Source organism: Agrobacterium sp. 16-2014-1-2a (assembly GCF_053522705.1).
In genome coordinates this window covers 1343548-1400968 of record NZ_JBNWBX010000001.1, presented here as the reverse complement: position 1 = coordinate 1400968, position 57421 = coordinate 1343548, and the positions used below count along the sequence as shown (strand labels likewise).

General features: G+C 59.0%; 51 protein-coding genes and 2 tRNA genes (1 of these 53 cut by a window edge). 27 read left to right on the top strand and 26 right to left on the bottom strand.

From position 1 onward, the window contains the following. The first annotated feature begins 97 nt into the window (after window positions 1-97). Window positions 98-709: a YitT family protein gene (locus tag ACQZ45_RS07000; RefSeq protein ID WP_025592410.1), complete on the top strand. Its 612-nt coding sequence runs from the start codon at window positions 98-100 to the stop codon at window positions 707-709. 73 nt (window positions 710-782) lie between these two features. Continuing rightward, on the top strand, window positions 783-1424 hold the full coding sequence (locus tag ACQZ45_RS06995) for a YitT family protein (protein WP_113291998.1): 642 nt from the start codon (window positions 783-785) through the stop codon (window positions 1422-1424). 26 nt (window positions 1425-1450) lie between these two features. Here ACQZ45_RS06995 and ACQZ45_RS06990 read toward each other — a convergent pair whose 3' ends face one another. Together ACQZ45_RS06990 and ACQZ45_RS06985 are read right to left on the bottom strand one after the other, a co-directional pair. Then, entirely contained in the window at window positions 1451-1912 is a 462-nt protein-coding gene (locus tag ACQZ45_RS06990) for a carboxymuconolactone decarboxylase family protein (RefSeq protein ID WP_003514954.1), read from the bottom strand. Between the two features lie 101 nt (window positions 1913-2013). Further along, window positions 2014-2517 (bottom strand): RrF2 family transcriptional regulator, encoded by a 504-nt coding sequence (locus ACQZ45_RS06985; protein ID WP_013635435.1) that lies wholly within the window; start codon window positions 2515-2517, stop codon window positions 2014-2016. A 50-nt stretch (window positions 2518-2567) separates the two neighbouring features. Here ACQZ45_RS06985 and ACQZ45_RS06980 point away from each other — a divergent pair, with 50 nt between their 5' ends. Beyond that, entirely contained in the window at window positions 2568-5159 is a 2592-nt protein-coding gene (locus tag ACQZ45_RS06980; protein WP_448742223.1) for a ligase-associated DNA damage response DEXH box helicase, read from the top strand. Window positions 5160-5193: 34 nt separating this feature from the next. Continuing rightward, window positions 5194-5922, top strand: a complete 729-nt coding sequence (gene pdeM, locus ACQZ45_RS06975) for a ligase-associated DNA damage response endonuclease PdeM (RefSeq protein ID WP_013635437.1) — start codon at window positions 5194-5196, stop codon at window positions 5920-5922. A gap of 18 nt (window positions 5923-5940) precedes the next feature. Here pdeM and ACQZ45_RS06970 read toward each other — a convergent pair whose 3' ends face one another. The 4 genes from ACQZ45_RS06970 to podJ form a co-directional block, all read right to left on the bottom strand. Then, the gene (locus ACQZ45_RS06970; protein WP_003514961.1) at window positions 5941-6378 is read right to left on the bottom strand and encodes a universal stress protein; all 438 of its coding nucleotides are present in this window, start codon (window positions 6376-6378) and stop codon (window positions 5941-5943) included. Between the two features lie 160 nt (window positions 6379-6538). After that, window positions 6539-7363, bottom strand: coding sequence for a TIGR02186 family protein (locus tag ACQZ45_RS06965; protein ID WP_013635439.1), 825 nt, complete (start codon window positions 7361-7363; stop codon window positions 6539-6541). Beyond that, window positions 7360-8286 (bottom strand): sulfite exporter TauE/SafE family protein, encoded by a 927-nt coding sequence (locus tag ACQZ45_RS06960; protein WP_003514964.1) that lies wholly within the window; start codon window positions 8284-8286, stop codon window positions 7360-7362. Before ACQZ45_RS06960 ends, ACQZ45_RS06965 begins: the two co-directional genes overlap by 4 nt. Before the next feature lie 263 nt (window positions 8287-8549). Then, window positions 8550-12323 (bottom strand): cell division protein PodJ, encoded by a 3774-nt coding sequence (gene podJ, locus ACQZ45_RS06955; protein ID WP_448742232.1) that lies wholly within the window; start codon window positions 12321-12323, stop codon window positions 8550-8552. A gap of 377 nt (window positions 12324-12700) precedes the next feature. Between podJ and ACQZ45_RS06950 the strand changes: the two genes are divergently transcribed. The 6 genes from ACQZ45_RS06950 (at window position 12701) to ACQZ45_RS06925 (ending at window position 19357) form a co-directional block, all read left to right on the top strand. After that, the gene (locus ACQZ45_RS06950) at window positions 12701-14497 is read left to right on the top strand and encodes an acyl-CoA dehydrogenase C-terminal domain-containing protein (RefSeq protein ID WP_112496709.1); all 1797 of its coding nucleotides are present in this window, start codon (window positions 12701-12703) and stop codon (window positions 14495-14497) included. Window positions 14498-14512: 15 nt separating this feature from the next. Next, window positions 14513-14752, top strand: a complete 240-nt coding sequence (locus ACQZ45_RS06945) for a hypothetical protein (protein ID WP_112290896.1) — start codon at window positions 14513-14515, stop codon at window positions 14750-14752. A 39-nt stretch (window positions 14753-14791) separates the two neighbouring features. Beyond that, complete coding sequence (locus tag ACQZ45_RS06940) at window positions 14792-16000, top strand: acetyl-CoA C-acetyltransferase (RefSeq protein ID WP_065688356.1); 1209 nt, start codon at window positions 14792-14794, stop codon at window positions 15998-16000. A gap of 187 nt (window positions 16001-16187) precedes the next feature. Then, the gene (locus ACQZ45_RS06935; RefSeq protein WP_113291996.1) at window positions 16188-18404 is read left to right on the top strand and encodes a 3-hydroxyacyl-CoA dehydrogenase NAD-binding domain-containing protein; all 2217 of its coding nucleotides are present in this window, start codon (window positions 16188-16190) and stop codon (window positions 18402-18404) included. A 169-nt stretch (window positions 18405-18573) separates the two neighbouring features. Beyond that, complete coding sequence (locus ACQZ45_RS06930) at window positions 18574-18996, top strand: hypothetical protein (protein ID WP_448742222.1); 423 nt, start codon at window positions 18574-18576, stop codon at window positions 18994-18996. A 285-nt stretch (window positions 18997-19281) separates the two neighbouring features. After that, window positions 19282-19357 (top strand) — tRNA-Phe (locus tag ACQZ45_RS06925). A 54-nt stretch (window positions 19358-19411) separates the two neighbouring features. On the opposite strand, the gene ACQZ45_RS06920 is transcribed toward ACQZ45_RS06925, so the two are convergent. The 8 genes from ACQZ45_RS06920 to ACQZ45_RS06885 all read right to left on the bottom strand — a co-directional run bounded on the left by ACQZ45_RS06920 (window position 19412) and on the right by ACQZ45_RS06885 (window position 27867). Then, entirely contained in the window at window positions 19412-21244 is a 1833-nt protein-coding gene (locus ACQZ45_RS06920; protein ID WP_162736226.1) for a DNA methyltransferase, read from the bottom strand. Between the two features lie 138 nt (window positions 21245-21382). After that, entirely contained in the window at window positions 21383-21727 is a 345-nt protein-coding gene (mnhG, locus tag ACQZ45_RS06915; protein ID WP_025592428.1) for a monovalent cation/H(+) antiporter subunit G, read from the bottom strand. Beyond that, entirely contained in the window at window positions 21724-22005 is a 282-nt protein-coding gene (locus ACQZ45_RS06910) for a K+/H+ antiporter subunit F (protein ID WP_003514989.1), read from the bottom strand. The genes mnhG and ACQZ45_RS06910 overlap by 4 nt, the downstream gene beginning before the upstream one ends. Next, on the bottom strand, window positions 22002-22490 hold the full coding sequence (locus tag ACQZ45_RS06905) for a Na+/H+ antiporter subunit E (RefSeq protein WP_003514990.1): 489 nt from the start codon (window positions 22488-22490) through the stop codon (window positions 22002-22004). Before ACQZ45_RS06905 ends, ACQZ45_RS06910 begins: the two co-directional genes overlap by 4 nt. Continuing rightward, window positions 22487-24133, bottom strand: a complete 1647-nt coding sequence (locus ACQZ45_RS06900; protein WP_162736225.1) for a monovalent cation/H+ antiporter subunit D — start codon at window positions 24131-24133, stop codon at window positions 22487-22489. The genes ACQZ45_RS06905 and ACQZ45_RS06900 overlap by 4 nt, the downstream gene beginning before the upstream one ends. Continuing rightward, a complete protein-coding gene (locus tag ACQZ45_RS06895) occupies window positions 24130-24465 on the bottom strand; it encodes a Na+/H+ antiporter subunit C (RefSeq protein WP_003514993.1) in 336 nt (111 codons plus the stop codon). The genes ACQZ45_RS06900 and ACQZ45_RS06895 overlap by 4 nt, the downstream gene beginning before the upstream one ends. Then, a complete protein-coding gene (locus tag ACQZ45_RS06890) occupies window positions 24465-27383 on the bottom strand; it encodes a monovalent cation/H+ antiporter subunit A (protein ID WP_113291994.1) in 2919 nt (972 codons plus the stop codon). The genes ACQZ45_RS06895 and ACQZ45_RS06890 overlap by 1 nt, the downstream gene beginning before the upstream one ends. A 106-nt stretch (window positions 27384-27489) precedes the next feature. Then, the gene (locus tag ACQZ45_RS06885) at window positions 27490-27867 is read right to left on the bottom strand and encodes a hypothetical protein (protein WP_112682624.1); all 378 of its coding nucleotides are present in this window, start codon (window positions 27865-27867) and stop codon (window positions 27490-27492) included. A gap of 504 nt (window positions 27868-28371) precedes the next feature. Here ACQZ45_RS06885 and ACQZ45_RS06880 point away from each other — a divergent pair. The 13 genes from ACQZ45_RS06880 to ACQZ45_RS06820 all read left to right on the top strand — a co-directional run bounded on the left by ACQZ45_RS06880 (window position 28372) and on the right by ACQZ45_RS06820 (window position 41904). Next, window positions 28372-29979 carry a globin-coupled sensor protein gene (locus ACQZ45_RS06880; protein WP_080580941.1) on the top strand — a complete coding sequence of 536 codons (1608 nt, stop codon included), beginning with the start codon at window positions 28372-28374 and terminating at the stop codon, window positions 29977-29979. After that, window positions 29979-30278 carry an STAS domain-containing protein gene (locus ACQZ45_RS06875; RefSeq protein WP_003514997.1) on the top strand — a complete coding sequence of 100 codons (300 nt, stop codon included), beginning with the start codon at window positions 29979-29981 and terminating at the stop codon, window positions 30276-30278. Before ACQZ45_RS06880 ends, ACQZ45_RS06875 begins: the two co-directional genes overlap by 1 nt. Continuing rightward, on the top strand, window positions 30275-30640 hold the full coding sequence (gene cheY1 / locus ACQZ45_RS06870; protein ID WP_003493773.1) for a chemotaxis response regulator CheY1: 366 nt from the start codon (window positions 30275-30277) through the stop codon (window positions 30638-30640). Before ACQZ45_RS06875 ends, cheY1 begins: the two co-directional genes overlap by 4 nt. A gap of 16 nt (window positions 30641-30656) precedes the next feature. After that, on the top strand, window positions 30657-32924 hold the full coding sequence (locus ACQZ45_RS06865; protein WP_003514998.1) for a chemotaxis protein CheA: 2268 nt from the start codon (window positions 30657-30659) through the stop codon (window positions 32922-32924). A 13-nt stretch (window positions 32925-32937) separates the two neighbouring features. After that, window positions 32938-33846: a protein-glutamate O-methyltransferase CheR gene (gene cheR, locus ACQZ45_RS06860; protein WP_003515000.1), complete on the top strand. Its 909-nt coding sequence runs from the start codon at window positions 32938-32940 to the stop codon at window positions 33844-33846. Beyond that, window positions 33843-34898 (top strand): protein-glutamate O-methylesterase CheB, encoded by a 1056-nt coding sequence (cheB, locus tag ACQZ45_RS06855; protein ID WP_003515006.1) that lies wholly within the window; start codon window positions 33843-33845, stop codon window positions 34896-34898. Before cheR ends, cheB begins: the two co-directional genes overlap by 4 nt. Next, window positions 34898-35287 (top strand): chemotaxis response regulator CheY2, encoded by a 390-nt coding sequence (gene cheY2, locus ACQZ45_RS06850; protein ID WP_003515008.1) that lies wholly within the window; start codon window positions 34898-34900, stop codon window positions 35285-35287. Before cheB ends, cheY2 begins: the two co-directional genes overlap by 1 nt. After that, the gene (cheD, locus tag ACQZ45_RS06845) at window positions 35284-35829 is read left to right on the top strand and encodes a chemoreceptor glutamine deamidase CheD (RefSeq protein ID WP_003515010.1); all 546 of its coding nucleotides are present in this window, start codon (window positions 35284-35286) and stop codon (window positions 35827-35829) included. The genes cheY2 and cheD overlap by 4 nt, the downstream gene beginning before the upstream one ends. A 14-nt stretch (window positions 35830-35843) precedes the next feature. Next, entirely contained in the window at window positions 35844-36227 is a 384-nt protein-coding gene (gene cheT, locus ACQZ45_RS06840; RefSeq protein ID WP_003515012.1) for a chemotaxis protein CheT, read from the top strand. Between the two features lie 131 nt (window positions 36228-36358). Then, entirely contained in the window at window positions 36359-38041 is a 1683-nt protein-coding gene (gene fliF / locus ACQZ45_RS06835; protein ID WP_003515013.1) for a flagellar basal-body MS-ring/collar protein FliF, read from the top strand. Between the two features lie 372 nt (window positions 38042-38413). Beyond that, entirely contained in the window at window positions 38414-39145 is a 732-nt protein-coding gene (gene visN, locus ACQZ45_RS06830) for a transcriptional regulator VisN (protein ID WP_003515014.1), read from the top strand. Between the two features lie 58 nt (window positions 39146-39203). After that, on the top strand, window positions 39204-39905 hold the full coding sequence (gene visR / locus ACQZ45_RS06825; protein ID WP_003515015.1) for a transcriptional regulator VisR: 702 nt from the start codon (window positions 39204-39206) through the stop codon (window positions 39903-39905). Window positions 39906-40056: 151 nt separating this feature from the next. Further along, window positions 40057-41904: a methyl-accepting chemotaxis protein gene (locus ACQZ45_RS06820; protein WP_113291993.1), complete on the top strand. Its 1848-nt coding sequence runs from the start codon at window positions 40057-40059 to the stop codon at window positions 41902-41904. A gap of 55 nt (window positions 41905-41959) precedes the next feature. Here ACQZ45_RS06820 and ACQZ45_RS06815 read toward each other — a convergent pair whose 3' ends face one another. After that, window positions 41960-45469: a hybrid sensor histidine kinase/response regulator gene (locus tag ACQZ45_RS06815; protein ID WP_113291992.1), complete on the bottom strand. Its 3510-nt coding sequence runs from the start codon at window positions 45467-45469 to the stop codon at window positions 41960-41962. Between the two features lie 216 nt (window positions 45470-45685). On the opposite strand from ACQZ45_RS06815, the gene mscL reads away from it, so the two are divergent. The 3 genes from mscL to galE all read left to right on the top strand — a co-directional run bounded on the left by mscL (window position 45686) and on the right by galE (window position 48792). Continuing rightward, complete coding sequence (gene mscL, locus ACQZ45_RS06810) at window positions 45686-46114, top strand: large conductance mechanosensitive channel protein MscL (RefSeq protein ID WP_003515034.1); 429 nt, start codon at window positions 45686-45688, stop codon at window positions 46112-46114. A 152-nt stretch (window positions 46115-46266) separates the two neighbouring features. Then, on the top strand, window positions 46267-47433 hold the full coding sequence (locus ACQZ45_RS06805) for a pyridoxal phosphate-dependent aminotransferase (protein WP_019564317.1): 1167 nt from the start codon (window positions 46267-46269) through the stop codon (window positions 47431-47433). A 327-nt stretch (window positions 47434-47760) separates the two neighbouring features. Further along, complete coding sequence (gene galE / locus ACQZ45_RS06800; RefSeq protein WP_113291991.1) at window positions 47761-48792, top strand: UDP-glucose 4-epimerase GalE; 1032 nt, start codon at window positions 47761-47763, stop codon at window positions 48790-48792. 27 nt (window positions 48793-48819) lie between these two features. Here galE and ACQZ45_RS06795 read toward each other — a convergent pair whose 3' ends face one another. The 10 genes from ACQZ45_RS06795 to ACQZ45_RS06750 form a co-directional block, all read right to left on the bottom strand. Then, window positions 48820-49641: a DUF6030 family protein gene (locus tag ACQZ45_RS06795; RefSeq protein WP_003515037.1), complete on the bottom strand. Its 822-nt coding sequence runs from the start codon at window positions 49639-49641 to the stop codon at window positions 48820-48822. Between the two features lie 148 nt (window positions 49642-49789). Next, window positions 49790-50017, bottom strand: coding sequence for a DNA gyrase inhibitor YacG (yacG, locus tag ACQZ45_RS06790; RefSeq protein WP_003515047.1), 228 nt, complete (start codon window positions 50015-50017; stop codon window positions 49790-49792). A 3-nt stretch (window positions 50018-50020) separates the two neighbouring features. Next, window positions 50021-50644: a Maf-like protein gene (locus ACQZ45_RS06785; protein WP_003515050.1), complete on the bottom strand. Its 624-nt coding sequence runs from the start codon at window positions 50642-50644 to the stop codon at window positions 50021-50023. A 34-nt stretch (window positions 50645-50678) separates the two neighbouring features. Next, the gene (infA, locus tag ACQZ45_RS06780; protein ID WP_003493814.1) at window positions 50679-50897 is read right to left on the bottom strand and encodes a translation initiation factor IF-1; all 219 of its coding nucleotides are present in this window, start codon (window positions 50895-50897) and stop codon (window positions 50679-50681) included. Between the two features lie 210 nt (window positions 50898-51107). Further along, a complete protein-coding gene (locus ACQZ45_RS06775) occupies window positions 51108-51596 on the bottom strand; it encodes an arsenate-mycothiol transferase ArsC (protein WP_013635463.1) in 489 nt (162 codons plus the stop codon). Window positions 51597-51598: 2 nt separating this feature from the next. Further along, complete coding sequence (locus ACQZ45_RS06770; RefSeq protein WP_003515052.1) at window positions 51599-52072, bottom strand: UPF0262 family protein; 474 nt, start codon at window positions 52070-52072, stop codon at window positions 51599-51601. A 3-nt stretch (window positions 52073-52075) separates the two neighbouring features. Further along, window positions 52076-53374, bottom strand: coding sequence for a histidinol dehydrogenase (hisD, locus tag ACQZ45_RS06765; RefSeq protein ID WP_003515053.1), 1299 nt, complete (start codon window positions 53372-53374; stop codon window positions 52076-52078). A gap of 131 nt (window positions 53375-53505) precedes the next feature. Then, window positions 53506-53946, bottom strand: coding sequence for a DUF2948 family protein (locus tag ACQZ45_RS06760; protein WP_003515054.1), 441 nt, complete (start codon window positions 53944-53946; stop codon window positions 53506-53508). Between the two features lie 115 nt (window positions 53947-54061). Further along, a complete protein-coding gene (murA, locus tag ACQZ45_RS06755; RefSeq protein WP_013635466.1) occupies window positions 54062-55354 on the bottom strand; it encodes a UDP-N-acetylglucosamine 1-carboxyvinyltransferase in 1293 nt (430 codons plus the stop codon). A 102-nt stretch (window positions 55355-55456) separates the two neighbouring features. Beyond that, window positions 55457-55723 (bottom strand): hypothetical protein, encoded by a 267-nt coding sequence (locus ACQZ45_RS06750; RefSeq protein ID WP_003515056.1) that lies wholly within the window; start codon window positions 55721-55723, stop codon window positions 55457-55459. 155 nt (window positions 55724-55878) lie between these two features. On the opposite strand from ACQZ45_RS06750, the gene ACQZ45_RS06745 reads away from it, so the two are divergent. Further along, window positions 55879-55953, top strand: a tRNA-Thr gene (locus ACQZ45_RS06745). Window positions 55954-56148: 195 nt separating this feature from the next. Here ACQZ45_RS06745 and ACQZ45_RS06740 read toward each other — a convergent pair. Next, window positions 56149-57421: the 3' portion of a flagellin N-terminal helical domain-containing protein gene (locus tag ACQZ45_RS06740; RefSeq protein WP_003515057.1), read on the bottom strand. The gene runs 65 nt beyond the window's last position; 1273 of the gene's 1338 nt are visible here — the last part of the coding sequence; its start codon lies beyond the right edge, outside the window — the gene reads right to left on this strand; the stop codon is at window positions 56149-56151.

The following is a 57421-nucleotide window of genomic DNA, read 5'->3' as shown; positions in this document are numbered from 1 at the left end:
GTCCTTACGTATCCATCTTGATCGCGTGTTTGTTGCAGTGCAAAATGCGCGGAAACCTGAGGGAAAAAGCGTGAGCAGAACGAGAAGCGTTTACAGCATGTGGAGTTCGGATCCGGCCAAACATGCGCCGGTGGAAGACGTGCAGGGCATCGTTACCGGAGCTATCGTATCGGCGCTCGGTTTTTATCTGCTGAACAAGGTCGGCCTTTTGACCGGTGGCACCGCCGGCGTCGCCTTCCTCATTCACTATGCCTTCGGCATCAGCTTCGGCCTCCTGTTCTTCCTCGTCAATCTGCCCTTCTATTACCTCTCGTTCCGCCGCCTCGGTCTTGCCTTTTCCATCAAGACCTTCATTGCCATCGGTCTTGTTTCGGTGCTGACGGAAGTGGAAGCGCGCTGGATGGTCATTGACAGCATCAACCCGCTCTGGGCGGCGCTGCTCGGTGGCCTGCTCCTCGGTTACGGGTTGCTGGCCCTTTATCGCCATCGCGCCAGCCTCGGCGGCATCGGCATTCTGGCCATCTATATTCAGGACCGCTTCGGCATCCGCGCCGGCCTGATCCAGCTTGCCTTCGATGCATTCGTGATGCTCTGCGCCTTCCTCGTCATCGATCCGGCCACCGTTATCTATTCGATTGTCGGCGCTTTCGTCCTCAACATGTTTCTCGCCATCAACCACCGCTCGGACAGATACATCGTTGTGCGCTGAAGAAAGTACGCTTGAAATCTCTCGCGCTTGGGCGCAATAGCTCGATCAAGTCGGGAAAATCAGGGGAACAGGCATGGGCGATACGACTACGCGAAAGCGCGTGAATATCTGGGCTTCCGCGCCCGATCGCCATTCGCTGCTGGAAGATGCCCAGGGCGTTCTGGCGGGCAGCATGCTGGTCTCGCTCGGCGTGACACTGCTTTCCGCTGCGGGCCTCCTCACCGGGGGTGTGGTGGGTATTGCCTTTCTGGTGCACTATTCGATCGGCTTCAGCTTCGGCGCGGTGTTCTTCCTCGTCAATCTGCCGTTTTATTATCTCGCCTTCCGCCGTCTCGGCCTTGCTTTCACGGTCAAGACCTTTTGCGCCATTGCCATGACGGCGCTGCTTTCGGAATATATGCCGGGCTTCTTCGCTTTCGAAAGCATCAATCCCGTCGCGGCCGCCCTTTTCGGCGGGTTGACGGTTGCGGCAGGCATGCTGGCACTGTTCCGCCATCGCACCAGCCTCGGCGGCTTCGGCATGTTGGCGCTTTATCTCCAGGACCGTTTTGGCTGGCGCGCCGGTCTCGTCCAGCTCGCCTTCGATGGCATGGTGCTGGCCTGCTCATTCTTCGTGGCGACACCCTTCGTCATCCTCTGCTCCATCCTCGGCGCGCTGGTCATGAATCTCGCGCTCGCCATCAATCATAGAAACGACCGCTACATCGCCATGTAACGGTCGTCCGGTGCAGGTAAAGCGGATCAGGCTGCTTTTGCTGCCGTTTCGACCGGGTGCTGCGAACGGAAGCCGACGGCGATGCGGTTCCAGGTGTTGATGGCACCGATGGCAACGGTGATCTTCACGATGTCCTCATCGGAGAAATGCGCCTTCAGGGCCTCGAAGGCGTCATCCGGAGCGCCGGTTTCGGCAATCTTCGTTACCGCATCCACCCAGCCGAGCAACGCCCGTTCCTGTTCGGTATATACCGGGGATTCCCGCCAAACGCTCATCAGGTTGATCCACTGTTCGGAAAGACCGTCGTGACGGCTTTCCTTCACATGCATGTCCACACAGAACGCGCAGCCATTGATGATTGATGCGCGCAGCTTGATGAGATGAACGAAGCGGCGCTCGAGGCCGCTGCTTTGGACGTAGGTTTCGAGCGCCATCACGGCTTTGAAGGCTTCGGGGGATGCTTTGGCATAGTTCAAACGGGTTTTCATGTGTCTCTCTCCATTCGTGGTTCAGTTTGAGGGGCACGTGTCATCGTTCCGGGAAGCTGCGAAGCTCTCCGGTATTTCAGATGGTTGGGTCTTTTTAGGTTCTAGCGCGTCGCCGTCCTGCGCTCGTTCAGCTCCAGAAAGGCGCAGCCGCGTGCCGCAATGCCGCCGTCGTCAGTGGCGGCAAGGTCGCCCAGAATGTCGGCAATGCTGGTTTTAGCGAGTTCCGCCCGATAGGCTTTCTCCGCCTTCAGCATCGCGGCGTTGATGCCGCAGGGCTTGGTGAAATAACGTCCCGGCAAGGGGTTCGGCCCGCGCTGGCGAATTTCCGCGCAGCGAAAGGCAGGCTGTGGTCCCTCCACGGCCAGAACAATATCAAGCAGGGTAATCTTGTCGGTTGTCCGGGCCAGACGATAACCGCCCTTCGGCCCCGGTACAGTGGAAACTATTCCGGCACCGGAAAGCAATTGCAGGTGCTTCAAGAGATAACTCGTGGAAACGCCATGGAATTCTGCCAGCGCCGCCGCCGAAAGCACGCCGCCTTCGGAAAGTCCCGCTAACATGCCTACGCTGTGAATGGCCTGTTCAACGCCGTCGCCGAGTTTCATCCGATTTGCTCACGTTTGGTTTGCTTTAGTATCGTGGATATTATTTATCCATGATTATGCATTCCTGTCAAGCAGCTCTGTTCCGCTCTTCTTTTTTCAAGGTTTCTCACTACCTTGAAGGCGTGAAACACGCTGAGTCTCCCATTTCCGGCACGCATGTCGGCACCTTGCCCCTTTCATTCCAGAAATGGTTTGCCGAAAAAGGGTGGTCCCCGCGCGCGCATCAATTGGAGCTGATGGCTCGGGCGCGTGGCGGCGAAAACATGCTGCTGATTGCACCGACGGGTGCCGGCAAGACGCTGGGCGGCTTCATGGCGTCGCTCACCGATCTTGCTGAACGCGGCAAGGTGCCGCCGGGCTCCGCCTTTGTCGGCGTGCACACGCTTTACATCTCGCCGCTCAAGGCACTTGCGGTGGATATCGAACGCAATCTCACCAAGCCTGTCACGGAAATGGGCCTGCCGATCTCAATCGAAACCCGCACCGGCGATACGCCGCAGGCAAAACGCCAACGCCAGAAGGTCAAACCGCCCGATATTCTCCTGACGACGCCGGAACAGGTGTCGCTGCTGCTTGCCAACAAGGAAGCCGAGCGCTTTTTCCGCGACCTGAAATATGTGGTGCTGGATGAGCTGCACTCGCTCGTCACCTCCAAGCGTGGCCATCTGCTGTCGCTCGCGCTCGCGCGGGTGCGCAGGCACGCGCCGCATGTCCGCTTCATTGGCCTTTCCGCCACGGTGGCGGAGCCGATGGATTTGCGCCGTTACCTGGCACCGCAGGGGCAGGGAGAACCGCCCGCAGGTCTTATAACAGTGGAAGGCGGAGCCAAGCCAAACATCGCCATTCTGCAGACGGAGGAGCGTATTCCATGGTCCGGCCATTCCGCGCGCTACGCCATGAAGGATTTGTATCCCGCTCTGAAGGCGCACCAGACGACGCTCATCTTCGTGAACACCCGTTCGCAGGCGGAACGGATTTTTCAGGAACTCTGGAATGTAAACGACGATAATCTTCCGATCGCCTTGCATCACGGTTCGCTGGATGCCGGACAGCGCCGCCGGGTGGAGGCCGCAATGGCTGAAAATAAATTGCGCGCGGTCGTCGCCACCTCCACGCTCGATCTCGGCATAGACTGGGGCGATGTCGATCTCGTCGTGCATGTCGGCGCGCCAAAGGGGGCGAGCCGCCTTGCCCAGCGCATCGGCCGCGCCAATCACCGCATGGATGAGCCGTCAAAGGCAATCCTCGTTCCCGCCAACCGTTTCGAGGTGATGGAGTGCCGGGCCGCACTCGATGCGAACTATATCGGCGCGCAGGATACGCCCCCCATCGCGCAAGGCGCACTGGATGTTCTTGCCCAGCATGTGCTCGGTATGGCCTGCGCCGAACCTTTCGATGCGGATGATCTCTATCGTGAAGTGACAAGCGCTTCACCCTATGCAGATCTACCGCGTTCTACCTTCGACCGCGTCGTGGATTTTACCGCTACCGGTGGATACGCACTGCGCACCTATGAACGTTACGCCCGCATCCGCCAGATGAAGGACGGCCGCTGGCGTGTCTCCAATCCTGCGGTCGCGCAGCAATATCGCCTCAACCTCGGCACCATCGTCGAGGCTGCGGAACTCAATGTCCGCATGGTCAAGCGCAATGCCAAGGGCTCGGTCGGACGCGGCGGCATGTCGCTCGGCAAGGTCGAGGAATATTTCCTCGAGCAGCTGGTGCAGGGCGATACCTTCCTGTTTGCCGGCAAGGTTCTGCGCTTCGAAGGCATCCGGGAGAATGAATGCCTGGTGTCGCAGGCCTTTTCGATAGACCCGAAGATACCCTCCTATGCCGGCGGCAAGTTTCCGCTTTCCACCTACCTTGCGGACCAGGTGCGCTCCATGCTGTCCGATCCCGCCCGCTGGCAGTCGCTGCCGGATCAGGTGCGCGACTGGCTGGCAATCCAGAAGGAAAAATCGATCATTCCCAAGCGCGACGAGCTGCTGGTCGAGACATTTCCCTTCCGCAAACGCTTCTTCATGGTCATGTATCCTTTTGAGGGGCGTCTGGCTCACCAGACCCTCGGCATGCTTCTGACACGGCGGCTGGAACGGGCGGGCGCAAAGCCCATGGGCTTCGTTGCTACCGATTATTCGCTCGCCATCTGGGCCATGGAGGATATTGGCAGGCGGCTGAAATCCCGCCGCCTGTCGTTGGCGGAACTTCTCGACGAGGACATGCTGGGCGACGATCTCGAGGCGTGGCTGGACGAATCCTTCATGCTGAAGCGGACCTTCCGCAACTGTGCTGTCATTTCCGGCCTCATCGAACGCCGCCATCCCGGCAAGGAAAAGACGGGCCGTCAGGTCACGGTCTCCGCCGATCTTATTTATGACGTTCTTCGCAGCCATGAGCCGGATCATATTCTGCTGGAGGCAACCAGACGTGATGCGGCGGCGGGACTTTTGGACATTGGCCGTCTTGGCGATATGCTGAAGCGAATCAAGGGTCACACCACCCATCGTGCGCTGGAGCACGTCTCGCCGCTTGCCGTTCCCGTCATGCTGGAAATCGGCCGCGAGACGGTGGCGGGCGAGGCGATGGATCAGGTGCTGGCCGAGGCCGCAGACGAGCTTATCGCCGAAGCCATGTCCTGAAGCATCAAACTGGAATGAAGGAACGACCACAAAAGTGCTGAGCCGACTGACATTGAGCGACAGGTTTTCCAATGGCTTCGAATGCCTTGGCAGCGAAACTGCCATCAACGGCGTCGCCGCCTGGTGTGACCCGTTGGGTGGTCTTTACCTGCCCGATCTGTCGCTGCTGGTTGTCTCGGACCTGCATCTGGAAAAAGGTGCGGCCTTTGCCCGGCGCGGGCGCATGCTGCCGCCTTACGACACGATCGCTACCCTCAAAATCCTGTCTTCCCTTGTCAGCCGTTACGATCCGAAGATCGTCGTCAGCCTCGGCGACAATTTCCACGATCGGGTCGGGTCCGAGCATCTGCCGCTTATGCTGCGCGAACTGATCCGCGAGATGGCCCGTGGCCGTGACTGGATATGGATCAACGGCAATCACGATCCGGATGGCACGGTCGATCTGCCTGGGTCTTCGGTAGATGAGATGTTTTACGGCAATCTCGTTTTCCGCCACGAGCCTAAGGTAGGAGATGCCGCGGGTGAAATCGCAGGCCATCTGCATCCCTCCGCCACTGTTCGCCGCCGCGAAAAAACGGTGCGGCGCCCCTGTTTCGCCACCGATGGTTCCCGCCTGTTGATGCCGGCCTTCGGGGTGATGAGCGGCGGACTGGATTTGCGGCACAAGGCCATGCGCGGTCTCTTTGACCACACTGCACTCGTCGCGCATCTGATGGGGCGGGACCGTATCTATTCGGTACGGTTTTCAAATCTGCTCGGCTGAGCGCATCGCTTCGCCCGTCTATTGGCGGTATACCAGCACCGGTATCTTCGAGTTTTTCAGCACCTTGGCCGTAACGCTGCCGACAAGCATCTCGACGAAGCTTCTGCGCCGGTGTGAAGCCATGGCGATGAGGTCGCAGCCGGTCCTGTTGGCGATTTCGACAATCGCCTCATCCGGCCGTCCCGCCCGCGCCAGCAGGGCTTCGCAATCCAGCCCCATCGATGCGGCGTGCGCCTGCGTATCTCTCAGAAAATGCTCCGCCTCCTCGCAACGGTGGAATTCCTCTTCGGCAATGGCGGCAATGTCCTCGACATCGCTGGCAATCACGTGAAAGGGTTCGGACACCGTCACGACGGTCACCTTTGCGCCTGCCTCTCTGGCGAGAGCGAACCCTTGGTCGATTGCGATCTGCGCCAGCGGCGAGCCATCGGTGGGAATGAGAATGTGCTTGAACATGACATTTCTCCTTTTCATCCCGGTCACAACCGCACTTGCCGCCATAAGCTGCGTACGTGGTTGTAACGTCTTGAATTTTACCGCAAACCATTGAAGGAAGCGAACGCTATCTTTTACGCCGAGGGCGAAAGACGCGCTCTTTTACGGGAATGAAAAACACTCAGTCCTTGCGGAAAATAATACTGGCACTCCAGCCCGTGACGACGGCGAGGAGAACGCACAGCGCGCCATAGGCAAGCGGTGTCTGATGCGCGGCATCGGTGATTGCCTGTTCCATGCCGGTCTTGACGACGCGCAGTTTCAGCTCGCGCTGGGCAATGAAATTGCCGCTCTTGAAGAGATAGGCACGGGCGGTATGTACGCCGTTCGGGACGTTGGCGGGCAGGCGCAGGGTTGCCCAGAACAGGCCGGTGCGTTCAAGCCGCACGCCGGTCGTGTCGTTGCGATAGATGCCGCTTGAAAGCCGCAGGCGCCGATAGGCCTCCTGAAAATCGAAGACATTGTCGGGCACGCCGGAAAACACCGCACTTTTGAGCGACAGATGTTCGACACCCAGCCCCATTGCCCGCAAGGTGCCAGGCGAAGCGACGGCGCTGATATCGCGCGTGCTGGCCATGGAATAGGATTCCGGCAGCGGCGTGAAGGTGATGGCGCTGGTATTGATCCAGATACCGGCCACGCGCTCCTTCTTGCGCACGGTCATGTAGTCGCTGGGGCCTTCGAGGGTAACAACGATATCATATTGGCCGATAGCGAGCAGCAACTGGTCGGTGTTGTTAAGGGCGCCGAAAAGCGTGAAATCCGCCCCGCGAAAATCGGAGGTGATCGGAATCTCCGTCGTTGATGCGCCGATTTCGATATTTTCCTGCAAGGACCGCTGCTGTGTGCCGGGAGGCAGGGCAAGCGGCGGTGTCTGCGCCGAAGCGGTAAAGGCAAGGCAGGAACCGATAAGCAGAAAGGCGCAAAGCAGCAGGCGGTGGGTCAATAACCTAACCCTCCGACGGCGACCGAAAACAGGTCTTCGGGGCGAACAACCAGTGCCACGGCAAGGCGAAGGGCGACTGCAAGCACCAGAAGCGCCAAAAGCGCGCGCAGTTGTTCGCCGCGCAGTTTCTGCCCGACGCGCACGCCATATTGCGCGCCGATGACGCCCGCGACCATCAGGATGAAGGCCAGCACAACATCGACGGAATAGTTCGTCGCGGCCTGAACGATGGTCGTATAGGCGGTAACGAAAATGATCTGGAACAGCGAGGTCCCGACAACGACGTTGGTCGGAATACGCAGAAGATAAATCATTGCCGGCACCATGATGAAGCCGCCGCCGACACCCATGATCGAGGTCAGGATGCCAATACCGAAACCCAGCGTGACGACGGGAATGATGCTGAGATAGATCTTCGACTTCTTGAACCGCATTTTCAGCGGCAGGCGGTGAACCCAGTTGTGATGGCCGGGGCGGCGCAGTGTCACCGTCTCATTACGGGCAGCACGGCGCAGGGCGGAAATGCTCTCCTTCAGCATCAAGGTGCCGACAGTGCCGAGCAGGATGACATAAAGCAGCGAAACGATGAGATCGAGCTGGCCGATGCTGCGCAGGAAGGAAAATATCCACACGCCCACCGTCGCGCCTACAAGACCGCCGACCAGCAGGACGCTCCCAAGCTTCACATCCAGCGTTCCGCGCCGGAAGTGCGTGATCGAGCCGGAGACGGAAGAGGCCACCACCTGGTTTGCGCCCGTCGCCACAGCCACTACGGGCGGAATATTGTAAAAAATCAACAATGGGGTGATGAGAAAACCGCCCCCCACACCGAACATGCCGGAAAGAAAACCGACGGCCGCGCCCATGCCGAGAATGATGAAAATGTTCACCGACAGTTCTGCAATCGGCAGATAGACAGTCACGGCTCGGACCTCGGGCAAATGGTTCCGGGCGGCAGGGCTTGTCCGGGTGTGGGGCCGCGCCGCGATTTACATTTTCTGTCTGAAAAGACCGGGCATGCCCAGCCTTCATCCGTCATGCCCGCGAGGGTCCGACGTGTCAACATTCAACGGTAAATACGTTGATAATTTGGAAAGATAGCGATCAGGCGTGGGAGCAGCGCCACATTCCGGCGCCAAACTGTAGGGAAGCGGCCGGGAAGGCCGCCTCATCCGTTGCGAAACGGTTATTTGTTGCGGGCGAGCAGCGCTGTCACCAGCTCGTTGGTGATGCGCCCGTCGGGTGTCTGGCCAACGGATTTCTGGAAATCCTTGATGGCGGTAACCGTGTTCTTGCCAAGCTTGCCGTCGGGCTGGCCGGCATCGAAACCGTTCTTGTTCAGGATTGCCTGAATGTTGCGGATAGCCTTTTCCATGTCCACGGAGGCAGTCTTCACGCCGTCCTTGCCAGCCCATTCCTCGGGCGGGTTGACACTGTTGGCGTCTTCCGAAAGCGGCTTGACCTTCCACGCGTCGGCTTTCGCACGTGCACTCTGAAGCTGCTGCGGGTTCATCGCTCCCGCAACCTCGTCACGCTTCTGGGCAGCGTCCGTGTCGCCATCCTTGGCCGCAATGGAGAACCACTTGTAGGATTCCTCGATATCCTGCTTCACGCCGCTTCCGCGCGCGTAGAGAATGGCAAGGTTGAACTGGCTGTCGCGGACACCGAGTTCGGAAGCCTTGATGAACCATTGCGCGGCGGTGGTGAAATCCGGCTGGCCGGCCGCATCGGAGGCGAGCAGGACGGCGAGATTGTGCATGGCGCCTGCATTGCCCTGTTCGGCTGCCAGCGTGTAATAGCGCTTCGCCTCGGAAAGGTTGCGCTCGACGCCATTCGCCTTCTCGTAAAGGTTGGCGAGACGATATTGTGCGGGAGCAAGGCCGCGATCCGCAGCCAGCTTGTACCATTTGGCGGCCTCCGCGCGATCGGCGGCAAGGCCGCGACCCTCGGTGTAGCGTGCTGCGATCTCGTACAGCGCCTGCGTGTCGCCCTTCGCTGCGGCTTCCGCCAGCGATGCTGGCTCGATACCGGCGGGAACTACAATCGCGCCCTGGGCGGCGGCAGTTGTGGTAGCGGCCTGCACCGGTGCCTGCGGCTCACTCTGTGCGACAGTGCCTGATGTCGCCGCATCCACAGCGGGCGCATCGGCAACAGGCGGTTCATTGGCAAGCGGCGCGCCGCCAATGGTACGCGGATCGATGGTGTTTTCCGATGGTGCTGCGTTTTCGATGCTGTCGGCGGATGCTGCCTCTTGCGGATCGATAGCCAGTTCGGACGGAATGGTCACGGCCTTGTCGCCGGTCTCGGGAAGTGCGGAGACCGGGGCGTCGCCCATCTTCTCTTCGATGACCGGTGCCGGGGCTTCCGCGCCGCCCATCATCGTCTTGACGAGCGGCATGGCCATCATCGCAAGAAGAATGGCGCCGATGCCGAGCAGCAGCGGGCGACGATAACGTGAAAGCGCCGAAGCGTCGGCCTTGCGATTTTTCTTGCCGGTCTCAAGCTTCTCCGGTGAGGTTTCCATGGCGGCAGCCTGCGCTGCGCGACGGGCCGCGGCGATGAAATCCGTGCGGCCTTCTGCATCCGCCGCCTTGCCGCTGGAAGCGACCTGGCTGGCGCGCACCCGTTCCAGTATTTTCTTGATATCAGGTGCGCCGGAGCCGGGCTCCAGAAGTTCGTTCTCCTGGCCCGCGGGTAGCACGTCGATCGGATCGAGCGAGGGGGCGGGTTCCACCTGCGTGCGGGTGGTGGTTGCCGATACGGGTTCCTCTGCCGATTTGGCGGTCTTCGCCGTGCCGGTTTTGAAACGCTTGGTCAGGCCGGCAAGCAGGCTCTTTTTCTCTGCTTTTGCGGGTTTTGCAGCGGCGGGCGGCACGATTGCTATCGCATCCGCGCCGTTTTCGCCGGCATCGCGCGTGTCTTCGAGAATAAGCTGTTCTTCGGTGATGTAGCCCTCTTGCGGGAAGATGGCGGCCGGCATGGCCACGTCTTCGCGTGCGGGCGTAATCATATGCTGCGCGACGTTGCGTGGCGCTGCCTCTTCGCGATAGGCGGGAGCGGGAGCGCGATTATCAAGGCTGTCCAGTCGACCGGCAATCTGCACCAGCGTCTCGTGCAGCGCCTCGAAGGTGCGGTGCGTGCGTTCTTCCGTGTTGCGGCTCAGTGCCTCGAGGCTGCGTAGATCGGTGGCAAGATCGGTCAGCATCGTCATATCGGCGAGGTTTGCGCCGGAGGAGACATTGTTGCGCGTAAAGGCGTCCAGAACGGCCTCGGCCGCCTGTCGAGCCGCTTCGATGATATATTCATCGTTGGACGCCATGTAGTCCTCGATCGCCGACATGCGGGCATCGAGTTCTGGCGACATGCCCGCCGGCTGGTGATGACCCGGCTGGCTGATTAGCGAGGAGAGATGGGCGATCTGATTTTCGAGGCTGAGCAAAGCTCCGCTGTCGGCGGGTGCGGCATGGGCGGTCTCGTCCAGACGGGCCGCGATATCGCCAAGCCGTTCTTCCAGGCGCGAAAAAGTGCCTTCGTTGAAACCAGCAACGGGCTGCGGCTGGCTGTAGCGATAGTCAAGGTCTTCGATGCGCCGGGAAAGCGTGTCGAGCCGTTCCGCCAGGCCGTCATTGACGGTGCCGTGATCCAGCGCGTCGATCTTGCGGGAAATGTCGCTGAGGAACGATGTTAGTTCCGCCTGCTGTGAGGGGCGCTGCGAACGCTCCAGAAGCAGGGAAAGCTGGTCCAGTCGCTCGTGCAGCTGTGCCGCGTCGCGCGCCGTGCTCAATTCGTCGATCTTGGCGGCCAGCGTTTCGAGACGGGCGGTGAGATCCACAGCAGGATCGGGCTTTGCGGCGGCAATACGATTGATATCACCGAGCTGTTCGGCAAGGCCGTTCAGGCGGGTTTCCAGCCGCTGTGCCAGTGCGTTGTCGGTGGCCTGTGCATTGTTGGAGCGGGCGCCAGTAGCGGCAATGGCGCGGCTGATTTCATCCAGTCGCTGGTCCAGACCGGAAAACTGTTCGGTAAAGGCAGCCTCGTTCGGCTGCATATGCTTGCCGAGCTGCTCCACCGCGCTTGCGATGGTGATCAGCTTTTCCTCAAGCACGCGCACGGCGGGATTGTTGCTCATGCCGCCGAGCTGGGTTTTGATGTCGTCGAGACGATAGGCGAGCGAGACGATTTCATCCTGCAGCGAGGCCGTGTCGAAACCGCGCAACGTGTCTTCCACGGTGTTCCAGCGGCTTTCGATCCGATGTACGCTGTCTTCACGCGCAAGCTGATCGATGGTGAGGCGCAGGTCATCGAATTCATTGCGCAGCCCGTAGGCATCGGGAGAGGCCAGATTGCCGAGCTGGTCGATGCTGCCGGCAAGCCTTGCAATATCGTCGCGCAGGTCGCCGATGAACTGCTGGTCTTCCGCGATCGCGCGAATGTTTCGGATTTCGGCTCGCAGCCCTTGCGCTTCGCGCGCCACGCCCTCTGAGATATCGTGCTTCAGCTCATGCCGCAGGTTGACGAGCGCCTGCGCGATCTCCTGCAAGGCCGCGTCGTTTCGCTGCTGCTCCTGATAGGGCGGGATGGAGCGCGCGCGCGGTGCGGGGTTGGCCGCCGCGTTCTGCACGTCGTTCGGCCGGTATTCAGGCGCAAGCGGTCTGGTAATGGTTCGTTCCGGGCGCGCAACCGGCTCCTGCGGGCGCTGGAAGCTTGCCTCAAGCAGGCGCTGGCGCTGGCGGATTTCGTTGACGGGGTCGAGTTGCGGCGGGGTGACGGTGGCGCGTGGCTCGCGCGGCGCGGCATGGGCCTCGTTTTTCGGCTCAGCTGTCGTGGCCCGGGGGTCGCGCGGAAATTTCTGGCTCATCAGCCCTTCGATGCGGGCTTCAAGGCCTTCAATGGTGCGATTGAGAGCATCAAGAGACGACCTGTCGCTCGGGCTTTGGTTTTTCGATCGCAATCCGTTCATCTTCTCGCTCGCTTCGCTTCCGTCCGGCGTGCCCGGTGTTTGTTGCAACGGCTACCCGCCTGATAATGCCGTCGCACAACATGCAGCAATTCTAGAGCCGGTATTTGCCCCCAATGGAGGAAAATGCTTCGATTGACGAAGCAGTTACCTCGTGTCGGAGAATTCACGAAACGTGGTAAAGAAGTGGTTAACTATGGTTGGAATTTTTTAACTTTTGCGGCGCGTAACGCTTTCGCGTGGGGCTGGCCAAGCATTGCGCGGAAAAAGGGCCATGACATTCGACCGGAATTTATTTGACGTTTACGCGCACGTCAAATATTGTCATCCCATATCGGCCGGATCGGCTCCGGCTTTCACGATGCGGAGGAACATCGGTAATGCCTGTTTACAAGGCCCCAGTTAAAGACACGCTTTTTATTCTGAACGACGTTCTTGGCCTCGAGCGGTATAACAACCTGCCCGGCTTCGAGGATGCAACCCCCGACATGATCGAGGCTATTACCGGCGAGGCGGCGAAACTTGCCGAGGAGCGGCTTTTCCCGCTGAACCTGTCTGGCGATCAACAGGGCTGCAAGCGTGCAGATGATGGTTCGGTTTCCGTTCCTGATGGTTTCAAGGAGGCTTACGACGCCTATTGTGAAGGCGGCTGGATCGGCCTCGCCGTACCGCCGGAATTCGGCGGGCAGGGCCTGCCCTATACGCTGCATGCGGCGATTGGCGAGTATATGTCGTCCGCCAACCTGTCGCTGATGATGTATCCCGGCTTGACGCAGGGCGCCATCGCTGCCGTCCTCGTCCATGGCACGCAGGAGCAGAAAGAAACCTATCTGCCGAAGATGGTCGAGGGAACATGGTCCGGCACCATGAACCTGACGGAACCCCATTGCGGCACCGATCTCGGCCTGCTGCGCACAAAAGCAGTTCCGCAGGGCGACGGCAGCTACAAGATTTCCGGCCAGAAGATCTTCATTTCGGCCGGCGAACATTCCATGACTGATAATATCGTCCATCTGGTGATTGCCCGCATCGAGGGCGCGCCGGAAGGCACCAAGGGTATTTCGCTGTTCATCGTGCCGAAATTCCTCGTGAAGGAGGACGGTTCGCTCGGCGAGCGCAACGGCGTCACCTGCGGCGCGATCGAACACAAGATGGGCATCCACGGCAACGCCACCTGCGTCATGAACTATGACGATGCGACGGGGTATCTCTTGGGTGCGGAGAACAAGGGTCTCTCCGCCATGTTCGTGATGATGAACGAAGCCCGCCTCGGCGTCGGCCTTCAGGGCCTGTCCGTGGGTGAGATCGCCTATCAGAATGCGGTCGAATATGCCCGCGAGCGCATTCAGGGCCGTTCACTTTCCGGGGCAAAATTCCCCGATAAAAAGGCCGATCCTATCATCGTGCACCCGGATATCCGCCGTACGCTGATGACTATCAAGGCCTATAACGAGGCTGGTCGCGCCTTCCTTCTGTGGACCGCGCTGCAATCCGATATCGCCCATCGGTCGACCGATGAGAAAGAGCGTCAGACGGCAGATGACCTGCTCGGTCTCGTCACGCCGATCCTCAAGGGCGTGCTGACTGACAAGGGCTTCGACCATGCCGTCATGGCGCAGCAGGTCTTCGGCGGTCACGGCTATATCGAGGAACATGGCATGAGCCAATATGTCCGCGATGCCCGCATCACCATGATCTATGAGGGTGCGAACGGCATTCAGGCGCTCGATCTGGTCGGTCGCAAGCTCGGCATGAATGGCGGCCGTGCCGTCATGGCGCTGTTCAAGGAAATCGGCGATTTCTGCGAGGAAAACCGCGCCGACGAAAAGCTTAGCCTCTACACCAAGGGCCTGAAGAAGGGCTTGAACGATCTACAGGCCGCAACCATGTGGTTCATGCAGAACGCCATGGCCAAGCCAGACAATGCCGGTGCCGGTTCGACCGATTACATGCACCTCTTCGGTATCGTGGTGCTGGGTTACATGCAGGCCCGCATGGCGAAGGCGGCGGGCGAAGCCCTTGCGGCAGGTAGCACTTCGGACGAGGATTTCCTCAAGACCAAGCTTGTCACGGCGAAGTTTTATATGGAGCGCATCATGCCGGAAACGGCGCTACGCAAGGCCCGCATCGAAACCGGCGCGGACACCATGATGGAACTGGCTGCGGAAGCATTCTGACAACGAAGGTTTTTGATGGTTACCAAGGCAGATTTAAAAGATTGGGTAGTCGAGGCGCTGAAGGCGAATAATGGCGAGGGATCGATTCTGTACGTGGCGAAGTACATTTGGGATCATCACCAAAATGACCTGCATGGGCACGATCTCTTTTATTCGTGGCAATATGACATGCGGTGGGCGGCGACAGAATTGAGAAAAAAGGGGCGCCTTGTTGCCGCTGATGATGATCGTCGCGGAAAATGGACGCTTAAATGAGCTTTGTGCACTGAGAATCCAGTGCAAGGGAGAGAGTTAATGACCGACGTTTACATTTATGACCATGTCCGCACCCCGCGCGGACGCGGCAAGAAGGATGGCAGCCTGCATGAGGTGCCCTCCGTTCGCCTTGCCGCCAAGACGCTGGAAGCCATCCGCGACCGCAACGGGCTCGATACGTCTGCTGTCGATGACATCATCATGGGCTGTGTCGATCCCGTCATGGATGCTGGTGCAGTTATCCCGAAAGCCGCCGCCTTCGAGGCCGGTTATTCCAACAAGGCACCGGGAATGCAGATCTCGCGCTTCTGCGCTTCAGGTCTCGATGCCATCAACTTCGCGGCCGGCAAGGTCAAGGCAGGCTCCGACGATATCGTCATTGCCGGCGGCGTGGAAAGCATGTCGCGCGTCGGCATGGGCATGTCTGGTGGCGCCTGGTACATGGACCCTTCGGTCAACTTCCCCGCCTTCTTCATGCCGCAGGGCGTGTCGGCAGATCTCATCGCCACGAAATACGGTTTCTCCAGGGACGATGTCGACGCCTATGCTGTCGAAAGCCAGAAGCGCGCCGCGCACGCCTGGGAAAAGGGCTATTTCAGCAAGTCTGTTATCCCCGTGAAGGACCGCAACGGCCTGACGATCCTCGACCGCGACGAACATATGCGCCCCGGTACGGACATGCAGGCGCTGGCTTCCCTCAACCCCTCTTTCCAGATGCCGGGTGAAATGGGCGGCTTCGAAGCCGTTGGCATCATGGCGCACCCGGAAGTGGAGCGTATCAACTACGTGCACCATGCGGGCAATTCGTCCGGTATCGTCGATGGCGCGGCCGCCGTTCTGGTTGGTTCCAAGGCGGGCGGCGAGGCTATGGGCGTGAAACCGCGTGCCCGCATCAGGGCGTTCGCCAATATCGGTTCCGATCCGGCGCTGATGCTGACCGGCCCGGTGGATGTGACCGAGAAGCTTCTGAAAAAGACCGGGATGTCGCTTGCAGATATCGATCTTTTCGAACTCAACGAGGCCTTCGCCGCCGTCGTGCTGCGTTACATGCAGGCCTTCGACATCAGCCACGACAGGATGAACGTCAATGGCGGGGCAATCGCCATGGGCCATCCGCTGGGTGCGACAGGAGCGATGATCCTCGGCACGGTGCTTGACGAGTTGGAGCGGCGCGATCTGAACACCGCGCTCGTCACGCTCTGCATCGGCGCGGGCATGGGCACAGCGACCGTTATCGAGCGTGTTTGAGTTACGGAGGGCTAACCCCAGGCTCCTCATCCCTGTGCTCGTCACAGGGATCCCAGCAGCGCCGCGTCTGCGGCGCGCGAGAGTCTTCCAGCCCAAAGACTTGGGCTGACTGGGTTCCTGTGACAGGCACGGGAATGAGGGATCGGGAAGTCCGGCGAAACGAAATTCAGGGAAGAGGAATCCCAAGATGAGCACTTATACCAATTTCACCATCGATACGGACGCAGACGGCATTGCCCTTGTCACCTGGGATATGCCGGAAAAGTCAATGAATGTCTTCACTTCCGAGGTGATGGACGAACTGAACGCCATCGTTGACGCAACTGTCGCCGACGCTGGCGTAAAGGGTGTTGTCTTCACCTCCGGCAAGAGCACGTTTTCCGGCGGTGCCGATCTTTCGATGATCAAGTCGATGTTCTCCTTCTACAATGACGAGAAGGCGAAGGACCCGGATCAGGCAGCCGCCAAGCTGTTCGAACTGGTCGGCCGCATGACCGGCTTGTTCCGCAAGCTGGAGACCAACGGCAAGCCCTGGGTCTCAGCCATCAACGGCACCTGCATGGGCGGCGCTTTCGAGCTGTCGCTTGCCTGCCACGGTCGCGTCGCGTCGAATGCCAAGAGCCTCAAGATAGCCCTTCCTGAAGTCAAGGTCGGCATTTTCCCTGGTGCCGGCGGCACCCAGCGCGTGCCGCGCCTGACCGATGCGCAATCAGCATTGCAGATGATGACCACCGGTCAGTCGCTGACCGGCGCGCGCGCCAAGGCCATGGGGCTGGTTCATCAGGTGGTGGAGCCGGATCAGCTCATTTCCGCTGCCAAGCAAATGATCAAGGACGGCCTGAAGCCGGTTGCCCCCTGGGATGAAAAAGGCTTCAAGGCCCCCGGCGGCGGCATCTGGACGCCGGCCGCTGCCCAGCTCTGGCCGGCCGCTCCGGCGATCCTGCGCCGTGAAAGCGCCGGCAACTATCCGGCAGCACTTGCTATCCTGAAATGCGTCTATGAGGGTCTGCAATTGCCGTTCGATACGGCGTTGAAGGTGGAGCAGCGTTATTTCACCGAAATCCTTCGTTCGAAGGAAGCCTTCGGCATGATCCGCTCGCTGTTCGTTTCCATGCAGGAACTGGGCAAGGGCGCGCGCCGCCCGGCCGGTCAGCCGAAGACGGAGTTCAGAAAGGTCGGCGTCGTCGGCGCGGGCTTCATGGGCGCTGCCGTTGCTTATGTCACTGCCGCAGCCGGTATCCCCGTCACGCTGGTGGACCGCGATCAGGAAGCCGCCGACAAGGGCAAGGGCCATTGCGAGGAAAGCGTCAAGGCCGCCATTGGCAAGGGCAGGCTGACGCAGGATGAAGGCAAGGCCTTGCTCGACCTCGTTACCCCGACAGCGGATTACGCGGCGCTCTCCGACGCCGATCTCGTCATCGAGGCCGTCTTTGAAGACCGCGACGTGAAGAAGGCCGTCATCGAGGCCGTGGAAGCCGTGTTGCCGCAAGGCGCAATTTTCGCCTCCAACACCTCCACCTTGCCGATCACCGGGCTTGCGAAGAACTCCAAGCGCCCGGTGGATTTCATCGGCATCCACTTCTTCTCGCCGGTCGAGAAGATGATGCTGACGGAAGTCATCCTGGGCAAGGAAACGGGTGACAAGGCGCTGGCGGTCGCGCTGGATTATGTGGCCAAGATCAGGAAGACGCCGATTGTCGTCAACGATACGCGCGGCTTCTTCGTCAATCGCTGCGTGCTGCGTTACATGGCGGAAAGCTACGACATGCTGATCGAGGGTGTGCCGCCCGCCATGATCGAGAATGCCGCGAAATTCGCCGGCATGCCGGTCGGCCCGCTGGCGCTGAACGACGAAGTGGCAATCGATCTTTCCTACAAGATCCTGAAAGCAACCGTCGCCGATCTCGGTGAAAAGGCTGTCGATCCGCGCCATATGGAACTGGTGAAGAAGCTGGTGGAAGGCGAGGGCCGTTTTGGCCGCAAGAACTCCAAGGGCTTTTACGACTACCCGCCAAAGCCTGCCAAGAAGTCCCTCTGGCCCGGCCTGAAGGATCTCTATCCTCAACAGAAGCCGGAGGATGTGGATATGGAAGTGCTGAAACAGCGCTTTCTGGTCACCGTGGCGCTGGAAGCCGCCCGCACCGTGGAAGAAGGCATCGTCACCGACCCGCGTGAGGCCGATGTCGGCTCCATCCTCGGTTTCGGCTTTGCGCCCTACACCGGCGGCGCCCTATCCTATATCGACGGCATGGGCGTGAAGACCTTCGTGGCGCTGGCCGAGAAGCTGAGCGAGACCTATGGCCCACGCTTCAAGCCGACGCCGCTTTTGAAGGACATGGCCGTCAAGGGCGAGACCTTCTACGGTCGCTTCGATCCCTATGGCAGCACCGCGAAAGCGGCATAAGCCTTCAAGACACACAAATGAACAGGTCCTTCGGGGCCTGTTTTTTTATCGGCCTATCGTACCGATACCGTCGCTTTATGTGCATCCTTTGCCCGGCTGGGGCGTTGAGAAGGCGTGAACGGGCGATGCGCGCCCGGTGCCGCAATTCAGGACACTTCAGGAGACTGCAATGAAGACATCGCTGCGATCCCATGGTTTCGACAAACCATCGGACCTTGACGACCACTTGGCTGAACTTGATGAAGAAGCTGCGGAGAAAGAGGCAGAAAAGCCCACTGTCCAAGAGGCGCGTGCTTCCGCTACGGTGGACCAGTCGATACGCGCGGAACTGGACGAACTCCGCAAACAGTTGGAAAAGCTGCGCCGCGATGTGAAAAAGCTGGAATCGGCGTCCCATCCAACCCGCCACAAACCCGCAGATCTCAGGCACGAGAAAGTCCACGAGAATTCGCGCCTGATGATGGTCGTGCGCTCCGTTGCCGTTACCTCGCTTGCCAGCCGCATCTTCGCGTCCTCACCCGTCATGGCGGCTCTGGTGGCTGTGGTGCCTTTTGCGCTTGGACTTGCCGCACGGCGCAGGGAAGGGGCATAATTGCCCCAAGCCGCCCAACCGCCGCTCGCCCGGATCAGCCGCGCCTGAACCCGCCACCTGACTGATGTTGATCAGGTCTGGCGGATTGCCGATAGCGCGTTTCCAGCCACGATAAGGCCTTCACAGCGCACGTATTCCAGCCATCCACAGGCGCCGTGAAAAAACTGTCAAAAAACTTCGCTATGGCGCTTGCCATGTCCGAACAAGATGTTATAACCCCGCTCACTTTCGGGGCACCAAACAGCCCCGCCCGCCAAAAGCGGAGGTTCTTCAAGGACCTGAAGTGCCCGGATAGCTCAGTTGGTAGAGCAGCGGATTGAAAATCCGCGTGTCGGTGGTTCAAATCCGCCTCCGGGCACCATTTTTCTAAAATAGTATCTCTCTGATAAGGCAATTAGCGTAACTGTTCTCGTCACTAAATCTGGCTGTTCCTAGCACGCTTGACGACTGCCTTTTCCAACTGACTCGATGTGTTTTCAAGCTCGAACTCTTCTTGGTCCTTTTTCCTGCCCGTTCCACTAATCGGCAAGAGAAGATTTCGTTGGCGCAACAGTTCGTTTGGAGGGATAGCCTGTTTTTTCTGTGTCCCACGTGCTGCTTGGCGGCCTGCCTCGACCATTGTGACAGTTGTGTACTGAAGCGGGCTGTCAATGCCTTTCCCATCTAACAGATCGGCTATGGTCTTAATTTGGATGCGGGGATGACGACCCTGTGAGCTTTCAAAAAAACCGGCACTCGCAGCCTCGCTTTCCATTTGAAGGCTTGGGGGAATTAGCGATATGAAGACACCCATTTCAGCGTTTTCACGTTCAATGGTTCCTCTTAAATCACGTATCATACCCGGATTGACCGACTTTCCGCCTTTTACTGATATAATACCCATCCCGTCAGTCTTACTATCGCGCTTAAAAAAGAACTGGCCATCTATTCCCTGGTCGCCACCCTTGCCATATCGCGAATGGCCTCCGACAAGGGCCACCGCCCAAAATTGAAACTGGAATTTGTCTATTTCTGCCAGTGCGGCTGCGTCTTCCAAGGTCCTAGGGATGCCGTCGATTTTGTACCTAGCCGATGGGACATAGTACCTCAGGCGATCATCGATGACTTGAATAGCAGGGAAGGTGACATCAATGCCTATCCAATGCCGTTTATTCCTCTCCGCGGAGTGTACCGCAGTACCACAACCGCAAAACGGATCGAGGATAACATCACCAGGATTACTGGATGTTTCTATTATACGATCCAATAGTGCTATGGGTTTTTGTGTGGGATAGCCAAGTCTTTCCTTGGCGCTAGGCGGTTTTATGTCATCCCAACAATTTTGGAGTGGCACGCCCGGCATTTCATCTAGATAGCGCTTGTAGTTAGGCATGCCAGTCGAAGAGTAGACTATTCTGCCAGTATTAGAGAACTTCGACATGTTGTCGAAAGAATAGGCCCAAATCCGTTTTCCATATGGCAATTTCCCTTCATATTCCCAACCAGGCTTAGGGTACAGATATTCATTTTTGGGGTCTGCTTCCCACTCGCCTCCAGAGAGGCGCTTCACGCGCCACTCATATCGAGTATCTCCACCTGTTTTTGCGGCGGTTAGATCGCCAAGACGATATAAGCGACCCGTTTTCTCATCCGTAAACTTATAGAATTGATCTATGTACTCTTTGTCGTAGGGAGTGAATTGCCAGTTCCATGTCCACTCTCTTGGATGTTTGGTGTAGAAAAAAACAATGTCGCGGATGTTCCCGTATTGCTTCCTGCCTTGCTTCGCGTCGTTGTGGGCGGACGACCTTTTCCAACTGATTTCGCTTTTGTAGCAAAAAGGTGAGAATATGCTGTCCAATATCATCTTTAAGTAGTGGCTGGCTGTTGGATCACAATGGAGATAGAGGCTGCCCGTCGGTTTGAGTACTCGATGTAGTTCGATTAATCTGACAGACATCATCGCTAAATATGCCATCATATCGTTGTCGCCAAGCGTCGCGCGTAGTGCACGCACCATCGTAGATGCTTGGGAGCCGGATCGCATTACATCATCATAAGCGGTTTCAGCTGCAATTCCCCAATGCCAAGTATCGTCAAAGGCTTCTATTTGTGCCTGCGCGTTTCTGCCGCCAAGCCCTTTAAAAAGGATGTTATAATTAGCGTTTGAGTTGAAAGGGGGATCAAGATAGATGAGGTCCACACTTTCCGACTGAATATGCTCTCGCAGGATGTGCAAGTTGTCGCCAAAGAAAAGTTGTCCACTCATCGTACTTCCCAACATTTCTCCAAAATTGGATTCAATGGTAGGTTGTTTTAATTAATGCTTTGTGAACTGCTTTTTACGGTGTTTGTTCTGCTTTTTTGTTTTTGGGATTCTATTTTTCAATAGACGTTGCCCAAAGTGCTACAAATGCTCCCGGTTATCCGAGTTCTGCTCCGCCCGGTCCCGATAAAGCGCGGCACGCCCCAGCAGCATCAGCGATACTGGCGTCGTCACCGTCACGAAGATGCCTATGAAGATCTCGTGGAAGGCGAAGCGGTCGCCGGAGACGGAGAAATAGATGATGGAGGCCATGACGATGCCGCCGGTGCCCCAGCTGGTGCCGAGCGTCGGTGCGTGCAGGCGCTCGTAGAAGCTGTTGAGCTTGGCGAAGCCGATGGTGCCGATCAGCGTCAGCGAGGCGCCCAGAAGGACGAAGAACGCCACCAGAATGGCGGCCCAGAGCGGAAATTCTGCGGCATTGTTCATTCAATCACCTCGCCACGCATCATGAATTTGGACAGGGCAACGGTGGAGACGAAGCCGAGGATCGCGATGAGCAGCGAGGCCTCGAAATAGATGTCGTTGCCGGTGCGCAGGCCGAAGGTCAAGAGAAGCAGCATGGCGTTGACATAGAGCGTGTCGACGCCGAGCACCCGGTCCTGGGCGCGTGGGCCGATGGCGATGCGGTAAACGGAAATCGTCATGGCAATGGCGAGCATCAGCTGCGCGAGCGAAAAGGACCAGAAAAGGATAATCGAACTCATTCGAATATCTCCATCAAAAGTTTTTCATATCGGTTCTTGATGAGGCTTATCCAGGCCGCCTCATCCTCATCGTCGAGAACATGAAGCAGAAGCGTGCCCTGGCTGGAATTATATTCGAGCCAGGCGCTTCCCGGTGTCGAGGTGAGGATTGTCGCCAGAACGGCCAATCCCATCGGATCGCGAATATCGAGCGGCACCGCGAGGAAACCGGATTTGCGGTCTCTCTCGCGCTGGAACAGAATGATCTTCACGACGGAGATATTGGACAGGACGATGTCGTAAAGCACGATCGCGATCAGCTTGACGAGCTTGTGCCAGTTGCGGATGCGCGGTTTTGCCGGCCGGAGCGACGCCATAGCCCAGGAGGCGATGAGGGCCACACCGGTGCCTAGCAGCAGATGTCCGGCTGAAAAGCTGTTGATCGTCATCCAGAAGATGATCAGCGACACCGTCAGCAGCGGGTAGGGCAGGACACGGCTTATCATGGCTGCCCCTCCGGATTGGTTCCCGCTCTTGGGGCGGAAATGACGCCCTGAATGTAGCTGGCCGGCAGATCGAGAATACGCGCCGTCTCCTGCATGTAACGCATCACCGGCCCCGCCTGCACGGTCATGGCGAGTGTCAGTCCCAGCAGCAGCATGATGGGCGCTATTTCGATGACGAGAACACGCGGTACTGTGCCTTCGAGGGAGGCCCAGAAGGTGCGGATGCCCGCGCGGGTCATCGAGATCAGCGAGGCGAAACCTGCAAAGACAATCAGGAAGACCAGCCACCAGGAAAGGGTGGAGACGCTGTCATTGGCCCCCAGCCCCGAAGGGTTGAGAATGGCGGTCAGCATGGAGAATTTGGCGATGAAGCCCGAGAGCGGCGGCAGACCGGCGAGGAGAATGCCGCAGGCTGCAAAACACGCCCCGAGCACCGCCATGGTGCCGGGCATGGTTACGCCGACTTCCTCTTCCTCTTCCTCCTCTTCGCCCTCGCCATAGGCTTCCATGGTTACGGCAAGAACGTTCGCGCCGGCATCCTGCCCGCGTTCCACCAGTTCGATCAGCATGAAGAAAGCGCTGATGGTGAGTGTGGAACTGACGAGATAATAGAGCGCGCCGGCTGCAACAGTGGGATTGCCGGTGCCCATGGCGGCGAGAAGCGTTCCCGAGGACACCAGAACCGAAAACCCGGCCAGCCGCCCAAGCGCCTGCGAGGCAAGAACGCCGATGGCGCCGAAGATGATGGTGGCGATACCGCCGACAAGCAGGGCATCATGGCCAAAACCGGCCGATTCCCCGGCCGTCTGCCCGAAAAGCAGGAAGGACAGGCGGGCAATGACGTAGATGCCGACCTTGCTCATGATAGCAAACAGCCCGCCGACAGGTGCTGAAGCCGAGCCATAGGCGGAAGGCAGCCAGAAATTCAGCGGCCACATGCCAGCCTTGACCAGGAACGCGATGCCGAGAACCGCAGCGCCGGTTTCAAGCAGCATGCGCTGGTCCGGGTTGAGGCCGTCGATGCGGTGGGCAAGGTCACCCATGTTCAGCGTGCCGGTGACGCCATAGATGAGGCTGACGCCGATCAGGAAGAACAATGCGGCGACGAGGTTGATGGCGATGTAATGCAGCCCGGCCTTGACGCGCTGCTGACCGGAGCCATGCAACAGCAAACCATAGGATGCCGCGAGCATAACCTCGAAGAAAACGAAGAGGTTGAAGAGGTCACCGGTCAGGAAAGCACCGTTGACGCCCATCAGCATCATCTGGAACAGCGAATGGAAATGCGCGCCTGCCTTATGCCATTTCGCGAGCGAATAGATCAGCGAGGGAATGGCAAGCAGTGCCGTCAAAAGCACCATCAGTCCGGAGAGGCGATCGGCAACGAGCACGATGCCGAAGGGCGCCGGCCAGTTGCCGAGCAGATAGACCCCGCTCGAAACCACCGCCGCAATCTCGGTATTGACCGTCGAGTTCACCTCGCGGAACAGCAGGATGGCGACAACAAGCAATATCACGGTCGAGGCAAGGCTGATGGCGGCCTTCGCCACGCGCTGGCGCTCGTCGAAGAACAACAGGAGGGCTGCGGTGATCAGCGGCACCAGAATGGGCGCGATGACGATGTGGAAGGGGAACGACATCATTTCGATTCCCTCCCGTCCACATGGTCGGTGCCGGTAAGCCCCCGGGCGGCCAAAAGCACGACGAGGAACAGCGCAGTCGTCGCAAAGCCGATGACGATTGCCGTCAACACCAGCGCCTGCGGCACGGGGTCGGCAAGCGTGGAACTGTCGACGCCGTTCACCAGCACCGGCGGCGCATTGGTCTTGATGCCGCCGACGCCGAAGATGAACAGGTTGACGGCATAGGACAGCAGCGAAAGCCCGACGATGACCTGATAAGTGCGTGGGCGCAGGATCAGCCAGACGCCGGAGCCGGTCATGATGCCGATGCCGATTGAAAGAATGAGTTCCATTACACGTCCTCCGCTTTTGCGGCTTCAGGCGTGCGAACGCGGTAGTTACGCAACGATTGGTGTGCCAGTGCTATAAGAATAAGAACGGTGGAGCCGACGACCAGCGAGAAGACGCCGAGGTCGAACAGCAAGGCGGATGCCGTCGGCATTTTGCCGATATAGGGTATCTCCGTGTACTGGAAATAAGAGGTCAGGAACGGATAGCCGAAGTACCATGACCCCATGCCGGTTGCCGCCGCCATCAGAAGGCCGAAGCCCATCCAGCGCAGCGGCAGGATGCGGATGCGATCCTCCGCCCAGCGCGCGCCGCCGGCGAGATATTGCAGCAGGAACGCGATTGCCATGGTGATGCCGGCCGCAAAGCCGCCGCCGGGCAGATCGTGGCCGCGTATGAACAGGAAGATCGAAAAGGTGACGATAACCGGGAACATCCATTGCATGACGATGGACGGTACATAGAGATAGTCGCGCACCGTATCGCCCTTGCTGCGGTCGGGCCGCTCCGCATCGAAGGCGTTTTGCATCTGCTGCTGTTCCGGCACCCCGATGCTTTCATGCGCAGGGCGGAAACGGCGAAGCAGCGCAAAGACCGTCAGCGCCACGATCGCCAGCACCGCGATTTCGCCGAACGTGTCGAAGCCGCGGAAATCGACGAGGATGACGTTGACGACATTGGTGCCGCCGCCTTCCGAATAAGCGCGCTCGAGGAAATAGGTCGCGATGGCGTTCGGCACGGGCAGGGTCATGACCGCATAGGCGATGACGGACATGCCAATGCCGCTTGCTGCGGCCAGCAGGAAGTCACGGGCGCGGCGAAGCTGCGCCGGCAATTCATCGCTGCTGTCCACCTTCTCGAAGCGTTTCGGCAGCCATCTGAGACCGAGCAGGATCAGAACGGTGGTGACGATTTCGACGAGCAACTGGGTGATCGCGAGATCGGGTGCAGAAAGCCAGACGAATGTGAGGCAGGTGACAAGGCCGGAGACGCCGAGCATGATGAGTGCGGCGAGACGATGATATTTCGCCTGCCAGGCGGCACCCAGCGCGGCGATCATGCCGATCAGCCACAGAATGGCAAAGATCGGATCGAAGGACGTCACGCGCGGCAGCGACAATGAAAATTCCGAGAGGAAAAGCGGCGAGAAACCGGCAAGAAGCGCCACGAGGATCAGAAGCCTCAGCTGCGGCTGCAGGCGCCGGGTGCCGAGCGTGCTTTCCAGCCACCGCGCCCACTTCCAGGACACGGTGACGAGAATGCGCTCGAAGATGCGCTGTCCCCGAAGATGCCGGAAGATCGGCGGGCCGTCGTCGCAGCGGGAGAAATAGCCGCCGAGCAGGGCATAGATGGCAACGCCGCCGCCGAGTGCCGCAATACTCATGATGAGCGGCAGGTTGAAACCGTGCCAAATCGACAGGCTGTAGACGGGTGTTTGCGGACCGAGAACGGAAAGCACAGCCGAATGCAGGAACGGGCCGATCGACAGGCTCGGAACGATGCCGACGATCAGGCAGGCGAAAACCAGGAACTCGATCGGGAAACGCATCCAGCGCGGCGGCTCATGCGGATTGGGGTTCGGCAGGTCAACCGGCTTGGGGCCGAAGAAGACCGTGTGGATGAAGCGTAGCGAGTAGGCGACGGCGAAGGCGCCTGACAACGTCGCGACGTATGGCAAAGCCCGGTCCAGCAGCGAGTCCGCGTGGGTTTCGACGGCCTCGGCAAAGAACATTTCCTTGGAGAGGAAGCCGTTGAACAGGGGCACGCCGGCCATTGCAGCGCTCGCCGCCATGGCGAGCGTCGCTGTTGCCGGCATATAGGTGTAAAGCCCGCTCAGCCGCCGCATGTCGCGCGTGCCGGTTTCATGGTCGATGATGCCGGCCGCCATGAACAGCGATGCCTTGAAGGTGGCGTGGTTGACCATGTGGAAGATCGCCGCAACCGCCGCAAGCGGGCTGCCCAGGCTCAAAAGCGTGGTGATGAGCCCCAGATGGCTGATGGTGGAATAGGCGAGCAAGCCTTTCAGGTCCTGCTGGAACATGGCGAAATAGGCGCCGAGCAGCAGGGTGATGACGCCTGCAGCACCCACCAGCCAGAACCATTCCGGCGTGCCTGCCAGCACCGGCCAGAACCGCGCCAGCAGGAAAACCCCGGCCTTCACCATGGTGGCCGAGTGCAGATAGGCGGAAACGGGCGTGGGCGCCGCCATGGCATTGGGCAGCCAGAAATGAAACGGAAACTGTGCGCTTTTCGTCAGCGCGCCGCCAAGGATGAGAATAAGTGCCGGCAGATAAAGGGAATGGGCGCGGATATCGGCACCGGCCGCGATGATCTTGTCCAGATCGTAGCTTCCCGCCATGTGGCCGAGGATCAGAAGCCCGGCGAGCAGGCTGAAGCCGCCGATGCCGGTCACGGTCAGCGCCATGCGGGCGCCATCGCGCGCGCCGGCATTCTGGTGCCAGTAGCCGATCAGCAGGAACGAGAAGATGCTGGTCATTTCCCAGAAGATCGACAGCAAAATGACGTTGCCGGACAGCACTATGCCGAGCATCGAGCCCATGAAGGCGAGCAGAAAGGCAAAAAACCGTGGAATAGGGTCCTGGGCCGACATGTAATATCGGGCGTAGAGAACCACGAGCAGGCCGATGCCGGTAATGAGGATCGCGAAAATCCAGGCGAAGCCATCCAGCCGCAGGGTAAAATTAAGCCCCAGCTGCGGCAGCCATTCCACATCGTATTTCAGCACGCCACCGCCACTGACATTTGGATAAAGAAGGATGCTGCCGACCAGGCCGAAGAGGGCTACGGCGCTAGCTACGTAGGCCGCGCTTGCGGCCGCGCCTTCGCGCGGCATGAAGGCCGTTATGAGAGCGCCGACGAACGGCAATGCGATAATAAATGGTAGAACGGTTGCAAGTGTCATATGCGGCGGCGGTTTTCTCTCTGGAATTGGAGCCTACGGCGGGTTTCCGACGACTCCGATCCCTCAAGGTTCGCAAGGAACCGAATGATGAGGACCGCCGGAATGACTAAGAGATAATATGCGGAGGTGCTCTTGGAACCACGTTCGCAAAGTCTCGGAAAGTTTGTGGCGCGATGGCAACAGGCGTGACGGCCGGTTTGGCGTCAGCCACGATCCGCAGGATGGTCGAGGGAAAACCGACGGGGCGAAGCCCCGGAGCACCGTTGTGAGCCTTGCAGCCGTGATCGTCGCCGGTGGTGCAGTCCTTATCGCGAGGCGAGGGGGAGTGGCTTAGGTCAGCCGTCTGCAATCGTTCCAGACGGCTGGTCTTTGAGATTGCCTTGATGCCGGATGGCGCCTGAAAGCCGATGATGACGAGCAGGCTCGCAACCACAAGACCGATCAACACTTGCGGATGGCGCCTTGAACAGCGGCATTTCTCCATCCGTAACAAGTTGGCGTCTCCTTGATCGTAAAGGTCTCTCTAAAGCATCACCGCTGAGCGAATATCCCGTTGATTTGTTTTAGGGGAAGGCGGACACGCTTGTCCAGCGCACAGGCTGGAAAAACCGCCCGTCGCGTCCGATTCCTTTTCGTTTTTGCCCGTTTGCGGCAAAGTAGGGGCGACAACGGCTAAAAGCTTTTACAAATTTTACCGTTTGACGCCGGTGCTGATGTTTCTTAACTTTCAAGCAAGGAATTAACCATAAAGATTGATGGTATTTCCACGGCGGAATGGGGTTATCTCCCCTTCCAGGCATGACGCCGCACTGCCGTACCGGGCCCGATCCGGTATTTCGTTTCTTGGTTCAAGAAGGTCAGGCAAGCGTCGATGCCGCATCGTCCGCGATGGGTATGTTCGTTCAAAAATCCCCCTTAAGGGTGCTGGCGTTCTGAACCTTGCCATTTGGCCGGGTTTTACCGGCCGTCATATTATTGGGGTCGTCGGTTGGGGCAGGACTTGCCATCAGAACAAGCGCGGAGATCGGCAGGCGCAAGCCTGGCGGGGCGGTTGCGCTTTGCCGGCCTCGACGAGACGCAATCCGATTTCCTGCGCAATTATCGCAGTATGCTGGAGCCTTACGTTAAGGCTGGCCTGCGCGATGTGATGAACCGTTTCCAGTCTATGCCGGACTGTTCGCCGTCTTTCGAAAGCGAAAACCAGCTCGACCGCCTGCACGATTTGCAATCCTCGCACTGGAGCGTGCTGACCGATGCGCGTTTCGATGGGCTTTATGCCGAACGGGTGAAAGTGCTTTCCGACAATGCCGGTCGCATGGGTCTCGATCCTCGCTGGCAGATCGCCAGCCATGCCGTCGTTTTGGAAAATCTTCTTGGTGGTCTGGTGACTGAGCACGCGCCGCGCTCCATCCTGCCCGGCAACCGCAAAAAGAGCCGCGAACTGGCGGAAGCCGTCAAGAACGTCGTCCGTCTGGTGATGGTCGATACCGAGATTGCCGTATCGTTGCGCTTCAATGAATTGCGCCTGCGCCATGGCCGGGAACTGGCAGAACAGCGTGACAATGACCGCTCTGAAGCTGCAAGGTTGCTGGGCGAAGCGTTGACGGCATTTGCCGCAGGCGATTTGCAGGCCCGCATCGGCGGCGACGTGCCCGACGCCTACCGCGACGTTGCTGCCACTTTCAATGCGGCACTCGAGACGATTGGCGCGTCACTGACATCGGCGCAAAACAGCATCGGCGAAGCCGAGGCGCTGAGCGCACGGTTTGCCGACATTGGCCGTTCAATGGCGGAGCGCTCCCGCCAGCAGGCCGCGGCCCTTGCCGAGACCTCCCGTGCGATCCAGACGATGATCGGGGATGTGGCCGAAAACGGCGCCCGCATTTCGGCGGCGGAGACGGCGGTTTCCCATGCCCGTGAGGCGGCGGTCGAAAGCGGCAAGGCAATCGGCGAGGCGATAAACGCCATGTCGGATATCGAGCAATCCGCCGAGCAGATCGGACGGATCATCGGCACGATTGACGAGATCGCTTTCCAGACGAACCTTCTCGCCCTCAACGCCGGCATCGAGGCAGCACGCGCCGGTGACAGCGGACGCGGTTTTGCCGTTGTCGCGCAGGAGGTCCGGGCATTGGCCCAGCGTTCCGCAGACGCTGCAAGAGAGATCAAAAGCCTCGTTGGCTCCACGAAAAAGCAGGTCGAAGGCGGCGTGCACATGGTCAACCGCACGCAGGACGCAATCGGCGGTGTTGTCCGGCAGGTATCCGGCATCAACGACATGATCACCGAGGTCTCCCGGCACGCGGCAGAGCACGCCGGCGAATTGCAATCAGTCGCTGCCGACATCGGTGAACAGCAAAGACAGGCAGACCGGAACCTTGCCGATATGGGCAATGGCTCCTCGGAGGCCGATACGCTTCACACTGTCATTCTGGAACTCGGCCGCACCATTCGCGAATTCCGCATTGCCCGTCAGGGACAGGCGGCAGCTGTCGCCGCTACGGCTCGGCAGGACACATCATTTGTGGCCCGTGCGGATAACCGCACGGATTACGGCCAGGATTACCAACAATTCAGACGCCAAGGAGTCATGTAATGGCAGCCAGAAAAGCAGCTGAGGCGACGCTGAGACTGTCACCGGTGCTGGATCTCAACGAGGCATCGGCGCTGCACGGCAAGCTGATGACGCTGAGAGGAGCACCTTTGTCGGTGGATGCGTCCGAGGTGGAACGTATCGGTGCGCTTTGCGCCCAGGTCCTGATGGCCGGTGCGAAGTCCTGGGAAGAGGACGGCAAGCCGTTCGGTTTTGCCAGAGTGTCCGATGCATTCGACAAGACCATGAAACTGATAGGCGTCGAAATCGATCATTTGCTCCTGAAGGAGATCAAGAAGTGAAGAAAAAAGTTCTTACTGTGGATGATTCCAGAACGATCAGGAACATGCTCCTGGTCACGCTCAACAATGCCGGTTTCGAGACAATTCAGGCCGAAGACGGCATTGAGGGTCTCGAAGTGCTGGAGCAGAGCAACCCCGACGTCATCGTGACCGATATCAACATGCCCCGTCTTGACGGTTTCGGCTTCATCGAGGGTGTGCGTCGCAACGAGAAGTACCGGGCCATACCGATCCTCGTTCTGACGACCGAAAGCGACGCAGAGAAGAAGAACCGCGCCCGTCAGGCCGGTGCGACCGGCTGGATCGTCAAGCCGTTCGATCCTGCGAAGCTCATCGATGCCATTGAACGCGTAACTGCCTGATACGGGACATTTCACGATGGATATGAACGAAATCAAGGAAATCTTTTTCCAGGAATGCGAGGAACAACTCGCGGAACTGGAATCGGGGCTTCTTAAATTGAATGACGGTGACCGTGATCCGGAAACCGTCAACGCCGTTTTCCGTGCCGTTCATTCCATCAAGGGCGGGGCGGGTGCCTTCGGTCTGGATGATCTCGTGGCCTTCGCCCACGTTTTTGAAACGACCCTCGACTGCGTTCGCTCCAACAAGCTGGAACCGACACAGGACGTCCTGAAAGTCATGCTGCGTTCCGCCGACGTGCTGGCGGACCTGACCAATGCGGCGAGAGACGGCGGCAGCGTCGACGAAAGCCGCACCCGTGGCCTCGTCAAGGAACTGGAAGCCCTGGCCAACGGCGAAACCGTCCACGCATCCGCGCCGGTGGCAGCGCCGGTTGTCGCAAAGATGCCGGAACCCGTTGCGCCCAAGCCGACAGACGATAGCGGTTTCGAGCCGATCCCGTTCTCCTTCTCGGACTTTGCCGATGAAACGACGCCGTTGATGGAGACGCCGTCTTTCCAGATAACCTTCAAGCCGCACGCATCGCTTTATTCGAAAGGCAATGAAGCAGCCCTTCTCCTGCGCGATCTCTCGCGCATCGGTGAGATGAGCGTCAATTGCGACCTGTCGGAACTGCCCTCGCTCGACAAGCTCGATCCAGAAGCGTCCTATTTCTCCTGGACGGTTTTGATCTCGACCGACAAGGGTGAAGAGGGAATCCGCAGCGTCTTCGAATTCGCCGAATGGGATTGCGATCTCGAAATCATCCCGATTCTTTCGGAAACTGCCGCGGATGCGGAAGAGCTGCCGATGATCCCGGTTCCGTTCGACCTGTCGGCTCTCGACGGCGATGCGGAAGGGGAACCGGCCGTTGTGACCGCCGGGGCCGAAGAGCCTTACGTTGCCGCAGTCGTCGAGGCTGCCGTCGCAACGACGCAGATCGCCCAGAGCGTCAACGCCGCCATCGAAAAGCGTGAGGCTGCAGCAGCGCCGGCCGCAGCGCAGGCGAATGCCAATGCCGCGGCCAATGCAAGTGCCGGCCAGACCATCCGTGTCGATCTCGACCGTGTTGACCGCCTGATCAACCTCGTCGGCGAGCTTGTCATCAATCAGGCGATGCTGTCGCAGAGCGTCATCGAAAACGATGCGAGCGGCACGTCTGCCGTCAACATGGGTCTCGACGAACTCCAGCAATTGACGCGCGAAATCCAGGACAGCGTCATGGCGATCCGTGCGCAGCCGGTGAAGCCTGTCTTCCAGCGCATGTCGCGTATCGTTCGCGAAGTTGCCGACATGATCGGCAAGCAGATCCGCCTCGTTACCGAAGGCGAGAACACGGAAGTCGACAAGACGGTCATCGACAAGCTGGCCGAACCCCTGACGCACATGATCCGCAATGCGGTGGACCACGGCATCGAAACGCCGGAAAAACGCGAAGCCGCTGGCAAGAACCCGGAAGGCACCATCAAGCTTTCGGCCAAGCACCGGTCGGGCCGCATCCTGATCGAGCTTCAGGACGACGGCGCGGGCATCAACCGCGAGCGCGTTCGCCAGAAGGCGATCGACAACGATCTCATCGCTGCCGATGCGAACCTCACGGATGAGGAGATCGACAATCTGATCTTCGCGCCGGGCTTCTCCACCGCGGACAAGATTTCCGACATTTCCGGCCGTGGCGTCGGCATGGATGTGGTCAAGCGTTCCATTCAGGCGCTCGGCGGCCGCATCAACATCTCCTCGCGCCCCGGTCTTGGCTCGACCTTCACCATGAGCCTGCCGCTGACGCTTGCCGTTCTCGACGGCATGGTGGTAACCGTGGCCGGCCAGACGCTTGTCGTTCCGTTGACGGCAATCGTGGAAACCCTGCAGCCGGAAGCGAAGAACATTCACTCCTTCGGCGCCAACCAGCGGCTGATTTCCATCCGCAACTCTTTCTGCCCGCTGGTCGACGTGGGACGCGTTCTGAACTTCCGTCCGACCCAGGCCGATCCTGTGGAAGGCGTGGCGCTTCTGGTGGAATCGGAAGGCGGCGGCCAGCGCGCCCTGATGGTCGATGCGATCCAGGGCCAGCGCCAGGTCGTCATCAAGTCTTTGGAAGCCAACTATACCCATGTTCCAGGCATTGCCGCCGCCACCATTCTGGGTGACGGACGCGTTGCGCTCATTCTGGATGTCGACGCCATCGTCAGCGCTTCGCGCGGGCAGCCACTGAAACAGGAAATGTCACTCGCGGCGACGGGTTGAAGGCGGATATCCAATGGCAGCACTTAATCTCAGCGATCAGCGACAGTCTCCCGATGACGTTCTTGCCAGCGGCGAATATCCGCTGACGAGACGCGATTTGTCGGAGATCGCTGCGATGATCTACGCGGATGCGGGCATCTATCTCAACGACACCAAGGCGTCGCTGGTCTATTCGCGCTTGTCCAAGCATATCCGCAATCTCGGACTGGCCGGGTTTCGGGAATATTGCGCACTGGTGTCATCGCCCGATGGAGCGGCTGCGCGCCGCGAAATGCTGTCGCACCTGACGACGAATTTCACGCGCTTCTTCCGCGAGAACCACCATTTCGAACACCTGCGCGACGAGGTCCTGCCGGGCCTCATTGCAAGGGCAAAGACCGGCGGACGCGTCCGCATCTGGTCGGCCGCCTGTTCCGACGGGCAGGAGCCCTATTCGATTGCGCTCACCGTGCTCGCCATGTTTCCCAATGCGGCGGACTACGATTTCAAGATCCTGGCGACGGACATCGATCCGAAGATCCTGGCGCAGGCCCGTGCAGGCGTTTACGATGACAACGCTCTCGAAACCGTGTCTCCCGCGATGCGCAAGCAATGGTTCACGGAAGTTGATGTCGGCGGTCGCCGCAAGTTCCGCATCGATGACAAGGTCAAGCGCCTCATCACCTTCAATGAACTGAACCTGATGACACAATGGCCCTTCAAGGGCAATTTCGACGTCATCTTCTGCCGCAACGTCGTCATCTATTTCGACGAGCCGACCCAGATGCGTATCTGGACGCGTTTTGCAGGCCTGCTGCCGGAAGGCGGTCATCTTTACATCGGCCATTCCGAAAGAGTGTCCGGCGACGCCAAGAACCTGTTCGACAATACCGGCATCACCACCTACCGCTACATTGGTCACACGTCCGGGAGGAAGGCATGAGCGCACTCGCACGGGTCCTCGTCGTCGATGATTCCCCTACCATGCGTGGCCTGATTTCCGCCGTCCTCAAGGCCGATCCGGAGGTCGAGGTGGTTGGGCAGGCCGGCAATGCCATGGAAGCGCGCGCCGCCATCAAGCAGCTCAATCCCGATGTCGTGACGCTCGACATCGAGATGCCGGAAATGAACGGCCTCGAGTTTCTCGAAAAGATCATGCGACTGCGGCCGATGCCGGTCATCATGGTCTCGTCCCTGACGCACCGCGGCGCGGATGCCTCGCTCGCCGCGCTTGAAATCGGTGCTTTCGACTGTGTCGGCAAGCCGGCTCCAGGCGATGCGCGCCCCTTCGGCGACTTGGCCGACAAGGTCAAGGCCGCCGCACGGTCGCAACACGCAGCTTACCGCGCGGCGCGCCCGGAACTCGTTGTCGCAGCCCAGCCGACCCCGGTCAGCGATTATCGTGCCGGCCGCAAAGTCGTCGCCATCGGCTCCTCCACCGGCGGTGTCGAGGCACTGATTGCCGTGCTCCAGAAGTTTCCGGCCAATTGTCCGCCGACGGTCATCACCCAGCACATGCCGCCGACTTTCACCAAGAGTTTCGCGGAACGGCTGAACCGCATCTGCGCACCCGTCGTGGAAGAGGCGACGGATGGGGCGCGCCTGCAGACCGGCAAGATCTACCTTGCGCCGGGCGGTGAACGCCATTTGCAGATTTCCAATCGTAACGCGCCCTGCTGCCGGCTTATCGAGCGCGATCCCGTCAACGGCCATCGCCCTTCAGTTGATGTGCTGTTCGATTCGGTCGCCGAGCTTGCCGGACGCAACGCCGTCGGCGTCATTCTCACCGGCATGGGCCGCGATGGCGCGGCCGGGCTGCTGAAAATGCGGCATGCCGGTGCGCGAACCGTCGGCCAGAACGAAAAAACATGTGTCGTTTACGGCATGCCCAGAGTGGCCTTTGAACTTGGCGCCGTTGAACTGCAATTGCCGCTGGCCTCAATCGGCGAAGAAATCCTGAAACTAACCACTGCCCGCAAAGAAGGTGCTGACTAATGTCTCTCGCAGAAAAGATCAAAGTTCTGATCGTCGACGATCAGGTGACCAGCCGGCTGCTGCTCAGCGATGCGCTGACACAGCTCGGCTTCAAGCAGATCACTGCCGCTGGCGACGGCGAGCAGGGATTGAAGATCATGGAGCAGCAGCCCCATCATCTCGTTATCTCCGACTTCAACATGCCCAAGATGGACGGCCTCGGTTTCCTGCACGCCGTGCGGGCCAACCCGACCCTCAAAAAGGCGGCCTTCATCATCCTCACCGCACAGGGCGACCGTGCGCTGGTGCAGAAGGCAGCGCAGCTCGGCGCAAACAACGTGCTGGCCAAGCCCTTCACCATCGACAAGATGCGCGCAGCCATCGAAGCGGTTTTCGGATCGCTGAAATGATTGAAGCTGCGGCCAAGCGCGTACATATCATTCAGGGCGAGTACAAGGTTGTCAGCGATCCCGACGTGGTCATGACGACGATACTCGGTTCGTGCGTGGCCGCCTGTCTGAGAGACCCCGTTGCCGGCATTGGAGGAATGAACCACTTCCTGCTGCCGGGAACGGGCAACGTGACCGGTGGGGATGCGACGCGTTATGGCGTGCATCTTATGGAACTGCTGATCAACGGTCTTCTGAAGAAGGGCGCACGCCGCGACCGGCTGGAGGCGAAAGTTTTCGGCGGCGCAAAAACGATTGCCAGCTTCTCCAATGTCGGTGAGCAGAACGCCATCTTTGCCATGCAGTTTCTGAAGGATGAAGGCATACCGGTCATCAGCTCCTCCACGGGCGGGGATCATGGCCGCAAGATCGAGTTCTGGCCGGTTTCGGGCCGTGCACGACAGCATCCGCTGAGCGGCGCGGAAACCCAGAAGACGGTCGCCATGGAAACGCGTCCGGTGCCGGCCCCCAAGCCCGTCGCCAACGACATCGAATTTTTCTAGTCACGGAGTTTCCAATGCAGATTGCAAACAACACCGGCACCACTCCGTTCGAAGAAGCCTTGCCCGACGTTCTGATGCGCGTGGTATCGGAACTGCACGATGTCGCCTATCTGATCGAGCGCATCGAGCCGCAACTGCTGGAAGCGACAAGCGGCGAATTGTCCAGCGATGGCGTCAAGCTCTTGCAAGGCATCGACCTTGCCGTCCAGAAAACCCGCGGCCTTGCCGAGTTCATCGATACCGTCACCGGCTCTATTCCCGGTGATTGGATCGTGGATGTCTCGACCGCGCTCAGCCTCGTCAAGCTGGCCGAAATGCAAAAGGCGCTGGGCGCAGCCATCCGCCACGGCCATTCGCAGCCGCTGGACAAGGTCGCCGGAGACTTCGATCTGTTCTAGACAGCATTCATCTGGCGGTTCCCTTCCTTTCGCGGATTGCGGATAAAGGCAACGCTCGCGCAAGCTTCGCACCCTATTGTCATTACGGGGCCAAAAGGTCTCGGACTCTATGAATGACGGTGCGGAACAGAATGAATCTGTTAAATCAAATCCCTCAGGTCTTGAAGAATTTCGCGGCGCTGGGTCAGACACGGTTGTTGATGCTGGGCGGCGTGGGCATTTTGTCCATGGCCATTATCCTTGCAGCAGCACTTTACGTGAACCGTCCCGCTTACGAGACCCTTTATGTGGGACTTGAAAAAAGCGACCTCAACAAGATCAGCATTGCACTCGCCGAAGCGGGGCTGGACTTTCAGGTTGGAACGGATGGCGCCAGCCTCCAGGTTCCGGTCGGCCTCACCAGCAAGGCAAGGCTGCTTCTGGCCGAGCGCGGCCTGCCTGACAGTGCCAATGCTGGTTATGAGCTTTTCGACAATGTCGGTTCTCTCGGCCTGACTTCCTTCATGCAGGAAGTGACCCGGGTTCGCGCGCTTGAGGGTGAGATCAGCCGCTCCATTCAGCAGATCGACGGAATTGCGGCCGCACGCGTCCATATCGTCATGCCGGATGTCGGTAATTTCCGCCGCGGTGAGCAGAAGCCCACCGCATCGGTCATGATTCGAGCCAATGCCACAGCCGGGCGCAAAGCGTCCGCTTCCATCCGTCATCTCGTCGCCTCGGCCGTTCCCGGCCTTGAAGTCGATGACGTGACGCTGCTCGATTCCACCGGCCAGCTTCTCGCTTCCGGTGACGACGTCACCAACGCCGCCATGAACCGCTCGTTGACGCTGGCGCAGAACGTTCAACAGGAAATCACCACCAATATCGACAAGGCGCTGGCGCCTTTTCTCGGCATGGACAATTTCCGCTCCAGCGTGACGGCGCAGCTCAATACCGACAGCCGGCAGATTCAGGAAACCGTCTACGATCCGGAATCGCGCGTCGAGCGCTCCGTCCGCACCGTTAAGGAAGACCAGAAGTCCCAGGAAACGCAGCCCGATACGGCCGCGACCGTGGAACAGAACGTACCGCAGGCAGCGCCCCAGGGCGGCGCGGGTGGCCCGCAGTCTTCCGACCAGTCTGCCAAGAAGGAAGAGCAGACCAACTACGAAATCAATTCCAAAACGGTCGCCACCGTCAAGAATGGCTATACCGTCGAGAAGATTTCGGTCGCCGTGGTCGTCAACAAGGGTCGCATCGCCAAGATGGTCGGCGAACCCGTCGACCAGGCCAAGATCGACGCCTATCTTGCCGAAATGCAGAAGATCGTCACCTCGGCTGCGGGGGTTTCCTCCGATCGCGGCGATATCGTCACGCTGACGGCGATGGACTTCCTCGAAACGCAGCTGCTCGACGAAGCCGCAAGCGGGCCGGGCATCATGGAAGTGCTCAGCCGCAATTCGGCAGGCATCATCAACTCGCTCGCCTTCGTCGCTGTTGCTTTCCTCGTCGTCTGGCTCGGTGTGCGCCCTCTGGTTCGTACGGTCACTGGCAACGGCGCGGCAGCAGGCCAGATCAGCCAGGAGACCGCAGGCCTCGAACTGCCGGATTTCTCTCCCGGCATGGATGCGGGTGCTGGTGGTCTCATGGAAGGGTTTGGGGCGGATTTCGGCTTCGACAGCACCGACGATCTTCTGGCGGGTGGCGACAGCGAAGGCACCTTCAACCGTCGGGTTCGCGAAGGACCGGAGCGCAGGCTCTCCCGCATGGTGGAAATCAGCGAAGAACGCGCAGCCAAGATACTTCGCAAATGGGCAGTGGAAAAAGCTGCATGATTTTGAAAAAGGCCGGGGTTATCCCGGCCTTTTGCGCATTTCCGGGTTCTTTGGTATCTTGGCGCCGCGCGCCGTCGCATTCCCGCTTTGGGACACTGTTTACAAAAAATTCAGCAACGATACAGTTTGCTGGGAATAGGCTGAGAATGCCGTTTATGGATTGGTCAGCTTTTCAGTATGTTTTTTAGGAATAGACGAACAAGGAAATACGTGGAAAGGCTGGTGTCAGGTAATGGCAAATCCCAGTCCGTTCCATAAAATGAAGTGATTCGGTCTCCGGGGGCTCACCATCCCATTTTGGTAAGCTTCTCGAATGGAATGATTCCATCCCGAGGTATAATCTCCCCATTGGGAGCAAGAGGGCGTAGGCGATTGAAAGTCGATGTTGATATCCGCAGGCTGTCTGCCAAGCCTATGGAGGGCATGGGTAAGCCCTTGCCACGCGACCAGCTTGCCAAGAACGTCGCAGCCTCGGCCGCTGCCGGCAACGTTTCAGGCGCGCTGGATCTGCTCGTAACCTACGCCGGCGCCTCGCATTATCTGCTGGCGCGGGAGGATCTTCTCGAAGAAACCGGACTGAAATTCATCATCACATCCGACTGGCCTTTCGATCTGGTGCGCAGGCTTGGTGCCGAACTCGCCAACAGCCAGAACAGATCGAGCGAAATGGAAAAGTGCCTTTCGCTTCTGCAGCCGCGATTGCTTGTTCTTCCGGACGACGTTTCTGTCCCTTTCGGCATCGACCGGCAATATTCGGCGCTTTCCTTCTGTGTGGGCCGCATTCGTCTTTCGCTTCTGCTGCTGTTTCCTGAACACTCGGTTCCTTCGCCGGACCGTCTGCGCGAAATCGCGCTTCTGACCGGCTATTGCGTCAGCTTCGGCATTGCCAGCGAAGCAAAGGCCGTGCGTGACATCGACCTCACAGAACGTGAGCTTGAGTGCCTGTTCTGGATCGCGGAAGGCAAGACAAGCGACGAAATTGCGATGATACTTGGCATTTCGCGCAATACGATCAATAATTACATTACAAGCGTGATGCGGAAAACCGCGACGAAAACCCGCTCGGAGGCAATCGCCTACGCCGTGCGCAACAACCTCGTATAGATGGTCGGGACCCATGGTACAGACGAAAGATAATGAGGGTACGAGTCAAAGCAGCGGGATGTTTTACCGCAGCCCTGTTGTGACAAGCCGGTCGGATCTGTTTCCGAAGCTGGTCGCCATGCAGAAACTGGTCGGCGCACGTAATTTCGTGGTGACGAAGGCTGCCGCCTCCGGCTTCCCCAACAAGAAGAAGCTGACCTGCGAGCTGGAGAACTGGGGCATGAATGCCGCCGAACAGAGCGCGCAGTTCATCCGCGCGGTCGGCGATATTCTTTTGGATCATATCGAGACATCGCTGCTGCCGGTCATCTGGCGTAACAAGAATGCCGGCGGTTTTGCCGATCTTCCTGACGTGCCGGCTTTGATGCGCCGGATCGAGAACGATACATTGCCCTATGCGGGACTGGCTTTGCCGGTGCGGCTCGGCACGATTGGCAACGGCTACATCGTTTTCTGTGGCAGCAACCTCGTTCTCGACAACGAAGTCGTCATCGAACAGCACATCAAATGCTGCGAGATCATGGTCGATATGCTGGCGCTGGATGAGCGCAAGGTGGCACCTTCTGAAGCGTTGAGCGAAAGGGAAATCGCCTGTCTGCAACTGGCGGGTGATGGCCGTATCAGCGAAGAAATCGCGGTGAAGCTCGGGCTTTCGGTACACACCGTCAACGCCTATCTGGGTTCAGCGACGATCAAGCTCGATTCCGTCAACCGTATCCAGGCGATCGCAAAGGCCATCCGGCTCGGCTATATCCACTGATTGAGGAGGGGGCGGGCTTTCCCGTCCCTGTAAGCCGGCAGGCGCCGGCGCGGCTTGTGTAATCCACTCTAAAAGCTGCTATCGGTACTTCGCGTTTTTTTAACAGTTGCCAACTAGAACTTTTATAAGTTTGGTTTTGGGGAACTGTTTCATGCACAACCGGCTCTTTAAGTCCGTTGCGGGTAAGGTCGTCGTGCTGACGATCGGCCTGATTGCGCTCAGCGTCGCGGCAGTTGGTTTTTCGACATACATTCGCCTGAAGGACAATATCATCACCACTGCGCTGCGTGACACGCACAGCGCGATGCGCGGCATGGCGATCCTTTACGAGATGAAGGTCGGCGGCGTGGCCCTCGAAATGGTGGATGGAGAGCTCAAGAGTATCGGCCGCGCCAGCATCGGGACACTGCGCGACAATGATCTCGTCGACCGCACGGCTGCCGGTAATGGCGGCATCGCGACGGTTTTTGAAGCCAAGGCCGGCGATTATATTCGCATGACCACCAATCTGAAGAACGAAAAGGGCGAGAGAGCAGCGGGCACGAAGCTCGCCACCGACCATCCCGCTTTCGAAAAGGTCTCCAAGGGTGAGGGTTATTTCGGCGCCGCCACGCTTTTCGGCACCAATTACATGACCGGATACATGCCGGTTCTCAACAAGTCCGGAGCAACCGTCGGTATTCTTTTCGTGGGCGTTCCCATGGCCGTCTACGAAGCCCAGATTTTCGGCCTACGCGACCTGATGCTGATCTGTGGCGCGCTCGCCATGGTCGGCGTGGGATTGCTCGCCTATTTCGTCATCCGGCGCACCCTGCAGCCTCTAGGCAAGCTTACCGATGCGGTGAAGTCCCTTTCGGACGGCAATCTCGATACGCCGATCCCCTATGCCACCAATACCAATGAATTCGGCAACATCGCCCGCGCTCTCGTGATATTCCGCGAGAATGCGCTTGAGAAACTCGCGATCGAGGGCAAAAGCGCCGAGGAACGGTCCGTGGCGGAATCGGAGCGTCACCGCAACGATGCCGAGAAGCAGGAGCTGGACGGCCAGATCGAATTCGCAGTCAGCGAGATCGCGTCCGGCCTCGGCAGGCTTTCGCGCGGTGATCTGAGCCGCACGATCGAGACACCCTTTAACGGCCGTCTGGATCGTCTGCGCACGGACTTCAACGAATCCCTTCTCAACCTGCGCGATGCGCTGGGGCAAATCCGCGAGCGCACCCTGGTCATCCAGCATAGCGGTTTTGAAATCGAGCAATCGTCGGTCGATCTGTCGAAGCGCACGGAGAATCAGGCGGCCTCGCTGGAAGAGACGGCAGCCGCTGTCGAGGAAATCACCGCAACGGTCAGATCGTCGGCCGAGCGGGCGCGCGAAGCCAACGAGGCCGTCCGCATCACCAAACAGAGCGCCGACAGTTCCGGTTCGGTCGTCAGCAATGCCGTGGACGCCATGGGCCGTATCGAAGACGCCTCGCGCAAGATCGAGCAGATCATCGAGGTCATCGATGACATCGCGTTCCAGACCAACCTTCTCGCCCTCAATGCCGGCATCGAGGCTGCGCGTGCGGGCGAGGCGGGCAAAGGTTTTGCGGTCGTGGCGCAGGAAGTGCGTGAACTTGCACAACGCTCCGCAGACGCGGCCCGTGAAATCAAGCAGCTCATCAACCAGTCAACGCATGAGGTGAGCTCCGGATCGAAGCTGGTGCAGGAAGCGGGCACGGTTCTTTCAGCCATCAGCCATCAGATTGTCGCCGTCAGCCAGCATGTCGAAACCATCGCGACGGCGACGCAGGATCAGTCCTCCGCGCTCCACAATGTCAACGGGTCCGTCAACCAGATGGACCAGATGACCCAGCAGAACGCGGCGCTTGCCCAACAGTCGAGCGCAGCCAGCAGGGTGCTGTCGGGCGAAGTGGAAGCGTTGCTCGATCTGGTTCAGCGTTTTCAGATGGAGCAGGGCTCGGCGGCCGGCCAGGATCGACTGAGCCGCGCGGCCTGACAGTAGAATTTTTGAAAGTCGAAGAGCTCCCGGATCGCAAGGTCCGGGAGATTTTTTATTCTGCCGCCGCGCGGGCCGTGCTGGATATCTGGTTGATATAGGCCCGCAGCGCCGCCGGTTTGACCGGCTTATGCTGGACGGAAATCCCATATTTTTCCGCATCGCTGCGCACTTCCGGGCTGCGGTCCGCCGTCACAAGCAGGGCAGGGATCGTTTTGCCGTAGAATGTCCTGATCAGGCGGATGGCGCTGATACCGTCGCCGTCGTCGAGATGATAATCGGCAATGATGACATCCGGCACCGCTGACATTGCCAGGAACGGTTCTTCGAGTGTGGCCACCGAACCTGCGGGTAAGACCTCACAGCCCCATCCCGTCAGCAATAACGTCATGCCCTCGAGGATTTTCGGCTCGTTGTCGATGCAGAGTACCCTGACGCCGGCAAGCCGGTCGCTCGCCACCGCATTGGCCATCCCGCCAGCGGCCTTGGCTGGCGTCAGGCGGTCTGCCTCGCGCGGCAGGTGGATACGGAATGTCGTACCTTTTCCGGGTGTGGAAATCAGCTGTACCGGATGGTGCAGCATGCGCGACAGCCGGTCGACAATGGAAAGGCCAAGTCCGAGGCCGGAGGCCGTCTTTGCACCCTCATCCAGCCGAGCGAATTCCTTGAAAACCGTGCGGAATTTGGATGCGGGAATGCCGATGCCGGAATCCGTCACCTGAATGACGACATCGCCTCCCCGGCGGCGCGCGCCAACGATGACCTTGCCACTCAGCGTGTATTTGATGGCATTGGAGACGAGGTTTTGTATCAGCCGCCGCAACAGGTTGGGGTCGGAGCGGACGGTGAGCGAGGTGGGCATGACCACGAAATCGAGGTTCTTTTCCTGCGCCATCGGCGCGAAATCGGTTTCGATGCGTTTCAGCAGCTCGTTCAGCGGCACCGATGTCATGCGCGCTTTCATCGAACCGGTGTCGAGGCGGGAAATATCGAGCACCGCGCCGAGAATGGTCTCTACCGACTCGAGCGCCGAATCGATGTTCTGGACGAGATCGCTTTCCCCCGAGGCGCCAAGCCGCTCGACCAGCGAGGAGGAATAAAGCCGCGCGGCGTTCAGCGGCTGTAGGATATCGTGGCCGGCGGCAGCAAAAAACCGTGTCTTGCCGATGTTCGCCTCGTCGGCCGATGCCCTTGCCTCCGCAAGTTCGCGGTTGACGCGGGTAAGCTCGACGGTGCGCTCCGCCACCCGCTGCTCCAGCGTTTCATTGGCCTGTTTCAGTGCCTGATCGCTCGCCACTCTCTGCGTGATATCGGTGAAGGTGGCGACGATACCCTTGTCCGGCATGGTGTTGGAGCGCACTTCGATGATGCGCTCACCGCCGCCAAGCACTAGCGAGAAAGGCAGGTCCATGGTCAGGAAACTGGTGATCAGCTGTTCCGTGTCGCCCGGCGGCATGTCGCCGCGCTCCTGCAGCATGGAAACGATGTCCGTCAGCGGTAGCCCCACCTGCCCGAATTGCTCAGGTAGATCGAGAAGGGTGCGGAAGCGCCGGTTCCAGATCGTCAGCTGCTGCGAGCTGTCGAAAACGGCGATGCCCTGGTCCATCTGCGCCAGCGCCGTTTGCAGCATGTCCTGATTATATTGCAGCGCCTCGCTTGCCTGGTCCAGCAGCCAGGCCGTGTCGGCGCTAGTGTCCTCCGCCTTCTGGAGAATGATCGAAAGCACGAGACGGGCTGAGGAGGAGCCGATGGCGCTACCTAGCAATTGTTCGGAGAAATGGATCAGCGCCATGTCGGCGGGCTGGTCGTCATTGAGCTTCCTGCCCGCCGTCTTTTCATAGGTCGCCAGTGAGCGCAGCATGCGCTCTTCACCGAGATAACGGGCAATCGCGCTTTTGAGATCGCCGACGCTGACGCGGGTTTTCCAGCCGCGCGTGGCGAATTGTGATTTCGAATGGCGCTTCACGAAGATGCCGGACTGGATGCGCTCAACCGGTCGCGGGTTGCGTGAAAGCGAGCCAAGCACGAAAGCCATGCTGTTGACGAGCAGGCTGAGGATGACCGCGTTCACAAAAGGGTCGGCCTCGGGACCGTTGAAGACCGTACTGCCAGAGAAGAGGAAGCCGAGAACGGTGGCCGCGACCTCTGAGTTATCAGGCCCGCCGAAGCTTGGCAGAAACAGCAGGTAGGCCCAGACAAAAAAGCCTGAACTCAAACCGGCAATCGCACCGCGCGCATTGGCGCGCCGCCAGAACAACCCGCCGAAAAGTGCAGGTGCCATCTGGGCGATGGCGGCAAATGCCAGGAGGCCGATGGAGGCAAGCCCGGTGGCGCTATCGGCCGCACGGTAATAGCCGTAGCCGAGAAGCATCACCGCAAAGATCGCTGTTCTGCGGATGTTGAGAAGCGTTTTGGCGAAGTTGTCCCGGTGCGGCGAACGGTTCAACAGCTTCTGCCGCAAAAAGATCGGCATGACGATATCGTTGGAAATCATGATCGACAGCGCGACCGAGGCAACGATCACCATGGCGGTCGCCGCTGAAAATCCGCCAATGAAGGTAATCAGCGAAACGACCGGCATCTGATGCGCAAGCGGCAATTGCAGGACGTAAAGATCGGCGTTGCCATTGGCGCCGAGCGTCAAAATTCCGGCAAGCGCTATCGGCAGCACGAAGATGTTGATCGCAATCAGATAAAGCGGCAGCAGGAACCCCGCCATGCGCAGCTCTTCCGGCGTGCGATTTTCAACCACGGTGACATGGAACTGGCGCGGCAACAGGATGATCGCGAAACCGGAAAGCAGGGTCATCACGATCCAGCGGCTGATGGGCGTGTGATAGGATATGGCCCGCATGGCCCGTTCATTGCCCGACGCAAGTTCCCACAAATGCGAGGGGCCGTCGAATAGGACGAACAGAACGTAAAAGCCGACGGTGCACATGGCGACGAGCTTGACGAGCGATTCCATCGAAATTGCCAGAATAAGCCCGTCCTGGTGTTCGGTCGCGTCGGTATGCCGCGTGCCGAACATGACGGCGAAGCCCGCCATGACGATGGTGACGAGCAGCGGTAGATCGAGGAAATAGAGGTTGCCGCTGCCAATGCCGTAATCGCCGGGATCGACCATCGTCGCCACCGAACTGGAAACGGCCTTCAATTGCAGCGCGATATAGGGAATGGCGCCGACAAGCGCGATGATGGCGACAATCATCGCCACGGTGGAGTTCTTGCCGTAGCGGGCGGCAATGAAATCGGCAACCGACGTCAGCTTTTCGGTTTTGGCAAGCTCCACGATCCGGCGAATGATCGGCATGCCAATGGTGAAGGCAAGGATCGGCCCGGTATAGATGCCGAGGAATTCCAGCCCCTTGTCCGCCGCAAGCCCGACGCCGCCGAAATAGGTCCAGGAGGTGCAATAGATCGCCAGGCTAAGCGCATAGACGAACGGCCGCCCCTTTTTGGGAGCGTTTCTTTTCCGGCTGTTCCTGTCCCCATAACTTGCAACCGCAAACAGCAGCAGGACATAAGCGAAGGCCGAACCGAATATGATCCACCCAGGAAGCACGCATCCTCCCCATGCAACAATCCCTGAAAACGAGCATAGGCGAATTCCGGGCCGTTGAGAATGAGCGCGGTCTGATCATAAAGTTCAAGACTACCGTGCAAAAAGCCTAATAAATGCAATCTTGACGAATTCCAAATGGGACAGGGAATCTATATGGTTGAACCCGTAGGGACAGTCACATAGCTTCAGCTCGCGAAGCAGGAGAGGGACCATCTGATGCTTAACGAATTTAAAACCTTCATTGCCCGTGGCAATGTCATGGATCTGGCCGTGGGTGTTATTATCGGGGCGGCGTTCAGCAAGATCGTCGATTCCGTCGTCAACGACCTTATAATGCCGATCGTCGGTGCGATTTTCGGCGGGTTCGATTTTTCGAACTACTTCCTGCCACTCAGTTCCAGCGTCACCGCCAGCTCGCTTGCCGCCGCGCGCGATCAGGGCGCTGTCTTCGCTTATGGTAACTTTCTCACGGTCCTCATCAACTTCCTCATTCTCGCCTGGATCATTTTCCTGATGGTCAAAGGCGTCAACAAGCTTCGCGCTTCTGTCGACCGGAAAAAGATCGAGGAAAAGTCGGAACCGGCTCCGCCGCCGGAAGACGTCAAGCTTCTCACCGAAATCCGCGATCTGCTGAAGACGCGTTGAAGCTTAGATTGTCCCGGCGCGATATTGCTGACCATGGGTCAGCTCCCTCTCGCCGGGCATCCATCCATAAAGAAAATCCATGACTGTTGCACGGAATATCATGCATATCGCCCGTTCGATGCGATAAGAAGACACCAAACGGAGTGTCTTTAATGTCCATTTTGAACAGTCTGAGTGCGCGCTCTCTGGCGGCTCCCGAGAGCGGCATTGTCGAGGTCGTAAATTATGCCCGGGGACGGGACAATCTTCTGCCGCTTTGGGTCGGCGAAGGCGATCTGCCAAGCCCGGACTTCATCAACAAGGCGGCCATCGACGGGCTCAACAATGGCGAGACCTTCTATACCTGGCAACGCGGCATTCCCGAATTGCGCCAGGCGCTCAGCAGCTACTACGAGCGTCACTTTTCAGCCTCTCTATCCGCAGATCATTTTTACGTAACAGGTTCCGGCATGCAGGCGATTGCGCTTGCGGTGCAGGCGCTGACCTCGCCGGGCGACGAGATGATCTATCTCACGCCCACCTGGCCCAATATTGTTGCCGCCATCGGCGTGGCGGGCGCAAAGGCGGTCGCAGCCGGCATCGATTTCCACGATGGTCGCTGGGATCTCGATATCGGCAAGCTGGAAAGTGCGATCACCGGTAAGACGAAGGCGCTCTTTATCAACACGCCGTCCAACCCGACCGGCTGGACCGCAACGCGAGACAATCTTCGCGATGTTCTGGCACTCGCCCGCAAGCACGACCTCTGGATCGTGGCGGATGAGATTTACGCACTTTATCACTATACTGGCACCCGTGCGCCGTCGTTCCTCGACGTGATGGAACCGGATGACAAAATCGTCTTCGCCAATTCTTTTTCGAAGAACTGGTCCATGACGGGCTGGCGTGTTGGCTGGCTTGTGGCGCCACCCGTCATCGGGCAGGTGATCGAGAACCTTATTCAATATTCCACCTCCGGCGTGGCGCAGTTCATGCAGCGCGGCGCAGTCGCGGCTCTCGACCATGGTGACGGTTTCGTCCGCGAGAACTACGAACGCGCTCTGACATCCCGCGACATTCTCTGCGATGCGCTGATCGCGACGAACCGCGTGGAAACATTGAAGCCGGATGGCGCTCTTTATGCCTTCCTCAAGGTGGACGGCGTGACCGACAGCCGCGCCACGGCTCTGGATATCGTTGACAAGACCGGCGTCGGCCTCGCGCCGGGCACCGCCTTCGGCCAAGGCGGAGAGCTGTTTCTCCGTGCCTGCTTCCTGCGCAACCCAAAGCAGATCGAAGACGCAGCCGATCGGCTTGCGTCCTATATTCTCGGCAGATAACCGCGATCCTGCGATAGCCCGCCCTGCCGCGCCGAATTTGGCCGCGGCAGGCAGATTTTCTGCCAAAAGAATCATGGCGAGTCGCTAAAACTACAACCTCACGGCGTACCAATCGACGTGCGGGCTTTTCTGTGCTATGCGCCTTGTGTTCCATTTATGAGAACATTTTCATCTAATAAATAAAACACACTTCATTGCGCTAACCAATCGTAAGCCACCTTTTCATAGGGGGCGAGGGATAGGTGGGGTATTTGCTGTGCAAGTAATCAATGATGAAGAATTATTGGCTTTGATGGACGCAACAAAAGCAAACAGGGAAGTAATGTCATGGCTGTTCTGGTCACCGGTGGGGCCGGTTATATAGGAAGCCACATGGTGTGGGCTTTGCTCGACGCCGGTGAAGACGTCGTTGTTGTCGACCGTCTTTCGACGGGATCACGTTGGGCGGTCGCGCCAGCGGCGCGTTTCTATCTCGGCGACGTCGCCGATCGCGACTTGCTCGGCCAGATTTTCGAACAAAACCAGATCGAGACCATTTTCCACTTCGCTGGCTCCGTCAGCGTCCCTGAATCGATCAGCCAGCCGCTGGAATATTACGAAAACAATACCGGCACGACCCGCGCCCTTGTTGCGGCGGCAGTCGGTCATGGTATCCGCAATTTCATCTTCTCTTCAACTGCCGCGGTCTATGGGAACCAACCCTTTGATGGCCCGGTGCCGGAAACGGCAGTTCTCAGCCCGGAAAATCCCTACGGCCTGTCGAAACTCGCCTCAGAAATCATGTTGCGCGATGTCGTGCAGGCACATGATTTCAACTATGTGGCGCTGCGTTATTTCAATGTTGCCGGCGCCGACCCGAAGGGCCGTGCCGGGCCGTCCCCCACGGGTGTGGCGAACCTCATCAAGGTAGCGTGCGAAGCGGCAACCGGCCGGCGCGACAAAGTGGAGGTGTACGGAACCGATTATCCGACCGCTGACGGCACCGGCGTTCGCGACTATATCCATGTCAGCGATCTGATCGACGCGCATATGCTCGCCATGGCGCATCTGCGTGCTGGTGGCGGCACCCGAACGCTCAATTGCGGTTATGGCGTCGGCTATTCGGTACTGGACGTGCTGCATGCCGTGCAGCGGGAATCCGGAAACGATTTCCCGGTTATCCATTGTCCCCGCCGCGCCGGCGACATTGCCGCGATGGTTGCGGATTCGAGCCGCATCCAGTCGGAACTCGGATGGTCGCCGCGTTTCAATGATCTCACAACCATCGTTCGCACGGCCCTTCAGTGGGAGGCCAAACGCCAAGCCCAGCGAAGCGACAGGATTCTGCCTGGGCGGCATAAACTGGCAGCGATAGGCTGAGCGGCCGTTGGTTTTCGGGATGCGGTTCTACCTGACGGAAAAATAGAGGACCGGTCGATCCGAAAGAGTGGCAGCGGGAAGCCATTTCTCGCTGTCGAAAAAGCTGCGCGTGAGCTTCAGTCCCGGCAATTGTTCCGTTGCCAGCAAAATCAGGTTCAGCCGATGCGGCGCAGACGGCTCCGGCTTTAGGGAGACCGAAATACCGAAATGCTCTGCCTGATAGGGTTGCAGCCTGCGTGCCGGCTCAAGCATGCTGGCAAGGTCGGCCCAGCGGGTCTGCTCGATGATCATCGCCAACGCGTCCTCAAGCTTCGTCAGAATAACGGCACCATCAGGTGTTTGCGGCGCAACCACTTTCATCCTGATAGAGCGAACCTCGTCGGACGCCTCGCCTCTGATGTCGAGAAAAAGCGATGCACGTTCCGACGCGTTCGCCGTGTCCCCGACCACAAGATCGGCCATGCATTCGAAATTGCGGATCTTCACCGGGCTTGCGTGCCAGCCTTGCGGGTTGGAAAAGCCCGCCGCGGTAAAGCGGTCGCAGAGGTCCTTGCCGGACAGAACGAAGTCGCGGGCAAAGGATGCCCTGTCGCCGCCTTGCTCGAATTTCAGCAGATGCGGCGGTAGATTGAGCTTTTGGGCGGTAACCTTTTGCCGCTTGACGGGCTTCATCCGGGCTGGCTGCTCGGCGGAGCGTGTGGCAGGCGCAAGGTTGAGATAGCTCAGCAGGCTTTTGAGATGTTTCTTGTCATTGGCAAGCAGCACCGTTGACAATATGGCAAGACAAACTGCCAGCACCGCAAACAGCAGCGCGCCAGGCCTTACTCTTTTTTGCAGGCTTGCGTCCATCGGGGAACCCTAATGGCTGCCGGGGGAGGGGCGTCAACCGGTTTTTGATATGGCTTTCGGGCTGTCGGTAACCCGGTGAATATACTGCGAGCTGAAGGTCATTAAAAATATTCTGTATTCCACCGCCGGATTTTCCGGCGGCGCAACGTTATTCGGAGGAATTTTTGAACGAGTCCTGCTCGTCCGCGCTGCTTTCGTCGTCGGCGACAGGAATGGCGTAGGAACCGTTCAGCCAGCGGGCGAGATCGAGCGAGCGGCAGCGATCCGAACAGAACGGATAGTCTTCCCGTGTCGAGGGCCGCCCGCACTCCGGACATGGCTTCGTTTTCCGAAGCGGCGTGACATTTCCCGAACCTTCAGGAGATGATTTTGTCATGGTCTATCCTTCGAGCCAGCCCGACGTCACCTCGAATCCTTCACCGGAAAGAAGCGACATGGTCTCATACAGCGGCAGGCCGACGACATTGGTGTAGGAGCCGGTCAGTTTCTGCACGAATGAGCCGGCAATGCCCTGGATACCATAGGCCCCGGCTTTGCCGCGCCATTGCCCGGAGGCGATATAGGCGTCGATCTCGCGCGTGGTAAGGCGTTTGAAACGCACCTTGGTTTCCACAACCTTCTGACGGATCTTGCCGCCGGGCGTCACAAGGCAGATGCCGGTATAGACCCAATGGCTGCGCCCCGAGAGAAGATGCAGCGCTGCGGAAGCCTCCTCGGTATATTCCGCCTTGCCGACAATGCGGCGACCCACGGCCACCACGGTGTCGGAGCCGAGAACATAGGCGTCTTTCCACGTCTGCTCGCTCTTCAGCGCCGCATGCGCAGCCTCGGCCTTCTGTAGCGACAGGCGACGGCACAGCGTGCGCGGATGCTCAAGCTTTACGGGCGTTTCGTCGATATCCATCGGCATCAGACGTGCCGGCTCGATGCCGATCTGGTGCAACAGTTCCAGACGCCGCGGCGAACCGGATGCCAGAACGAGCTTTTGTTTTGAGTTGGTCATTGCGCTGCCCGGGCTTCCGAATGCCGAAAACGGATTACTTGAAGCGATAGGTGATGCGGCCCTTGCTCAGGTCGTAAGGCGTCATTTCGACCAGCACCTTGTCGCCCGCCAGAACGCGGATACGGTTCTTGCGCATGCGGCCCGCCGTGTGGGCGATGATTTCGTGTTCGTTCTCAAGCTTCACGCGAAATGTTGCGTTCGGCAGCAATTCGGTTACGATGCCCGGGAATTCGAGGACTTCTTCTTTTGTCATGTAAGGGTTTTCTTCCTGTTGATAGTGCCGGACCTGTCGTGTCCGGGAAAATTGCGCGGAAACTACACAATCCCGGCACATTTGTGAACCTCTAAAGCATCACGGCGAAAATCGGAACCGATTTTCGCCAGGTCAGAGGTGCGGATCGAATAAATGCCTGTCCTGTGCGGCGTTTGAAGTGTCTGGTACGATCGAAACGGACACTCAACCTCAGTCTTTTGAAAGCGTATCCGCCGCCGGCTGCGGCCTACCTGGCAGGCGTTCGGCAATCAGCCTGGCAAGATGGTCCCGCACCTCGCGATAGGCATCCAGAATCTGGTCCCGCGTGCCGGTGATGACGGTTGGGTCCATGGTTGGCCAATAGACAACGTCGAGCGAGTTCGAGCGTGTCAGTTCAAGTGCTGCGTGATGAGCTTCGGGTGTCAATGTAATGATCAGATCGAAAAAATCATCCTCGATCTCGTCCAATGTGCGCGGTTTGTGTTTGCCGAGCGAAAATCCCTGTTCTTCCAGCACTGCATCCACAAAGGGGTCACGCTCGCCCGCCCGCACGCCGGCCGACTGGATGTAGATGCCGGGCGCCACCAGTCGTTTGGCGATGACCTCGGCCATGGGAGAACGGATGGAGTTCATGCCGCACATGAAGAGGACCGATTTGGGAGCCTGTCCCCCATTTGGAGCCGTGGCGGGATCTCTCATCTCTAACCCCGCCAATAAAGCACACAGACAAGGGTGAAAAGACGGCGCGCAGTATCGAAATCGATTTTGATCTTGCCGGAAAGCCGGTCCATCAAAGTCTGCGAGCCGTCATTGTGAATGCCCCGCCTGCCCATGTCGATCGCCTCGATCTGGCTTGGAGTGGAGGAGCGTATCGCCTCGTAATAGCTTTCGCAGATCAGGAAATAATCCTTGATGATGCGGCGGAACGGCGTCAGCGACAGGATATGGGTCGAGACATCCTTCTCGTCTTCGGTCTTGATCGAGAAAACCAGCTTGGCATCGACCAGCGATATGTGCAGCCGGTATGGACCGCCCTCATGGCCGAATGGTTCGAACGTGTTTTCCTCTATCAGATCAAAAATGGCGACGGCACGTTCATGCTCCACGTCCGGCGTGGACCGGCCGATGCTATCGTCCAGAACCACATCGCAGAGCCGGAAATCGCCTGAAGCCATCTCTTAACTTTCCGGGTTGAGGCGAATGGAGACGGAGCGCGCATGCGCGTCCAGCCCCTCCGAACGGGCAAGGGTGATCGCCGCCGGCGCAAGCTGCCGCAGCTGCTCAGGCCCGAGACGCAGGATCGAGGTACGCTTGACGAAATCCAGCACTGAAAGGCCGGAAGAGAAGCGCGCTGAGCGCGCAGTCGGCAGAACGTGGTTGGAGCCGCCGACATAATCGCCGATCACCTCAGGCGTATGGCGCCCGACGAAGATCGCGCCGGCATTGCGGATGTGCGCCATCAGCGCATCCGGATCGTCAACGGCAAGCTCCAGATGCTCGGCCGCAATGCGGTTGGCCAAGGGAATGGCATCGGTGAGCTTTTCGACGAGAATGATCGCACCGAAATCTGCCCAGCTCGCCGCTGCCGTCTCGGCGCGCGACAGCCGTTTCAGCTGCCGTTCCACCGCCGCCTCCACCGCCTTGCCGAGTTCGGCATTGTCGGTGATGAGAATGGACTGCGCGCCACGGTCATGCTCCGCCTGCGCCAGAAGATCGGCGGCCAGCCAGTCCGGATCGTTGTCCTTGTCGGCAATGACAAGCACTTCGGAAGGCCCGGCGATCATGTCGATGCCGACAGTTCCGAAGACATGCCGTTTCGCGGCCGCCACATAGGCGTTGCCGGGGCCGACAATCTTGGCGACAGGCGTGATTGTTTCCGTGCCGTAGGCGAGTGCAGCCACGGCCTGTGCGCCGCCAATGCGGTAGATTTCCTCAACACCTGCGATGCGCGCGGCGGCAAGAACGGCGGGGTTTATCACGCCGCCATTCGCCGGCACGACCATGACGATACGCTCGACACCGGCAACCTTGGCGGGGACAGCATTCATAAGGACGGAGCTTGGATAGCTCGCGGTGCCGCCGGGCACATAAAGGCCGACAGCCTCGATCGCCGTCCAGCGTGAACCGAGGCCCACACCGATCTCGTCTTCGTAGATATCGTCCTTCGGCATCTGCCGCGCATGGTGTTTTTCAATGCGCCGGGCTGCGAGTTCGAGAGCTTCGATGACACTTCTGTCAACGGCTGCGACGGCCGCATCGATCTCTTCCGCTGTCACCCGCATCGAGACCTTCGAGAAATCGATGCCGTCGAATTTAATGGAGTAGTGGGCAAGGGCCGCATCGCCGCGATTGCGGACGTCATCGATGATGTCGCGAACGGTCGCGTTGACGTCTTCCGAAACTTCCCTCTTGGTTGTCAGGAAGGCAGCAAATTTCTGTTCGAAATCAGCCGATGCCCGCTCCAGCCAGATTGCCACGCCATTACCCTCTCATTTTCCTCGCGGCGATCCCGCGAGGTGCACGAACTCACCGCAGAAAAATGCGGCTCTGGTATGTGGCATAAATCGAAACAGTGACGAAAGGCAACCGTTGCAATGGCGTGGAGAGCTTATTCGCTATCGGGATGATGCGGTTTGGCGGCAGTTTCCCAGGCGCCGCTCACATCCGTCAGCTGCGCCTCGATGCATTCGACATCGAGTGCGATAGCGCCACCGCCCGAAAGCGTCAGTTCGACGGCGCCATCAGGACCTTCGCCGTTCTGCACGAAGCGGATTGCAAGGAGCGAAAGCACCTGTTCCTTATCACTGCGATTGATGCCGTGCGAGCGGACGGCGGAGACCCGCTTCAGGAAAACCACGCTGCGGCATCGCTCCGGCGGCAGGTTCTTCTTATTCGCGCTTTCCCAGACGAAACGATTGGCGGAAAGTGTGAATTGGCCCTGCTTTGCCTCGAATGCAACGTCCTTCAGTTTGAAGACGCTGTCCTGCATGTGCGTCGAAATGACGGAGAGATCTTCAGTATCCAGCGCGAGCAATTTCAGGCCGCTCATCGTTTTCTTCCTTTTCCGCGGGGCCGCGCCCGCAATGTCTATTCCTTGTACAGGAAATAGGCAGTCGCGGCCCGCTCTGCAACGGGGAGAAAACGAATGAGCGGCGATGAAAGGATCAATCGCTGACGCGTTCGACCAGCGCACCGCAGCGGGTGAGCTTTTCTTCAAGCCGTTCGAAACCGCGATCGAGGTGGTAGACGCGCGAAACCATGGTCTCGCCTTCCGCCACCAGTCCCGCAATGACCAACGACACCGAGGCGCGCAGATCGGTTGCCATGACAGGCGCACCCTTCAGGCGGGTAACGCCTTCGATACGGGCCATCTGCCCGGAGAGCGAAATCTTCGCGCCGAGACGGGCCAGTTCCTGCACATGCATGAAGCGGTTTTCGAAGATGGTTTCGGTAATGTGGGATACACCCTGCGACCGGGTCATCAGCGCCATGAACTGCGCCTGAAGGTCGGTAGGGAAGCCGGGGAAGGGTTCGGTGACGATATCGACCGGCTGAATGCCGTTGCCGTTGCGCACGACGCGCAGACCGGTCTCCGTGTCGCTGATCGACACTCCGGCAAGCCGCAGCGTGTCCAGCGCATTGTCGAGCAGCGATGCACGCGTGCCTTCCAGCACCACATCACCGCCAGCCATGGCAACGGCCATGGCATAGGTGCCGGTCTCGATACGGTCAGGCAGCACCCGGTGGCGTGCGCCGGAAAGCGATGTGACGCCCTCGATGGTGATGGTGGAGGTGCCAGCGCCCTCGATCTTCGCGCCCATCGCAATCAGGCAGTGCGCTAGATCGACGACTTCCGGTTCGCGGGCGGCGTTGTGAATGACGGTGGTGCCTCTTGCAAGGCTCGCGGCCATCAGCATCACATGCGTCGCGCCGACGGAGACTTTCGGGAAGGTATAAACAGCGCCGATCAGGCCGCCCTTTGGAGCGCTGGCGTTGATATAGCCGCCATCGATCTCCATCGTTGCGCCAAGCGCCTGCAGGCCCTCGATGAACAGGTCCACCGGACGGGTGCCAATGGCACAGCCGCCGGGCAGTGAAACGCGCGCACGGCCTTCACGGGCCAGAAGCGGGCCGATGACCCAGAAGCTGGCGCGCATCTTGGAAACCAGCTCGTAAGGTGCGGTGGTATCGACAATGGTACGGCAGGTGAAGTGGACCGTGCGGGAATAGGCTTCGCCCTGGCTTTCACGACGGCCATTGACCGAAATATCGACGCCATGATTGCCGAGAATACGGATGAGCTGCTCGACGTCCGCCAGATGCGGCACGTTTTCGAGCGTCAGCGTATCGCTGGTCAGAAGCGAAGCGATCATCAACGGCAAGGCGGCGTTTTTCGCGCCGGAGATGGGAATGATGCCGTTGAGCTTGTTACCACCCGTAATTCTGATGCGATCCATGCGTCCCTACGGGCCTTTGCCCGCCTTTCTTAATCATGCCTTGCGGAAATGCGCGTCCTTAGACGAGTTTCCGCGGCGTTTCAAATGATGCTGGTGAATTCTCTATGAGGATGATTCGTCCGTTTTTGCGGCAGGCAGGCCAATCGTCTCATCCGCATCGCCGGCCCGGCGCGCGCGAACCTGCTGTTTGCGCTTCTGCAGGTTTTCACGCAGCTTCTTCGCTGCCCGCGCCTTGCGCTCCGCCTCGCGTTGCCGCGCCTTCTCGCCGGGTCCTGCCTGCGCGTTGCCGCTTGCCGCAACGGCAACGGGGTCTTCTGAAGCGTTCACGGAAAACGCCGCCTTTGCCTGTTTGTCATGATGTTCGTTCATAAATTCAGCAATATCCGAAAAATACGTTTTTCAACAGGGGGAACGCTTTTTTGCCCCGCTTGTTGAAGAATATCGTTTTGCGACTTGCGCTCGTCAAAAACCTATGGCAATAGGCCGCCACGCTTGATGCTGAAGCAAACGCTTCGGCACCGGATGCTGCTATAGCTCAGGGGTAGAGCACTCCCTTGGTAAGGGAGAGGCCGAGAGTTCAAATCTCTCTAGCAGCACCATTTTCCCCAATAAAATCAGAAATTTACGCAACGTGCCGGTGGGTCTTGTCCACGATGTCGGCTTGCTTTTTCGCGCATTCTGCACTGGTCTCGGTAAATGTGAAAACCGCGCCTCTTGCGAAGCGCGGTTTCCATTTCCGAATATTCTGTTGCTGCCAGAGCGGGACGAAACCGCCCGTAGCCAACGGGCGCCGCTTACTGGCGGAATAGCGACAGGATATTCTCGGAGCTGGTATTGGCGATGGAGAGCGACTGGATTGCCAGCTGCTGCTGGGTCTGCAGAGCCTTCAGCTTGGTGGACTCTTCGTTCATGTCGGCATCAACGAGACGTCCGACGCCCTTGTCGATGGAGTCTGTGAGCTTGTTGACGAAATCTTCCTGAAGATCGAGGCGCATCTTGATGGAGCCGAGATCGGCGCTCGCGCTGATCAGCGATTCCAGCTTGGTGTTGACGAACTGGATCATGTTGTCGAGGCCGTCATTGTCCGTCAGCGGCTGGCCCTTGGCGTCCAGCAAACCGCTGAGATCCTTGGTGATGTCGAGATCGATCAGCGAGTAGCCGAGCTTCTGTGCCATCTGGGAATCTGCGGCGGCGGTTTCGAGGTAAATATTGTTATTGGACGAACCGCCGGTTCCGATTGCCGTTACAGTGGTGCCTGCAGGCGTCGGCGCGGTATTGTTGGCTTTTACGTAGAGGGCTTCACCCGCTGCGTTTTCGCCGATCTTGAAGTAGGTGCCGTTGTTTCGTGCGGTTGTCGCCGCAGCAACGGTTACGAGGCCGGTTACTGCGTCTGGAGCAGAAACTGTGGTCGTCGTCCCCGAGGGGAAACCCAGAAGCTGGGATTGCGTGAACACCTTTGCGGTAGAGGGCGTGTTTGTGGCAGCACCTGCGGGTGTGGTCGTGGTAATCTCGAAATTGCGCAGGGAGCCTGTATCGGAATAATAGGCGGCGCTATCGAGGATACCGTTTTTCGCCGCACCGGTCGAGGTATCGAAAAGGGCAGTCTTGTTGTCGACCTGAACGTTGATCGTCTTGACTGCAACATTGCCCGCGCCGTCACGGATGAAGGAGCCGACGATCTGCTTCGTTATCGGGGTGAGGTTGCCGGATGCGTCGCTAATCTTGCCCTTAAGCCAGTTTTCGCCGGAGAAGGAGGCGGATTCGCCGATGCTTTTCAGCTGGTCCTGGAGCTGACGGATTTCTTCCTGGATCTTTGCCTTGTCGACGCCGGCCTCGCGGGCGGCAACCAGCTTCTTGCTGATTTCCTTGACGACATCGACAGTGGTTTCCATGGCGGAATAGGCTGTATCGACCTTTGCGGCGCCGAGGCCGAGGGCGTCCTGAACAGCGGAAAGAGCACCGTTATCCGAACGCATGGTGGTCGCGATAGACCAGTAGGCGGCGTTGTCGGAGGCGGTTTTGACGCGCAGGCCGGAGGAGACACGCGACTGCGTTTCTTCCATGTCG

Bases quoted from the DNA above. Each gene is read 5' to 3' on its own strand.
- ACQZ45_RS07000 (WP_025592410.1), top strand. From the start codon at position 98: ATGTGGAGTTCGGATCCGGCCAAACATGCGCCGGTGGAAGACGTGCAG.
- ACQZ45_RS06995 (WP_113291998.1), top strand. From the start codon at position 783: ATGGGCGATACGACTACGCGAAAGCGCGTGAATATCTGGGCTTCCGCG.
- ACQZ45_RS06990 (WP_003514954.1), bottom strand. From the start codon at position 1,912: ATGAAAACCCGTTTGAACTATGCCAAAGCATCCCCCGAAGCCTTCAAA.
- ACQZ45_RS06985 (WP_013635435.1), bottom strand. From the start codon at position 2,517: ATGAAACTCGGCGACGGCGTTGAACAGGCCATTCACAGCGTAGGCATG.
- ACQZ45_RS06980 (WP_448742223.1), top strand. From the start codon at position 2,568: ATGATTATGCATTCCTGTCAAGCAGCTCTGTTCCGCTCTTCTTTTTTC.
- ACQZ45_RS06970 (WP_003514961.1), bottom strand. From the start codon at position 6,378: ATGTTCAAGCACATTCTCATTCCCACCGATGGCTCGCCGCTGGCGCAG.
- podJ (WP_448742232.1), bottom strand. From the start codon at position 12,323: ATGAACGGATTGCGATCGAAAAACCAAAGCCCGAGCGACAGGTCGTCT.
- ACQZ45_RS06950 (WP_112496709.1), top strand. From the start codon at position 12,701: ATGCCTGTTTACAAGGCCCCAGTTAAAGACACGCTTTTTATTCTGAAC.
- ACQZ45_RS06945 (WP_112290896.1), top strand. From the start codon at position 14,513: ATGGTTACCAAGGCAGATTTAAAAGATTGGGTAGTCGAGGCGCTGAAG.
- ACQZ45_RS06940 (WP_065688356.1), top strand. From the start codon at position 14,792: ATGACCGACGTTTACATTTATGACCATGTCCGCACCCCGCGCGGACGC.
- ACQZ45_RS06935 (WP_113291996.1), top strand. From the start codon at position 16,188: ATGAGCACTTATACCAATTTCACCATCGATACGGACGCAGACGGCATT.
- ACQZ45_RS06930 (WP_448742222.1), top strand. From the start codon at position 18,574: ATGAAGACATCGCTGCGATCCCATGGTTTCGACAAACCATCGGACCTT.
- ACQZ45_RS06920 (WP_162736226.1), bottom strand. From the start codon at position 21,244: ATGAGTGGACAACTTTTCTTTGGCGACAACTTGCACATCCTGCGAGAG.
- mnhG (WP_025592428.1), bottom strand. From the start codon at position 21,727: ATGAACAATGCCGCAGAATTTCCGCTCTGGGCCGCCATTCTGGTGGCG.
- ACQZ45_RS06910 (WP_003514989.1), bottom strand. From the start codon at position 22,005: ATGAGTTCGATTATCCTTTTCTGGTCCTTTTCGCTCGCGCAGCTGATG.
- ACQZ45_RS06905 (WP_003514990.1), bottom strand. From the start codon at position 22,490: ATGATAAGCCGTGTCCTGCCCTACCCGCTGCTGACGGTGTCGCTGATC.
- ACQZ45_RS06900 (WP_162736225.1), bottom strand. From the start codon at position 24,133: ATGATGTCGTTCCCCTTCCACATCGTCATCGCGCCCATTCTGGTGCCG.
- ACQZ45_RS06895 (WP_003514993.1), bottom strand. From the start codon at position 24,465: ATGGAACTCATTCTTTCAATCGGCATCGGCATCATGACCGGCTCCGGC.
- ACQZ45_RS06890 (WP_113291994.1), bottom strand. From the start codon at position 27,383: ATGACACTTGCAACCGTTCTACCATTTATTATCGCATTGCCGTTCGTC.
- ACQZ45_RS06885 (WP_112682624.1), bottom strand. From the start codon at position 27,867: ATGGAGAAATGCCGCTGTTCAAGGCGCCATCCGCAAGTGTTGATCGGT.
- ACQZ45_RS06875 (WP_003514997.1), top strand. From the start codon at position 29,979: ATGGCAGCCAGAAAAGCAGCTGAGGCGACGCTGAGACTGTCACCGGTG.
- ACQZ45_RS06865 (WP_003514998.1), top strand. From the start codon at position 30,657: ATGGATATGAACGAAATCAAGGAAATCTTTTTCCAGGAATGCGAGGAA.
- cheR (WP_003515000.1), top strand. From the start codon at position 32,938: ATGGCAGCACTTAATCTCAGCGATCAGCGACAGTCTCCCGATGACGTT.
- cheB (WP_003515006.1), top strand. From the start codon at position 33,843: ATGAGCGCACTCGCACGGGTCCTCGTCGTCGATGATTCCCCTACCATG.
- cheY2 (WP_003515008.1), top strand. From the start codon at position 34,898: ATGTCTCTCGCAGAAAAGATCAAAGTTCTGATCGTCGACGATCAGGTG.
- cheD (WP_003515010.1), top strand. From the start codon at position 35,284: ATGATTGAAGCTGCGGCCAAGCGCGTACATATCATTCAGGGCGAGTAC.
- cheT (WP_003515012.1), top strand. From the start codon at position 35,844: ATGCAGATTGCAAACAACACCGGCACCACTCCGTTCGAAGAAGCCTTG.
- fliF (WP_003515013.1), top strand. From the start codon at position 36,359: ATGAATCTGTTAAATCAAATCCCTCAGGTCTTGAAGAATTTCGCGGCG.
- visR (WP_003515015.1), top strand. From the start codon at position 39,204: ATGTTTTACCGCAGCCCTGTTGTGACAAGCCGGTCGGATCTGTTTCCG.
- ACQZ45_RS06820 (WP_113291993.1), top strand. From the start codon at position 40,057: ATGCACAACCGGCTCTTTAAGTCCGTTGCGGGTAAGGTCGTCGTGCTG.
- mscL (WP_003515034.1), top strand. From the start codon at position 45,686: ATGCTTAACGAATTTAAAACCTTCATTGCCCGTGGCAATGTCATGGAT.
- ACQZ45_RS06805 (WP_019564317.1), top strand. From the start codon at position 46,267: ATGTCCATTTTGAACAGTCTGAGTGCGCGCTCTCTGGCGGCTCCCGAG.
- galE (WP_113291991.1), top strand. From the start codon at position 47,761: ATGGCTGTTCTGGTCACCGGTGGGGCCGGTTATATAGGAAGCCACATG.
- ACQZ45_RS06795 (WP_003515037.1), bottom strand. From the start codon at position 49,641: ATGGACGCAAGCCTGCAAAAAAGAGTAAGGCCTGGCGCGCTGCTGTTT.
- yacG (WP_003515047.1), bottom strand. From the start codon at position 50,017: ATGACAAAATCATCTCCTGAAGGTTCGGGAAATGTCACGCCGCTTCGG.
- ACQZ45_RS06785 (WP_003515050.1), bottom strand. From the start codon at position 50,644: ATGACCAACTCAAAACAAAAGCTCGTTCTGGCATCCGGTTCGCCGCGG.
- infA (WP_003493814.1), bottom strand. From the start codon at position 50,897: ATGACAAAAGAAGAAGTCCTCGAATTCCCGGGCATCGTAACCGAATTG.
- ACQZ45_RS06775 (WP_013635463.1), bottom strand. From the start codon at position 51,596: ATGAGAGATCCCGCCACGGCTCCAAATGGGGGACAGGCTCCCAAATCG.
- ACQZ45_RS06770 (WP_003515052.1), bottom strand. From the start codon at position 52,072: ATGGCTTCAGGCGATTTCCGGCTCTGCGATGTGGTTCTGGACGATAGC.
- ACQZ45_RS06760 (WP_003515054.1), bottom strand. From the start codon at position 53,946: ATGAGCGGCCTGAAATTGCTCGCGCTGGATACTGAAGATCTCTCCGTC.
- murA (WP_013635466.1), bottom strand. From the start codon at position 55,354: ATGGATCGCATCAGAATTACGGGTGGTAACAAGCTCAACGGCATCATT.
- ACQZ45_RS06750 (WP_003515056.1), bottom strand. From the start codon at position 55,723: ATGAACGAACATCATGACAAACAGGCAAAGGCGGCGTTTTCCGTGAAC.